This is a genomic window from Pseudomonas sp. B21-059, from assembly GCF_026016285.1.
Lineage (GTDB): Bacteria > Pseudomonadota > Gammaproteobacteria > Pseudomonadales > Pseudomonadaceae > Aquipseudomonas > Aquipseudomonas danubii.
Map to the genome: position 1 here is coordinate 750053 of NZ_CP087201.1, position 54957 is coordinate 805009.

At 63.5% G+C, this 54957-nt stretch carries 53 protein-coding genes and 1 pseudogene (1 of these 54 running past the window's edge); 23 read left to right on the forward strand and 31 right to left on the reverse strand.

Annotation, left to right across the window (positions count from 1 at the left end; translation table 11 throughout):
- Positions 1-92: 92 nt before the first annotated feature.
- The 5 genes from LOY69_RS03330 (at position 93) to LOY69_RS03350 (ending at position 5459) form a co-directional block, all read left to right on the forward strand.
- A complete protein-coding gene (locus tag LOY69_RS03330) occupies positions 93-1160 on the forward strand; it encodes a DUF2333 family protein (protein WP_102862996.1) in 1068 nt (355 codons plus the stop codon).
- Positions 1161-1163: 3 nt separating this feature from the next.
- Positions 1164-1700, forward strand: a complete 537-nt coding sequence (locus LOY69_RS03335) for an NUDIX hydrolase (RefSeq protein WP_092319250.1) — start codon at positions 1164-1166, stop codon at positions 1698-1700.
- A gap of 201 nt (positions 1701-1901) precedes the next feature.
- Complete coding sequence (locus LOY69_RS03340; RefSeq protein WP_015634001.1) at positions 1902-2273, forward strand: translation initiation factor Sui1; 372 nt, start codon at positions 1902-1904, stop codon at positions 2271-2273.
- 222 nt (positions 2274-2495) lie between these two features.
- Positions 2496-4409 carry an arginine decarboxylase gene (gene speA, locus LOY69_RS03345; protein ID WP_102862997.1) on the forward strand — a complete coding sequence of 638 codons (1914 nt, stop codon included), beginning with the start codon at positions 2496-2498 and terminating at the stop codon, positions 4407-4409.
- A gap of 174 nt (positions 4410-4583) precedes the next feature.
- Entirely contained in the window at positions 4584-5459 is an 876-nt protein-coding gene (locus LOY69_RS03350) for an alpha/beta hydrolase (protein WP_265074128.1), read from the forward strand.
- Here LOY69_RS03350 and LOY69_RS03355 read toward each other — a convergent pair.
- Together LOY69_RS03355 and LOY69_RS03360 are read right to left on the reverse strand one after the other, a co-directional pair.
- Positions 5453-6799, reverse strand: a complete 1347-nt coding sequence (locus tag LOY69_RS03355) for an MATE family efflux transporter (RefSeq protein ID WP_110650868.1) — start codon at positions 6797-6799, stop codon at positions 5453-5455. The two genes, LOY69_RS03350 and LOY69_RS03355, sit on opposite strands and share 7 nt — an antisense overlap.
- 67 nt (positions 6800-6866) lie before the next feature.
- On the reverse strand, positions 6867-7160 hold the full coding sequence (locus tag LOY69_RS03360) for a hypothetical protein (RefSeq protein WP_102863000.1): 294 nt from the start codon (positions 7158-7160) through the stop codon (positions 6867-6869).
- A gap of 189 nt (positions 7161-7349) precedes the next feature.
- Between LOY69_RS03360 and LOY69_RS03365 the strand changes: the two genes are divergently transcribed.
- From LOY69_RS03365 to LOY69_RS03385, 5 genes are all read left to right on the forward strand, one after another.
- Entirely contained in the window at positions 7350-7655 is a 306-nt protein-coding gene (locus LOY69_RS03365) for a MazG-like family protein (RefSeq protein ID WP_102863001.1), read from the forward strand.
- Complete coding sequence (locus LOY69_RS03370; protein WP_265074129.1) at positions 7652-8401, forward strand: methyltransferase domain-containing protein; 750 nt, start codon at positions 7652-7654, stop codon at positions 8399-8401. The genes LOY69_RS03365 and LOY69_RS03370 overlap by 4 nt, the downstream gene beginning before the upstream one ends.
- A gap of 11 nt (positions 8402-8412) precedes the next feature.
- Positions 8413-9021 (forward strand): DUF4136 domain-containing protein, encoded by a 609-nt coding sequence (locus tag LOY69_RS03375; protein ID WP_102863003.1) that lies wholly within the window; start codon positions 8413-8415, stop codon positions 9019-9021.
- A gap of 41 nt (positions 9022-9062) precedes the next feature.
- Positions 9063-9620 carry a DUF4136 domain-containing protein gene (locus LOY69_RS03380; RefSeq protein ID WP_102881942.1) on the forward strand — a complete coding sequence of 186 codons (558 nt, stop codon included), beginning with the start codon at positions 9063-9065 and terminating at the stop codon, positions 9618-9620.
- A gap of 177 nt (positions 9621-9797) precedes the next feature.
- A complete protein-coding gene (locus LOY69_RS03385) occupies positions 9798-11816 on the forward strand; it encodes a pilus assembly protein TadG-related protein (RefSeq protein WP_265074130.1) in 2019 nt (672 codons plus the stop codon).
- On the opposite strand, the gene LOY69_RS03390 is transcribed toward LOY69_RS03385, so the two are convergent.
- Both LOY69_RS03390 and LOY69_RS03395 read right to left on the reverse strand, forming a co-directional pair.
- Positions 11801-14563 carry an ATP-binding protein gene (locus tag LOY69_RS03390; RefSeq protein ID WP_265074131.1) on the reverse strand — a complete coding sequence of 921 codons (2763 nt, stop codon included), beginning with the start codon at positions 14561-14563 and terminating at the stop codon, positions 11801-11803. The genes LOY69_RS03385 and LOY69_RS03390 overlap by 16 nt on opposite strands.
- On the reverse strand, positions 14560-14997 hold the full coding sequence (locus tag LOY69_RS03395) for a TadE/TadG family type IV pilus assembly protein (protein WP_110595487.1): 438 nt from the start codon (positions 14995-14997) through the stop codon (positions 14560-14562). Before LOY69_RS03395 ends, LOY69_RS03390 begins: the two co-directional genes overlap by 4 nt.
- A 74-nt stretch (positions 14998-15071) precedes the next feature.
- Between LOY69_RS03395 and LOY69_RS03400 the strand changes: the two genes are divergently transcribed.
- Entirely contained in the window at positions 15072-15542 is a 471-nt protein-coding gene (locus tag LOY69_RS03400) for a prepilin peptidase (protein ID WP_265074132.1), read from the forward strand.
- Positions 15543-15668: 126 nt separating this feature from the next.
- Entirely contained in the window at positions 15669-16457 is a 789-nt protein-coding gene (locus LOY69_RS03405) for a response regulator transcription factor (RefSeq protein ID WP_110595489.1), read from the forward strand.
- Between the two features lie 56 nt (positions 16458-16513).
- On the opposite strand, the gene LOY69_RS03410 is transcribed toward LOY69_RS03405, so the two are convergent.
- From LOY69_RS03410 to cpaB, 8 genes are read right to left on the reverse strand one after another with little or no spacing between them, the layout of a single operon-like run.
- The gene (locus tag LOY69_RS03410; RefSeq protein WP_110650856.1) at positions 16514-16780 is read right to left on the reverse strand and encodes a DUF3613 domain-containing protein; all 267 of its coding nucleotides are present in this window, start codon (positions 16778-16780) and stop codon (positions 16514-16516) included.
- Position 16781: 1 nt separating this feature from the next.
- Positions 16782-17516, reverse strand: coding sequence for a tetratricopeptide repeat protein (locus LOY69_RS03415; RefSeq protein WP_265074133.1), 735 nt, complete (start codon positions 17514-17516; stop codon positions 16782-16784).
- A 10-nt stretch (positions 17517-17526) separates the two neighbouring features.
- Positions 17527-18411 carry a type II secretion system F family protein gene (locus tag LOY69_RS03420; RefSeq protein WP_102863012.1) on the reverse strand — a complete coding sequence of 295 codons (885 nt, stop codon included), beginning with the start codon at positions 18409-18411 and terminating at the stop codon, positions 17527-17529.
- A 1-nt stretch (position 18412) separates the two neighbouring features.
- Positions 18413-19294 (reverse strand): type II secretion system F family protein, encoded by an 882-nt coding sequence (locus tag LOY69_RS03425; RefSeq protein WP_102881935.1) that lies wholly within the window; start codon positions 19292-19294, stop codon positions 18413-18415.
- Between the two features lie 16 nt (positions 19295-19310).
- Positions 19311-20591 (reverse strand): CpaF family protein, encoded by a 1281-nt coding sequence (locus LOY69_RS03430; protein ID WP_102863014.1) that lies wholly within the window; start codon positions 20589-20591, stop codon positions 19311-19313.
- Entirely contained in the window at positions 20588-21775 is a 1188-nt protein-coding gene (locus tag LOY69_RS03435) for an AAA family ATPase (protein WP_102881934.1), read from the reverse strand. Before LOY69_RS03435 ends, LOY69_RS03430 begins: the two co-directional genes overlap by 4 nt.
- Positions 21772-23025, reverse strand: coding sequence for a type II and III secretion system protein family protein (locus tag LOY69_RS03440; RefSeq protein WP_123391192.1), 1254 nt, complete (start codon positions 23023-23025; stop codon positions 21772-21774). Before LOY69_RS03440 ends, LOY69_RS03435 begins: the two co-directional genes overlap by 4 nt.
- Positions 23026-23044: 19 nt before the next feature.
- Entirely contained in the window at positions 23045-23980 is a 936-nt protein-coding gene (gene cpaB / locus LOY69_RS03445) for a Flp pilus assembly protein CpaB (protein ID WP_102881932.1), read from the reverse strand.
- 329 nt (positions 23981-24309) lie between these two features.
- Between cpaB and LOY69_RS03450 the strand changes: the two genes are divergently transcribed.
- Complete coding sequence (locus LOY69_RS03450; protein ID WP_102881931.1) at positions 24310-24516, forward strand: Flp family type IVb pilin; 207 nt, start codon at positions 24310-24312, stop codon at positions 24514-24516.
- Between the two features lie 187 nt (positions 24517-24703).
- A complete protein-coding gene (locus tag LOY69_RS03455; RefSeq protein WP_110595495.1) occupies positions 24704-25117 on the forward strand; it encodes a response regulator in 414 nt (137 codons plus the stop codon).
- 74 nt (positions 25118-25191) lie between these two features.
- Here the strand turns inward: LOY69_RS03455 and LOY69_RS03460 are convergent, their stop codons facing one another.
- Both LOY69_RS03460 and LOY69_RS03465 read right to left on the reverse strand, forming a co-directional pair.
- A complete protein-coding gene (locus LOY69_RS03460; RefSeq protein ID WP_265074134.1) occupies positions 25192-26868 on the reverse strand; it encodes a ShlB/FhaC/HecB family hemolysin secretion/activation protein in 1677 nt (558 codons plus the stop codon).
- A gap of 192 nt (positions 26869-27060) precedes the next feature.
- Positions 27061-28560 carry a collagen-like triple helix repeat-containing protein gene (locus tag LOY69_RS03465; RefSeq protein WP_265074135.1) on the reverse strand — a complete coding sequence of 500 codons (1500 nt, stop codon included), beginning with the start codon at positions 28558-28560 and terminating at the stop codon, positions 27061-27063.
- Positions 28561-28980: 420 nt separating this feature from the next.
- On the opposite strand from LOY69_RS03465, the gene LOY69_RS03470 reads away from it, so the two are divergent.
- Complete coding sequence (locus tag LOY69_RS03470; RefSeq protein ID WP_102863022.1) at positions 28981-29430, forward strand: DMT family transporter; 450 nt, start codon at positions 28981-28983, stop codon at positions 29428-29430.
- Between the two features lie 7 nt (positions 29431-29437).
- Here the strand turns inward: LOY69_RS03470 and LOY69_RS03475 are convergent, their stop codons facing one another.
- Together LOY69_RS03475 and LOY69_RS03480 are read right to left on the reverse strand one after the other, a co-directional pair.
- Positions 29438-30292, reverse strand: coding sequence for a MaoC family dehydratase (locus LOY69_RS03475; RefSeq protein ID WP_110595498.1), 855 nt, complete (start codon positions 30290-30292; stop codon positions 29438-29440).
- Positions 30293-30294: 2 nt separating this feature from the next.
- Positions 30295-31647 (reverse strand): 3-oxoacyl-ACP reductase, encoded by a 1353-nt coding sequence (locus tag LOY69_RS03480; protein WP_123391182.1) that lies wholly within the window; start codon positions 31645-31647, stop codon positions 30295-30297.
- 133 nt (positions 31648-31780) lie between these two features.
- Here LOY69_RS03480 and LOY69_RS03485 point away from each other — a divergent pair, with 133 nt between their 5' ends.
- Complete coding sequence (locus LOY69_RS03485; RefSeq protein WP_265074136.1) at positions 31781-33058, forward strand: acetyl-CoA C-acetyltransferase; 1278 nt, start codon at positions 31781-31783, stop codon at positions 33056-33058.
- Between the two features lie 84 nt (positions 33059-33142).
- On the opposite strand, the gene LOY69_RS30475 is transcribed toward LOY69_RS03485, so the two are convergent.
- Positions 33143-33910 carry a methyl-accepting chemotaxis protein gene (locus LOY69_RS30475; RefSeq protein ID WP_371826197.1) on the reverse strand — a complete coding sequence of 256 codons (768 nt, stop codon included), beginning with the start codon at positions 33908-33910 and terminating at the stop codon, positions 33143-33145.
- Between the two features lie 90 nt (positions 33911-34000).
- Positions 34001-35089: pseudogene (locus tag LOY69_RS30480) on the reverse strand (cache domain-containing sensor histidine kinase); the annotation flags it as partial.
- 456 nt (positions 35090-35545) lie between these two features.
- On the opposite strand from LOY69_RS30480, the gene LOY69_RS03495 reads away from it, so the two are divergent.
- On the forward strand, positions 35546-36442 hold the full coding sequence (locus tag LOY69_RS03495) for a PA4780 family RIO1-like protein kinase (protein WP_102863027.1): 897 nt from the start codon (positions 35546-35548) through the stop codon (positions 36440-36442).
- A 263-nt stretch (positions 36443-36705) separates the two neighbouring features.
- Here LOY69_RS03495 and cueR read toward each other — a convergent pair whose 3' ends face one another.
- The 3 genes from cueR to LOY69_RS03510 all read right to left on the reverse strand — a co-directional run bounded on the left by cueR (position 36706) and on the right by LOY69_RS03510 (position 40038).
- Positions 36706-37110 carry a Cu(I)-responsive transcriptional regulator gene (gene cueR / locus LOY69_RS03500; protein WP_060837378.1) on the reverse strand — a complete coding sequence of 135 codons (405 nt, stop codon included), beginning with the start codon at positions 37108-37110 and terminating at the stop codon, positions 36706-36708.
- Positions 37107-39503: a heavy metal translocating P-type ATPase gene (locus LOY69_RS03505; RefSeq protein WP_213664675.1), complete on the reverse strand. Its 2397-nt coding sequence runs from the start codon at positions 39501-39503 to the stop codon at positions 37107-37109. Before LOY69_RS03505 ends, cueR begins: the two co-directional genes overlap by 4 nt.
- A gap of 151 nt (positions 39504-39654) precedes the next feature.
- A complete protein-coding gene (locus LOY69_RS03510) occupies positions 39655-40038 on the reverse strand; it encodes a hypothetical protein (protein WP_110650842.1) in 384 nt (127 codons plus the stop codon).
- A 145-nt stretch (positions 40039-40183) separates the two neighbouring features.
- On the opposite strand from LOY69_RS03510, the gene LOY69_RS03515 reads away from it, so the two are divergent.
- Positions 40184-40381, forward strand: a complete 198-nt coding sequence (locus LOY69_RS03515; protein ID WP_102863030.1) for a heavy-metal-associated domain-containing protein — start codon at positions 40184-40186, stop codon at positions 40379-40381.
- Positions 40382-40473: 92 nt separating this feature from the next.
- On the forward strand, positions 40474-41670 hold the full coding sequence (locus LOY69_RS03520; RefSeq protein ID WP_102863031.1) for a multidrug effflux MFS transporter: 1197 nt from the start codon (positions 40474-40476) through the stop codon (positions 41668-41670).
- Position 41671: 1 nt separating this feature from the next.
- Here LOY69_RS03520 and LOY69_RS03525 read toward each other — a convergent pair whose 3' ends face one another.
- The 3 genes from LOY69_RS03525 to LOY69_RS03535 all read right to left on the reverse strand — a co-directional run bounded on the left by LOY69_RS03525 (position 41672) and on the right by LOY69_RS03535 (position 43330).
- Complete coding sequence (locus LOY69_RS03525; protein WP_162884107.1) at positions 41672-41848, reverse strand: hypothetical protein; 177 nt, start codon at positions 41846-41848, stop codon at positions 41672-41674.
- Between the two features lie 144 nt (positions 41849-41992).
- Positions 41993-43006, reverse strand: coding sequence for a zinc-binding alcohol dehydrogenase family protein (locus tag LOY69_RS03530; protein ID WP_265074137.1), 1014 nt, complete (start codon positions 43004-43006; stop codon positions 41993-41995).
- A gap of 30 nt (positions 43007-43036) precedes the next feature.
- Positions 43037-43330, reverse strand: a complete 294-nt coding sequence (locus LOY69_RS03535; RefSeq protein WP_102881919.1) for a putative quinol monooxygenase — start codon at positions 43328-43330, stop codon at positions 43037-43039.
- Between the two features lie 118 nt (positions 43331-43448).
- Here LOY69_RS03535 and LOY69_RS03540 point away from each other — a divergent pair, with 118 nt between their 5' ends.
- Together LOY69_RS03540 and LOY69_RS03545 are read left to right on the forward strand one after the other, a co-directional pair.
- A complete protein-coding gene (locus tag LOY69_RS03540) occupies positions 43449-44357 on the forward strand; it encodes a LysR family transcriptional regulator (protein ID WP_102863034.1) in 909 nt (302 codons plus the stop codon).
- 136 nt (positions 44358-44493) lie between these two features.
- Entirely contained in the window at positions 44494-45870 is a 1377-nt protein-coding gene (locus LOY69_RS03545; protein WP_265074138.1) for an MFS transporter, read from the forward strand.
- Between the two features lie 76 nt (positions 45871-45946).
- Here LOY69_RS03545 and LOY69_RS03550 read toward each other — a convergent pair whose 3' ends face one another.
- The 3 genes from LOY69_RS03550 to LOY69_RS03560 form a co-directional block, all read right to left on the reverse strand.
- Positions 45947-46900: an adenosine deaminase gene (locus LOY69_RS03550; protein ID WP_102881917.1), complete on the reverse strand. Its 954-nt coding sequence runs from the start codon at positions 46898-46900 to the stop codon at positions 45947-45949.
- Positions 46901-47079: 179 nt separating this feature from the next.
- A complete protein-coding gene (locus LOY69_RS03555; RefSeq protein ID WP_170001542.1) occupies positions 47080-48045 on the reverse strand; it encodes a 2-oxoglutarate and iron-dependent oxygenase domain-containing protein in 966 nt (321 codons plus the stop codon).
- Between the two features lie 65 nt (positions 48046-48110).
- Positions 48111-49193: a BMP family ABC transporter substrate-binding protein gene (locus tag LOY69_RS03560; RefSeq protein WP_102881915.1), complete on the reverse strand. Its 1083-nt coding sequence runs from the start codon at positions 49191-49193 to the stop codon at positions 48111-48113.
- 327 nt (positions 49194-49520) lie between these two features.
- On the opposite strand from LOY69_RS03560, the gene LOY69_RS03565 reads away from it, so the two are divergent.
- Positions 49521-50609 (forward strand): calcium:proton antiporter, encoded by a 1089-nt coding sequence (locus LOY69_RS03565; RefSeq protein WP_102881913.1) that lies wholly within the window; start codon positions 49521-49523, stop codon positions 50607-50609.
- Here LOY69_RS03565 and LOY69_RS03570 read toward each other — a convergent pair.
- From LOY69_RS03570 to LOY69_RS03580, 3 genes are all read right to left on the reverse strand, one after another.
- Positions 50606-51613, reverse strand: a complete 1008-nt coding sequence (locus LOY69_RS03570) for a formylglycine-generating enzyme family protein (RefSeq protein ID WP_265074139.1) — start codon at positions 51611-51613, stop codon at positions 50606-50608. The two genes, LOY69_RS03565 and LOY69_RS03570, sit on opposite strands and share 4 nt — an antisense overlap.
- Before the next feature lie 111 nt (positions 51614-51724).
- Complete coding sequence (locus LOY69_RS03575) at positions 51725-53083, reverse strand: 8-oxoguanine deaminase (protein WP_253084190.1); 1359 nt, start codon at positions 53081-53083, stop codon at positions 51725-51727.
- A 204-nt stretch (positions 53084-53287) separates the two neighbouring features.
- The gene (locus LOY69_RS03580; protein ID WP_102863041.1) at positions 53288-53971 is read right to left on the reverse strand and encodes an SDR family oxidoreductase; all 684 of its coding nucleotides are present in this window, start codon (positions 53969-53971) and stop codon (positions 53288-53290) included.
- 185 nt (positions 53972-54156) lie between these two features.
- Here LOY69_RS03580 and LOY69_RS03585 point away from each other — a divergent pair, with 185 nt between their 5' ends.
- Positions 54157-54594: a hypothetical protein gene (locus tag LOY69_RS03585; RefSeq protein ID WP_110595509.1), complete on the forward strand. Its 438-nt coding sequence runs from the start codon at positions 54157-54159 to the stop codon at positions 54592-54594.
- On the opposite strand, the gene LOY69_RS03590 is transcribed toward LOY69_RS03585, so the two are convergent.
- A protein-coding gene (locus LOY69_RS03590) for an ABC transporter permease (RefSeq protein WP_207167023.1) crosses the window boundary here: on the reverse strand, positions 54591-54957 show its final stretch. The gene runs 560 nt beyond the window's last position; 367 of the gene's 927 nt are visible here — the last part of the coding sequence; its start codon lies beyond the right edge, outside the window — the gene reads right to left on this strand; the stop codon is at positions 54591-54593. The genes LOY69_RS03585 and LOY69_RS03590 overlap by 4 nt on opposite strands.

A 54957-nucleotide genomic window follows, 5' to 3' on the forward strand; every position in this document is an offset into this window, starting at 1 on the left:
ATTTGCCGGAAGATATATCCCGTCAAGGCAAGGCACGATGGAGTAGGGTTGTGGTCGAACCGATGAACCCAAGTGATTGAAAGGACATAGCCATGCTGGATTGGAAGAATCGCGCAGGTAGCGCGCCGGATCGTGCTGCCGAACCCAAGTCGGCGACACGCAGCTATTTCGGTGGCCTGCTGTTCAGTCGTGCCCTGGCCACCTTGCTGGGCCTGTACCTGCTGGTCACGGGCGGCCTGGGCTGGTACTGGAGTCAGGAACCTGCGCTGTTCCCGGTCCAGCAGAACGCCCAGATCGCTGCCGAGAAGGAAGGCCGGCAGATGGTGGTGGGCTACACCACCGTGGAAACCCTGAAGACCGTGGTCGGTACCTTGCTGGACAAGCCGGGTGGCTATATCTCCAACGACCGTTTTCCACCGGGCCTGTGGATGGACAACATGCCAAGCTGGGAATATGGCGTGCTGGTCCAGGTCCGCGACCTGACCCGCGCCTTGCGCAAGGACTTCGCCCGCTCCCAGTCGCAGTCCGCTGAAGACTCCGACCTGGCCAAGGCCGAACCGCGCTTCAACTTCGACAACAAGAGCTGGGTGCTGCCGTCCAGCGAGTCCGAGTACCAGGACGGCATCAATTCCCTTAGCCGCTACCAGGCTCGCCTCTCCGATCCAAACCAGAAGACCGCGCAGTTCTATGCCCGTGCCGACAACCTCAACAACTGGCTGGGTGATGTAGGGACGCGCCTGGGCTCGCTGTCGCAACGGCTGTCGGCCAGTGTGGGCCGGGTCAAGCTCAACACCGCACTGAAAACCGAAGTGCCGGCCCCGGGCCAGGGCCCGCAGGTGGATGAAGAAGTGGTGGAAACCCCATGGATGCAGATCGACAACGTCTTCTACGAGGCCCGTGGCCAGGCCTGGGCGCTGTCGCACCTGCTGCGTGCGATTGAAGTGGACTTCGCCGACGTGCTGGCGAAAAAGAACGCCACGGTCAGCGTGCGTCAGATCATCCGCGAACTGGAGGCCTCCCAGGAGCCGGTCTGGAGCCCGATGATTCTCAATGGCAGCGGCTTTGGCGTCCTGGCCAACCACTCGCTGGTCATGGCCAACTATATTTCCCGAGCCAACGCGGCAGTCATCGACTTGCGCCAACTGCTCAATCAAGGCTGATCCATGGTTGCGACCACCAATGAGGCGGCCCATCGCGCCGCCTCCGACGCTGAAGAAATAGCCTGGGTCGATGGCGAAGACCAACTGCTGGGGGCCATGGTCCGCTCGGAGCTGCGCGAGCGCGGCCTGATCGGGCGTGGCACCTACATCATGCTGTTCAATTCTGCCGGTGAGCTGTGCGTGCACCGGCGTACCCTGAGCAAGGCCATCTACCCGGGCTATTGGGATGTTGCCGCCGGTGGCATGGTCCTGGCGACTGAAAGCTATGCCGAATCCGCGGCCCGGGAACTGGAAGAGGAGCTGGGGGTGAGCGGCGTCGAACTGACTGCCCATGATCACTTCTTTTTCGAGGACACCGGCAACCGTCTCTGGTGTTCGGCGTTCTCTGCCGTGTGGGACGGTCCGCTGCGTTTGCAGCCGGAAGAAGTCCTGGAAGCGCACTTCATTCCCCTGGATCAGGTGCTGCGGGAAATCCACGAAAAGCCCTATTGCCCGGACTCCTTGGCCGCCTTGCAACGTTATCTGGCCCGACGTCGTTAAAGTTGCATAAATTGACGCTGATTGGCTCTTAGCAACCGGGCTTTTTGCCGTTACACTGCGCGACTTTTCAAGCTGAACCGATGCTGCTTCTTAAATAAGGGCGCCCGGCTCAGTAGCGCTGCCCCTGCCTGAGTGGGGCTTCGCGGTCGATGGCACCGCCATGTGCTTCGACCAGTCTTTGTCCTCCCAAGAGGATTGCCGGTGGCCAAAAAAGCCGCATCCTTCGCCGCCCTTGGTGGCCTGGTGTTTTCCACCGACGCAGGTCGACATTGCCCGGACTGTAGCCAGCCGGTGGCCGCCTGTATCTGCAAACAAACCGTGATTCCTGCCGGCGACGGCATTGCCCGCGTGCGTCGCGAGAGCAAGGGTCGTGGCGGCAAGACGGTGACCACCATCACCGGCGTGCCTCTGGCCGAAGACGCCCTCAAGGAGCTTGCCACCACGTTGAAGAAACGCTGTGGCACCGGTGGCGCCTTGAAGGACGGCGTCATTGAAATCCAGGGTGACCATGTCGAGCTACTCTTGGCGGAACTGGTCAAGCACGGTTTCAAGGCGAAGAAGTCCGGCGGCTAGCAGCCTCTGTGAAAACCACCTCTGACTGGACGCTGTCTTGATTGGCTCAGGACGCAGGTGTCGTCTCCATGGTTTTCACAGAGCCTGTTCATGAACGGTTTCTAAACTCAGCACGGCAGGCGCGGTCTATTGCGCTTGCAGGCTAATCGTCATTTTCATTCTTTAGACTGCGCCGACCCCGGATTGGGGTGGCGCTCTATGACTTCTTTATAGGGGACTTCGATGTCCGTACGACGCACACGTAAAGACGATGGCAGCCAATGGACCGTTGCGGACAGCCGCAGTGTCTACGGGATTCGCCATTGGGGGGCCGGGTATTTCGCGATCAATGACGCCGGTCGCGTCGAAGTTCGTCCGAATGGCCCGAGCAGTTTGCCCATCGATCTGTTCGAACAAGTCGAGGAGCTGCGCAAGAGCGGCTTGTCCCTGCCTTTGCTGGTGCGCTTCCCGGACATCCTCCAGGACCGTGTACGCCAGCTGACCGGCGCTTTCGACGCCAACATCGCGCGCCTGGAATACCAGAGCAAGTACACCGCCCTGTACCCGATCAAGGTCAACCAGCAAGAAGCGGTGATCGAGAACATCATCGCCACCCAGAACGTCTCCATCGGCCTGGAAGCCGGCTCCAAGCCGGAGCTGCTGGCGGTTCTGGCCCTGGCGCCCAAGGGCGGCACCATCGTCTGCAACGGGTACAAGGACCGTGAGTTCATTCGCCTGGCGCTGATGGGCCAGAAGCTTGGCCACAACGTGTTCATCGTCATCGAGAAAGAGTCCGAAGTGGGCCTGGTGATCGAGGAAGCGGCCTCCCTCAAGGTCAAGCCACAGGTGGGCCTGCGGGTGCGTCTGTCGTCCCTGGCGTCGAGCAAGTGGGCCGACACCGGCGGCGAGAAATCCAAGTTCGGCCTGTCGGCGGCGCAACTGCTGTCGGTGGTGGAGCGCTTCCGCGCCGCCGGCCTGGACCAGGGCATCCGCCTGCTGCACTTCCACATGGGCTCGCAGATCGCCAACCTGGCGGACTACCAGCACGGTTTCAAGGAAGCCATCCGCTACTACGGCGAACTGCGCAACCTCGGCTTGCCGGTGGATCACATCGACGTCGGTGGTGGCCTGGGCGTGGACTACGACGGTACCCACTCGCGCAACGCCAGCTCGATCAACTACGACATGGACGACTACGCCGGCGTGGTGGTGGGCATGCTCAAGGAATTCTGCGATGCGCAGAACCTGCCGCACCCGCACATCTTCTCCGAGAGCGGCCGTTCCCTGACCGCCCACCACGCCATGCTGGTGGTGCAGGTGACCGACGTCGAGAAACACAACGACGACGTGCCGAAGATCGAAAACAAGGAAGAGCTGCCGGAAACCGTGCAATGGCTGGTGGACCTGCTGGGTCCGACCGACATCGAGATGGTCACCGAAACCTACTGGCGCGCCACGCACTACATGAGCGACGTGGCGGCCCAGTATGCCGACGGCAAGCTGACCCTGGCCGAAAAAGCCCTGGCCGAGCAGTGCTACTTCGCCGTGTGCCGTCGCCTGCACAACTCGCTCAAGGCGCGTCAGCGTTCCCACCGCCAGGTGCTGGATGAACTCAACGACAAGCTGGCGGACAAGTACATCTGCAACTTCTCGGTGTTCCAGAGCCTGCCGGACACCTGGGCCATCGGCCAGGTGCTGCCGATCCTGCCGTTGCACCGTCTCGACGAAGAGCCGCTGCGTCGCGCGGTGCTGCAAGACCTGACCTGCGACTCCGACGGCAAGATCAAGCAGTACGTCGACGAGCAGAGCATCGAGACCAGCCTGCCGGTTCATGGCCTCAACGAGGGCGAGGACTACCTGCTGGGGATCTTCCTGGTGGGCGCCTACCAGGAAATCCTCGGCGACATGCACAACCTGTTCGGTGACACCGACTCGGTGAACATCTACCAGCGGCCCAATGGCAGCGTGTACCACGCCGGGATCGAGACCCACGACACCATCGAAGACATGCTGCGTTACGTGCACTTGTCGCCGGAGGAGTTGATGACTCATTACCGCGATAAAGTGGCCAGCGCCAAGATCAGCGCCGCCGAGCGCACCCAGTTCCTCGACGCCTTGCGCCTGGGCCTGACCCGCTCGTCCTACCTGTCGTCCTGAAGGCCCGGGCATCCCCAGTGATGCCTGTTCCGTTCCGGCACAAAGCCGCGCCCTGCGATGGAGGGCGCGGCTTTTTTTTGAACTGTTTCCAGGTTCGCCACGCAAGAGGGGGCCCCGTTCCATTTCAGCTAGCCTGCAAAGAGGCGTCCATGGTGGGCGCAACGAGGCTTGCTGATGCTCAATACATCGAAAGGCGCCTGGCGTCTGCTGTTCGGCACCCTGGTGCTCAGCCTGCTGGCGGCCTGTTCACCGCTCAAGGCGCTTAATTCCCTGACCCCCGACAGCACCTTTATCAAGACCCGGGACATTGCCTATGGCATCGATCCACGGCAGAAGCTGGATGTCTATCAGCCCCGGCAGGCGGTTCCCGGTGCACCGGTGGTGGTGTTCTTTTACGGTGGCAGTTGGAACAGCGGCTCGCGCAACGACTACGACTTTGTCGGCGAGGCCCTGGCCTCTCGGGGCATGGTGGCGGTCCTGGCGGACTACCGGCTGTATCCACAGGTGCGCTATCCGGCCTTTCTTGAAGACGCGGCCCGTGCCGTGGCCTGGACCCATGAACATATCGGCGAGTTTGGCGCCGACCCGCGGCGGTTGTATCTGATGGGGCATAGTTCTGGTGCCTACAACGCGGCCATGCTCGCCCTGGACTCGCGCTTGCTGGGGCAAGTCGGGCTGACGCCGCAGATCATCAAGGGCTGGATCGGCCTGGCCGGGCCCTATGACTTTCTGCCGATCCGCAACCCTGAGGTGCGCCCGGTGTTTTTCTACCCTGATTCGCCGCCGGACTCGCAGCCGATCAACCACGTCAGCCGTGGCGCGCCGCCGGCGCTGCTGATAGCGTCCGATGATGATTCGCTGGTCAACCCACAGCGTAATACCGGTGGCCTGGCCAGCAAGCTGCGAGCGGCAGGAGTACCGGTGCAGGAGTTCTATTTCTCCCGCACTGGCCACGCCACGCTGGTGGCCGCCTTGTCTCGCCCCTTGCGTGGGCTGGCGCCGGTACTGGATCGGGTCAGTGGTTTTGTCGAGTCGACGCCGACTCAGTGAGCCCCGGCAAACCAGCCGTCGCGCCGCTCCAGGTGCCAGGCGAAGGCTGCCAGGGTCAGGCTGCGCAGGAGCATGAACAGCAGAAAGGTCAGCCACAGGCCGTGGTTGCCGAAGCCTTGCAGGCCCCAGGCGAAGGGCAGTAGCAGGAGCACAGTGAGGAGCATGCCGTTGCGCATTTCCCGGGCTCGGGTGGCACCGATGAACAGGCCGTCCAGCAGGTAGCTCCAGACGGCGATCAGGGGCAGTACGGCAAGGTAGGGCAAATAGGTGAAGGCGGTCTGGCGGACCTCGGGAATGTTGGTCTGCATTTCGATGAACAGGTGGCCGCCCAGCAAGAACATCAGCGCGAATCCCAGGCTGGCCAGCAATGACCAGCCACCGGCCACCACCAGCGAACGGCGCAGGGCCTGGCGATCGTGGGCGCCGATGGCGTGGCCGCACAGGGCTTCCACCGCGTGGGCCAGTCCGTCCAGGGCATGGGCGGTGAGCAACAGGCCGTTGAGCAGCAGAGCGTTGGCTGCCACCGTGGCATCCCCGAGGCGGGCGCCTTGTACGGTGATCAGGAAAAACACCGATTGCAGGGCCAGGCTGCGGATGAAGATGTCACGGTTCACTGCCAGCAGCGGGCGCCAGCTCTGCCAGCGGCGCAGCGCGGCCCAGACGATCCGTCCCGGATAGGCGCGCAGGGCCGGCCGGGTCATGGCCAGGCCGATCAATGCCCCGGTCCATTCGGCGATCACCGAGGCCCGGGCCGAGCCCACCACGCCCCAGTCCAGGCCCAGGACGAACCACAGGTTGAGCGCGATGTTCACCAGGTTGGTACTGAGCAGGATGGCCAGCGGTGCCCGGGCATTCTGGGTGCCGAGGAACCAGCCCACCAGGGCGAAGCTGGCCAGGGCCGCTGGCAGGCCCAGCAATCGAGTGTGGAAGAATGCCCGGGTCATCTGGTCCAGGCCCGCCGAGGGTTGCATCAGGTGCAAGGCCGCGCCGCTCAGCGGCACGCCGATGGCCCCCAGCAGCAGTGCCAGGCCCAACGCCAGCAACAGGCCCTGGAGGAGGATCTGGCGCAGGGCGGCACCGTCGCCGCGGCCGGCGGCCTGGGCGGCGAACCCGGTGGCCCCCATGCGCAGAAAACCCATGGCCCAGGCCAGGAAGGTATAGAGGCTGGCGCCTACTGCCACGGCCCCCAACTGATGGGCGTGGGGCAGGTGACCGATCACGGTGCTGTCCACCAGGGCCACCAGGGGCACGGAAATATTCGACAGGATCATCGGCGCGGCCAGGGCCCAGACGCGGCGATGGGTGGGGCGATGATGCCAATCGGTGATCAGGGGGGACATGCGGGCTCCTTGCGAGAGCCGGCATTGTAGCCTCGGCGACGAGAGGCGCCGAGGTTTCAGAAGGGGATCAGTGAATGATCCAGCTCAGCAGCCAGAGACCGAGCACCAGCCAGATGATGCCGAGGATGATCGAGGCGCGCATGAAGGCGCGGATCGCCGAGTAGAGGAACATCAGGCCGATGATCAGGCCAATGATGCTGACAATGGAGGTGTCCATCCCCAGGGCCCGGGACAGTCCGTCGACGAAGTTGCCACCGGCGTGGGTCAGGGTATTGAACAACCCGCTGAGCAGGTCGACGATAAACCGGATGACCGAACCTATGGCCTGGCCAAGCCACTCGAAGAAACTTTCTACCTGCATGTGTGCGTCCTGATGAAAGAGGGGGCGGGTGCCCGAGCTCAACCTTGGGCCATGAATGCCCGCAGCGAGTTCCCTGTTAAGCATAGAAGCTGCCGGGGCCGCTCATTCTGTAGGAGCCGACCGGCCGGCGAAAGCACTCTTGCGTCCCACGGCTATCCCCCGGAAGCTATACGCCTTCAGGAGACCCCGATGAATCTAGAGCAACTGACCCAACGCCTGCACGCCATTCGTGACCACAACGATTGGCGGCAATTTCACAGCCCGAAGAACCTGGCCATGGCCGCCAGCGTCGAGATGGCGGAGCTGGTGGAAATCTTCCAGTGGCTGACCGAGGAGCAGTCGCGGCAACTGCCCGCGGACAAGCTGGCTCACGCCGGACAGGAGGTAGGCGATATCGTCCTCTACCTGCTGTTGCTATGCAGTGAACTGGGACTGGACATGGACCAGGTGGTGCGCAGCAAGCTGGCGGACAGCGAACGGCGGTTCTGCTCATGAGTGATCGGCATTTCGACCAGTTGGCGACCCGTTTCGCCGAGAAGATCTATGGCGGCGCCAAGGGCGCGATCCGCCTTGCGGTGCTCCAGGCCGACCTCAAGGAATGCCTGCCCGAGCGGCCGCTGCGGGTGCTGGATATCGGTGCCGGCCTTGGGCACATGTCTCTGTGGCTGGCCCAGCACGGGCACCAGGTGACGCTGGCCGAGCCCGCCGCGCCGATGCTCGAAGGCGCCCGCCAGCGCTTTGTCGAGGCCGGTCAGCAGGCGACCTTCATCCAGGCGCCCTGGCAGGAGTTGTTGGGGCAGCTCACCGAGCCCTACGACCTGGTGCTCTGCCATGCGGTGCTGGAATGGCTGGCCGAGCCCCACGCGATCCTGCCGGTACTGCACCAACTGACCAGCGCCGATGGCTGGCTGTCCCTGGCGTTCTATAACCGCGATGCCCTGGTTTATCGCAATCTGCTCAAGGGCCACTTTCGCAAGCTGCGCAAGAACGACATGGCCGGCGAGAAGCAGAGCCTGACCCCGCAACAACCGCTTGATCCGCGCGAGCTGGCGGCGCAACTTGAGGGCTTGTGGCGAGTCGAAACCCAGAGCGGAGTGCGGGTTTTCCACGATTACATGCCGGTGGAATTCCAGGCTCGCGCCGAGCTGACGGATTTGCTTGAGATGGAATTGGCTCACCGCCGACACCCAGGTTTTGCCGGGCTTGGGCGTTATCTGCATTGGCTGTGCCGGCCGGTCTAACGGAGTGCGCAATGAAACGCCGCCTGGGTCTGATCTTCCTGTGTTCCGGGCTTGCCGCCTGTCAGGGCAGCAATCCCTACGTCGCCAGTAGCAAGCCCCTGCCACCGGCGCCGCCGCAAGCGGCCAACACCTTCGACCGCAGCGCCTATCCGGCGCCGCAACGGGACTATGGGCGCTACCGCAACTGGGCCTGGCTCAATGGGCGCCTGCCCAACGGCTCGGCCTGGGCCGACTCGGCGCAGATCGCCGAGGCGGTCAGCAATGCCCTGGATCAGCAGGGTTTGCGACCGGTGCAAGACCTGCGTCCGGCGGACCTGTGGGTCAGCGCCGACCTGCACCTGGAGAAGCGTCTGCGCCAGGTCCGGGACGATTATGGTTATGGCGGGTACGGGGGGTACAACCGCTACGGGCCGGGTTACGGCATGTACGGCAGCGTGCCGGTGGTGCGCACCTACGAGGTGGAGGTCGTGGTGGTCCGGGTCAATCTGTTTGACGGCGCCAGCGGCCAGCCGGTGTGGAGCGCCAGCGCCGAGACCAGCAGCAGGGGCAGCCTGAGTGAACGTGCCGATTCGCTGCGTGAGGCAGTGCAAAAGGCCATGGCCGCCTATCCTCCCAGTTAGTTGAACGATGCCCGTTTTTGCTCTTCACGCGGAGAAACAGCATGTTCCATCGAATCGCGTTACTGGTGTGTGCCGCCTTGCTCAGTGCCTGCGCTGCCGACCAGATCAATCATGACTTTGACGCCAGCCGGGACTTTGGCGCCTACCGCAGCTGGAGCTGGAAAGAACCCGCCCTGCAATATCGCCCCGACGATCCGCGCATCAAGAGTGACCTGACCGAGCAGCGCATCCGTCAGGCGGTGGCCGAGCAATTGGACCAGCGGGGTCTGCGCCCGGCCCAGGGCGGGAGCCGGGCAGACCTGAATGTCCAGGCGTATCTGATCGTCGAGGACCGTCAGCAACAGGTCACCACCCACTATGGTGGAGGCTGGGGTGGCCCATGGAATGGCTACTGGGGCGGCCCGATGTACAACGAGACCCGTAACATCACCTACAAGGTGGCGACCCTTCAGATCGACTTGCTGGACGGTAAGGACGGCAGGCTGGTGTGGCGTGGCAGTGATGAACAAATGCTCAGCAGCTCGCCCAATCCCGCCGACCGCACGACTGCGGTGCGTACTACGGTGATGCGAATCCTGCAGAACTACCCGCCGCACTGAGGCCTTTACCAGGCAGGAGCACCGGCTTTGGCAAGCGCCACAGGCAGCCTGTGGCGCGCCTTTGCGCCGACAGTCAGGCGAGCTGGCAGCCTGCCAGCACAGGCCCGGGCCTTTGACTACACTGCTGTGCATCGATGGAGAGTGCGCTCGGCTGCGAGCCGGTAAAGGAGTGCCCCGATGTCTCCTCTGAAGCGGTTTACCGGCCCGGCCCGTCAACGTGGCGCCATTGGCCTGATGGCGGCAACGACCCTGGGCCTGGCGCTGTTGCTGATGCTGCTGGTGGTAGACAGCGGCCGGCTCTACATGGAGCAGCGCAAGTTGCAGCGGGTAGCGGACAACGCGGCGCTGGAAGCCGTCAGCCGTGGCGGCAATTGCCTGGCCGGCCTGACGGCCGCCACCTATGTCGGGCAGAGTGCAGTGCGCAATGGCTTCGTCGTCGCCGCCGGCAATACCCTGACCACCAACTGCGGCTTCCTGAGCACCGGAGCCGACGGTTTGCGTACCTTCAATGCCAACCCGGCGCAGTCGGCGGCTGTGCAGGTAATCGCCACTAACACCGTCCCCATCAGTGTGGCCTCGGGTGTTGCTGCGCTGTTCTCGCCAGGTCCGATCAACCTCACCACGCAGCTCACGGCCACAGCCGTTGCGGCTGCACCAACGCCGCCGCTGGCGCAACTGAGCATTCGCAGCACCATCGCCACCGTCAACAGCGCCAACTCAGCGTTGCTCAATGCCCTGGTGGGCAACATGCTCGGCGGCAGCGTGAACATCAGTGCCGTGGGCTGGAATGGCCTGCTCAACAGCGATATCAATTTGCTGAGCTACCTCGACCAACTGGCCATCGACCTGGGCGTCGCCGCCGGCAACTACACCCAGTTGCTCAACACCCAGGCGAGCCTGACCCAACTGATCCAGACTGCCGCCACCGTGGTCCAGGCCAATGGTGCTACCGCCGACCTACTGGCGGCCCTGGGGAGCCTGCAGGCGGCGGTGAGTGCTCAGATACCGGAGCTGGAACTGGGGGACATCCTGAAACTGCAGACCGGTGCCGTGTCCACCGCGCTGGATGCCAACGTGCAGCTGTTCCAACTGCTGCAAGCGATGGTTCAACTGGCCAACAGCAAGAGCGCGGTGGCGGCGGTAATACCGGCCAACCTGCTGGGCCTGGCCAGTGTGACGGTCAGGGTCAAGGTCATCGAGCCACCGCAGTTCTCGGCGGTCGGTGACCCTCGGCTGGCCATCCTCGATCCGTTGGGGCCCAATCGCATCTATGTGAGCACAGCCCAGGTACGGACGCTGATTTCGGTCAACCTCACGGGCCTGTCCGGGGTGACCGGCCTGGCCAACGCCGTGCTGGGGCTGGTGGGTTCGCTGACGCCGACCCTCAACAGTGTCCTGAGCCTGGACCTGGCGGCCACCATCAACTCCGTGGGCTGCCTGCTGGGCGCCGGGTGCCAGCAAATCGACCCACAAGTGCTGCCTTCTCCGCGAATCGACATCAACCTGGAGTTGGGGGGCGCCAAGGCCTACGTCACCAACTACAGCTGTCCGACGGGCAACACCGGAACCAAAAGCCTCACGGCGTACAGCGAATCGTCCCTGGCCGACATCAAGGTCGGGCAGATTGATCCCAACACGACGTTCTCTTCCTCGACGCAACCTGTGGTGACGCCGCTGCCGATCATCGACCTGGGCATCTGGACCTGTCGCAAGATTCTCGGGATCGGCAGTTGCGGGCCGGCGCGCACAGCCTTCGCCGCCGGGGGCATCGGCATCAAGGTCGACAGTTCGCTGGGGCTCAGCCAGACCGGGCCGAACGTGGGGCGGGACCTGACTTACTCAAGCGGTGCGCCGGATTTTGCTGTCCCCCCGAACGTCAACCAGACGCCGAGCTACCAGAACGCTGCCCCGACCAACAACCTCGTCAACAGCCTGTCGGGCACTATCTCCGGGATCAGCCTGCAGGTTTACCAGCCGGTCAGCGCCAACCTCCTGGGTTCGGTAGTGGCGGGCGCGGGGGGGCTGATCAATGGTGTCACCAGCCTGATCATGCCGCTGATCAGCAATCTGCTGAGCCCCTTGCTCGATCCGCTGTTGAACAACCTGCTGGCGGCATTGGGGGTCAGCCTGATGGACGTCCAGGTCGGTGCCAACCTCACCTGCGGGCAGACGGGCAGGGCCTATCTGGTGATCTGATCCGCCTGGACAATTGGCAGCTCGATGCAAAAGCGCGCGCCGTCCTGGCCGTTGCTGACACTCAGGCGACCGCCCATGTTCTGGACTATGCCGTAGCTCACCGACAGACCGAGCCCGGTGCCGACGCCCACCGGCTTGGTGGTGAAGAAGGGTTCGAAAATCCGTTCCAGCAGCCGCGGGTCGATGCCACCGGCGTTGTCCTCGACCCACAGGCGCACCCACTGTTCGTCGCGCTGGCCATGTACGGCAATCCAGGGTTTGAAATCCTTCTGCTGCCCTTGCTTGCCCAGCAGGGCGTCCCGGGCATTCACCAAAAGGTTGATCAGCACCTGTTCCAACTGGTCGACAAAGCCCAGCACCTGAACCTCGAAACCCAGCTCGCTGATACGCAGTTCCAGCCCCTTGCCACGCATGCCCTCGGCCAGCAGCGACAGGGTCCCCTCGATGGCCTGGGCCGGATTGAAGGGCTGTTGCTCCACCTCCGAGCGCCGGCCGAATACCCGCATGTGGTCCACCACTCGAGCGGCCCGCTGGACCTGAGCGTCGATGCGATGGAGTTTTTCGGTCAGGTAGTCGACCTGGATATCGCCACTGTTCAGGCGCTTGAGCACATTGACGATGGCCATGCGCATCACGTTGAGCGGCTGGTTGATTTCATGGGCCAGGCCGGTGGCCATTTCCCCCAGGGTGGCCATTTTCGCGCTTTGCGTCAGTTGCTGCTGGGAACGCCGCACTTCGGTGTTGTCGCGGCCCACGGCCTGGATTTCCAGCAACTGCCCCTGTTCATCGAATACCCCACGATCCGACCAGACCCACCAGGCGTGTTCACGCCCTGGCAGTTGCAGGTTGATCTCGGCGGTGCTGACCGGAAACTCCGGGCTCAGCAACGTGAGCCGCCGTTCAAAACCCTCGCGCTGCTCGGCGGACAGCCACTGTCCGAGATTGCTCCCCGGCAGATCTTCGGCGGCGCACTCCAGGTAGGCCGCCAGCGGCCGGTTGCCGAAGGTCAGGGTCAGGTCCGGGCGGTAGCGGCAGATCATCGCCGGTGAGTCTTCCACCAGAATCCGGTAGCGCTCTTCGCTCTGGCGCACGTGCTCGGCGGCCAGGGTGGCTTCGGTGACGTCCAGCCACAGGCCAACCGCTTCCACCGGCAGGCCCAGGTCATTGCGCAGCAGCCGGGCTTCGTCCAGTACCCAGTGAAAGTTCCCCTGGCGATCCCGGAGTCGGTAGCGGGCATGGACATTGCCCTCACGCAGCAGTTGGCGACAGCGCTGGAAGTACAGGTCGCGGTCCTCGGGATGGACCCAGTCCGCCACGGCGCCTTCGTTGCAGTCTTCCAGGCTCCAGCCCAGCAGCGGTTGCAGGCTGGCGCTGAAAAAGCTCGGTTGCAGGGCGCCTTCCAGGTAGCGCTGGACATAGATCACCGCCGGCGAGCTGGCGATCAGGTTATCCAGGCGGGCATGGGCGGCAGCGGCTTGTTGCTGTTGGTTCTTGATATCGCTGATATCCAGCATGAACCCCACCAGCCGTTGCTGTTCCCCTCGTCCCAGGGCCTGGCCCTGCAAACGGTACCAGCGCGTCGCTGCGCTCGGGTCAGCTTCGTGCAGGCGGGCGCAGAGCAGCAGCGGCTTGCCCAGCTTCAGGGCCTGCAGGCGGCTGTTGAGTTCGGCGCGGTCGGCGGGGTGAATCAGTTCCAGCCAATCCTGGACGCTGAGTCTGTTGCTGTCGGCGGGCAGTTGCAGGCTGGCGGCCAGTGGCTTGGCCAGCAACACCTCGGCCGTGTCGGCGCGCAGTTCCCACCAACCGGTGCCCAGCAGCCCTTGCAGGGCTTCCAGGCGCTCCAGGTGCAGGTGATGACGCTGTTCCCGCAGGCGGCTGAGCAGTGGCCCGGCCAGGGCCGCAGTGAGCGCCAGCCAGTCGCGGTCCAGCAGGTTGGGCGCGTGTTGCTGTACGGCGTAACAGCCGCACAGCAGCCAGGCCGCGACGCCATGGTCGTCCCGGTAGGGCACCAGAAAACCTTCGCGATGACCGAAGATGCCCTGCAATCGCGGGTGTTCATTCAGGCCCTGGATTTGATTCAGATGCAGCGGTGTATTGCCGCTCAGGCTATCCAGGCCAGTCCCCAGGTCCTGGTCGTCATGCCACAACCGGGGCGAGTCATGGGCACTGTAGCAACTGTGGATGACCCAGCTTTGTTCCTGTTCGTCGAGCAAGGCCAGGCCCAGGCAGGGGATGTGCCAGTAGCGGGCCAGGTCGGCGAGCTGGTCGTGCAGCACGTCCGGCAGGCGGGTCAGGTTGCACAGGCGGATCTGTTCGCTGATCTGCGCGGCGAAGATCTGGCATTGCTCACGGCTCAGGGCCTGTTGGCGTTGCTGGATCAGGTCGCCGATGTCCAGCAGATGCAGCAACCATTGCGAGCCCCAGGGTTGGAGCCAGCCGCGCAGGTGCAAGGTCTTGCCACCCAGCCCGCGCAGGTCCAGGTCCAGCACTTGTCCGCTCCAGTCGGCGGGACGGCCTTCCAGGGCCAGGGTGCTGCCGGGCAGGATGTAGTCCAGCAGGTGCGGTGGTTCGGCGCTGGGGGGCAACTGGGCCAGCCCATGACGCAATGGCCCGCTGCTGGTGAGGACCCGGCCCTGGGGGTCGAGTACCAGTTGCAGGCCAACAGCCTGGGGCGGGACCCGGGACTCGTCGGCGGGGAGTGGCTGACGGCCCAGCAAGCGTCCAAGCAGCTTGTCACCAGAGGTCAAAATTGCACACTCGAGATGGCGCTCAGGTTGGTGGGCAGGTTGGGCACCGGGCCGACCACCGGTAATACCAGGCGCGGCAGTACCTGGGTGAGTTTCTGGGTGGGGTAGTCGATCCGTACTGTGAGTACGCCGTTGGCGTACACCGCGCTGTGGTCGGCGGCGGCGAAGTTGAAGGCCGGCGGAATCCAGTTGGTCTGGTTCTGCACCACGGTGTTGGCCAGGTCCTGCACCGTGGTGGCGTAGTCGTCGATATTGGGGTCGACCGCCACGGCCCGGCGCACGGCTTCAGCGGTCGCCTGGTTGAAGGACTGCATCAGCAGCAGCGGCAGGCTGTAGCTGACCAGGCCGTAAAACACCGCGAAGAAGATCACGAACACGGCGGCGAATTCGATCGCCACAGCACCTTTCTGCTTTCTAGGGAGGCCCGGTTTCATGAGTGCGTCTACCCTGACAACCACTATGTCCATTGAGCATAGGATCAATCCGGCAAAAGGAACCCTCTTAGGCGATGCATTTCTGGGTTTTGTGGATCTGGTTGGCAATCTGCGCGCTGCAGGATCTGCGTCAGCGGCAGATCGCCAACAGCTTGACTCTGGGCGTCGCGCTGCTGGCCGGCCTGTACCTGTTGTGGACCGGCAGTACCTGGCTGGGGGCCAGTGCCGCACAGGGTGGTTGGGCATTGTTGCTGGCCCTGCTGTTCACTTTGCCCGGGTATGCCATGGGGCGGATGGGGGCGGGGGACGTCAAGTTGATGGCGGCCCTGGGGCTGCTCTGCGACCCAGAGCACTTACTGGGGGCCTTTATCGGCGCTGGGCTCTGCAGCCTGGTGTGGTTGCTGATCGCGCCCAGGCTCTGGTTTCAGCAGAAACAAGGGCTTGCCCCCCAAGCGGGAGGGACCGGCAGGCGCTTGTCAAAAAAATACCCATTTGCCCCCTTTGTACTGGCTGGAATGGTCTTAACTGTGAGCGTGATCCATTAGTCGCCGGACTGATTAATGCGATGTACATAGTCGGAAAGTGGGTCTAGGTTTTTATGTGTAGCTGCCTGGATCATGCGAGGCAGGACAGGAGTGGCCAGTCGACGAATGGCCCGCACGGAGTAGCACGTGAACAAGCTCACCTCACAGATGAAAGTGCTCGTGGTCGATGATCAGCCACTGATTGTCGAAGAACTTTGCGAGTTTCTTGAAAGCAGTGGTTACCGTTGTGTTCCTTGCGAGTCCAGCCTCCAGGCGATGGAGTGCTTCAACAAGGACCCGGAAATCTCCCTGGTGCTCTGCGATCTGCACATGCCGGATATGGACGGCATCCAGCTGGTGCAGGAACTGCAGCGCCTGGCCGGCAAGCATCGGGTGTTCGAAGCCATCATGCTCACCGGGCAGGCGGACAAACAGGACGTGATCAAGGCCCTGCGCGCCGGCATTGCCGATTACTACCAGAAACCCATCGACCTGGACGAACTCCTCGAAGGCCTGCAGCGTCAGGAAGTCGCCTTGCAGGAGCGGCAGAAGAACCTGCACCTGGGGCACCTGAACCAGAAGCTGCAATTTCTTTCGGAGTCCATAGACGATCTCTACCAGGACCTGGACAAGGTCCGGCGTACCCCCGCCGCCAGTCGCAGCGAGGAGTCTCAGGGCGACAGCGCAGACGCTGATGCCATCGAGATTCCGGCCATCTTCAACCAGCTGTCGCCACGACAACTGGACGTGGCGCGACTGGTGGGCAAGGGGCAGACCAACTACCAGATCGCCTGTGAACTGGGGATCACCGAAAACACCGTAAAACTCTACGTTTCCCAGGTCCTGCGGCTGACCCACATGCACAACCGCACGCAACTGGCCCTGGCCTTGTCACCGAGCAATTCGGGGCTGCGCCAGCGGGTCACCGCCCACTGATAACGAGCAGTGCATGGCGGCGGTGATGAGCTCACCGCCGCTCGATTCCCTCCTGGCTACTTGGTTTCCACCTTGCCACCGGCATCCGGGTCGTACAGGTCCGGAATTTCGTAGTGGTATTTTTTCAACCAGCGTTGCAACGCCAGCTCACGTTCCGTGGGGGTCGCCGACTGTGGCTGCGGCGAGGCGGCCAGGTTGCGGCTTTGCAACAGCAGCCAGCCTTCGGTCTCCTGCTGCTGGGGCGAGGCGGGGCCTGCATCGATGGCTTGGGCAGCCAGAGGGATCGTCAGCAGGGCGGTGCAGCAGAGCATGGGCAGTTTCATTTCAGCGCTCCTTGGACGGCGTGGCCTCGGGCTGCAGGGTCGTGGAACCCTTCGCCACCTGGGGCACGGAGGCCGTGGTTGTCGCGGGTTTCCCCAGCGCCTCGGCGCGGGCCTGGGCCTGGGAAAATTGCTGGGGATTCAGGTTGGCCTGGCTGACCACTTCGGCGGCCTGCTTCCAGTTGTCCTGATAAAGCAACAGGGTCACCAGGTTGATGGCCGCCAGCGGCTCGGACTGCTTGAGCTCGATGGCGGTGAGGAATTCGAAGCGTGCATCTTCGATGCGCAACTGGTTGAGGTAGACGACCCCCAGGTCGTTGCGGATTTTTTCATTGGTCGGTGCCAGTCGCGCCGCCCGTTGCAGGTGAGCCTGAGCCTGGCCGTTGTCCCCCCGGGCCGCCGCCAATTGGCCCAGGCCATGCTCGCCCTCGGCGGCCAGGCAGGAGCCCAGCAGGCTGCGGTACAGTGGCTCGGCCTCATTACGGCCCAGCAGGCGGTAGACCCGGGCCTTGCGCACCCGCACTTCGGCGAGGTTGTCCGGCAGGTTCTGCAGGTTGGCCAGGCTGGCGTGCAGCTTGCCGTCGTTGGCCATCTCATCGGCGAGGTTCACCGCCAGCTCCTGCTCTGAGCTGAGCTTGGCGCAACTGGCGGAGTGGGTCAGGGCTGCCCACGGCACCTGGCCGTTGCTGGCGCATCCGCCGAGCAGCAACAAACTGGTGGCGACAATTATGGCTTTCATCAAATTCCCTCTAGGCAGCAAAGGCCCGGGCGATGGCGGTGAAGCCCGGCCCGGCCAGCACGATCAACAAGGCGGGGAAGAGAAACAGCATCATCACCACCGACATTTTGGCCGACATTTTCGATATGTATTCCTGCAGGCGAGTCAGGCGCCGGTCGTCGAGCAACTGCTTGAGGGCCTGCAGGGATTTCATCGCCCCGCCGCCTTGCAGTACCAGTTGCTGGAGAATCACACAGGTGTCGGTGAATTCGTCCACCGCCAGCAGGGTCGCGGTCTGGCTGAGCTCCTGGCCCAGCTCCAGGCCCGAATCGACCCGTGCCAGGATCAGGCGCAACTCGTGGGTCAGTTCCGGCAGCAGCTTCCCGGCTTCGTTGCTCAGGACCCGCAGGGCCTGTTCCACGGCCATGCCCGACTCGAACAGAATGCGCAGCAAGGGAATGAAGGTCGAAATCTCCAGGGCGATCTGTTTCTGCCGGCGGTGAGCGGCGTAGGCCAGGGCGCGCTTGGGCAGCAGATAACCGGCCCCGGCCGCCAGCATCGGTACCAGCCATTTGCTTTGCGCATTGGGGAATGCCACTTCCTGGACAAAGATCACCAGGCACACCGCCAGCACCGGGGTCGCGATCTGGCTGGCGGCGAACAGCGAGCGCTGGCTGGCGCGACGCCAGCCCAGACGGTTGAGCAGGGTCTGGGTCTCGCTGTCCATGCTGACGGCGCGCTGGCCGAAGCGGCTGTCGCCCAACTGTCGCAGCCAACTGCCCAGGCGGTTGTCACGAGTCAGGTTGCCTTGCAGGCGCTGGGCAACCTGGCGCTCGCGCCGGCGTTGCTCCAGCACGCCGTTGCCAAGCAGCAGCAAGGCACCTAAAAACAGCATCGCAGCGGCCAGCAGAAGCATTTCAGATACTCCTCAACATGCGCCACAGGGCCAGGCAGCCGAAGATCTGCAAGCACACGGCAGTGATCAGCATTTTCTGTCCGGAAGGGTCGTGCCACATGCCCAGCATGTAGCCCGGGTTGGTGAGCATGAAGTAGCCCACCAGCAGCAGCGGCAGGGTTCCCAGGACCCAGGCGGTCATGCGGGTTTCGCCGGTCATCGCGCTCAGTTGTCGGGCCCCTTGTTCCCGCTCGCGAATCAGCTTGATCAGGTTTTCCAGGAGCTCGCTGGCGTTGCCGCCATATCGGTGATTGACCTTAAGGCCCAGGGCGAACATGCGTAACTCGTCCTGTTCGTAGAACTCGGCGAAATCGTTGACCGCGTCCGGCAGATTGACCCCCAGTTGCACGTTGCGCTGGATACGCCCCATGGCTTGTTTCAGCGGATCGTTACTGGCCTCGATGGCTCCCAGCACGGCGTCTGCCAGGGTGCGTCCGGACTTCAGGCTGCGCACGCTGTGATCCAGCAAGGGCGGCAGTTGCTCGATCATGCGTTTGAGCCGGCGCTGGTACAGCCAGGCGATATACAGCCGCAACAGCAGCGGTGGGCCGAAGAGGCAGCCCAGCAGTCCGAGCCAGTCCCCCAGCAGGTAGCCCAACAACATCAGCACTGCCCACACCGCCAGCCACAGGCCCAGGCGCTCACTGGGCTGGCCCAGGCCGGCGCGGGCGAAGGCGCGCTCCAGGCCGATCCATGGACTGCGTTGCGGGCTCAGCTCGGGTTGCCCTTCGGCCAGCCGGTTGAGCACTCGCTCACGCTCGGTCTTGCGCACACCGTGGTAGAACAGCCAGCCGGAAAGCCCCAGCAGAATCAGGCAGATCAAGGTAAGCAGCAGGCCGATCATGGGCTACCTCGCCGGTTCAATTGACGCTCAGCCCGCTCTCGCGGCGCAGTTTGTCCCCCGCCGGGTGCAGCGCCTCGCGCAGGAAACCGAAGCCAAAGCCGCTGCGGCGATCCAGGCGGAACAGGGTGTTGGTGACATAGATGTCATCGCGAATGCCCACCACCTCCACCACTTCGCTGACGCAGCGCCGGCCATCGGGCAGGCGGGTCAACTGGATCACCACATCCAGGGCCGCGCAGATCATCTGCCGCAAGGTGCGCTCGGCGATCTGGCGACCGGTCAGGCCCACCAGGGTCTCCAGGCGCAACAGGGCATCCTGAGCGTTGTTGGCGTGTACCGTACTCATGGAACCATCGTGGCCGGTGTTCATCGCGGTCAGTACATCCAGTACTTCCACGCCGCGGATCTCACCGAGGATGATCCGATCCGGGCGCATCCGCAGGGCGTTGCGGATCAGGTCGCTGGCCTTGACCTCGCCATGGCCTTCGGCATTGGGCGGGCGGGTTTCCAGACGCACCACATGGGGGTGCCCCAGTTGCAGTTCGGCCACGTCTTCGATGGTCACCAGCCGTTCGTGGGGATTGATCAACTGGCTGAGGATGTTCAGCAGGGTGGTCTTGCCGGTACCGGTGCCGCCGCTGATCAGGATGTTGCAGCGTTTGCCCACGGCCTCCTGGAGGAACTCGAAGATCGCCAGGTCGATGGTCTGCATGGCGATCAGGTCGCTGCTCTTGAGCATGTCCTTGCGAAATTTACGAATCGACAGGCAGGGGCCGTCCAGGGCGATGGGAGGAATGATGGCGTTGACCCGGCTGCCGTCCGGCAGGCGCGCATCGACCATCGGCGAGGACTCGTCGAGGCGTCGGCCCAAGGGGGCAAGGATCCGTTGCATGACCCGCTCAACGTGGTGGGCGTCGATGAAACGCAGGTCGCTCTGGTGCAGCACGCCGTCGCGCTCGACGAATACCCGGTGCGGGCCGTTGACCAGGATCTCGGTCACCGCCGGATCGCGCAGCAGCACTTCCAGGGGGCCGAAGCCGGTCAGCTCATCGACGATTTCCTCCGCCAGCCGTTCCATTTCATAGCGGGAAATCGCCAGGTGCATGCGCGCGATGTACTCCGCCACTTTGTCGGTGACGAACTGCGAAAGGTTCTGCCGGGAGCTTTCCAGCAGGTTTTTCCCCGAGTCTTCGATGGCATCGATGATGTAGCGATGCAGCACCAGCTTCAGGCCTTCGTGATCGCTATTGCCCGGTGCCGGACGAGCCGGGGCGCCAAAGAGTTTTTCGCCGCTCATCTGCCCCCCATGATTCTGTTGAGCCAGCCGGCCTTGGGCTTGGTCAGGCCTTCGGAGCGCTTGGCCAGGCGTTCGCCCAAGGTGCGAATGCTTTGGGTCAGGCTCTCCCGGGGGGCCATTTCAAACAGGGTGACTCCCTGGTTCTTGGCGTTCAGGCGCACCTCCGGGTTGTAGGCCAGCACCGCGATCACTTCCAGGCCGAAAGTCTTGCCCAGGGTTTCGGAATCCGGAGTGACGGCGCGCAGGTAGCGGTCCACCAGCAAGCGTGCGTGCTCCAGTTTCATGCCCTTTTCGCGCCAGTGATTGAGGACCGCCAGGTTGCGCCGGCAGTCGAGGACATTCTGGTCGGTGCACCAGATCAGCTTGTCGCAATGACTGACGAAGGTCCGCAGAGCCTCGCTGTCGGGCTGGCCAACGAGGTTCACCACGATGTGCTGGAAGTGCTGGCGCAAGGCGCTGAGCAACATGTACAGCTCGGCTGCGCTGGTGTGTTCCAGGGGTTCGTCGTGACTGGCGTAGGCGAGGATGCGCAAGCCGGCTTCAGTGCTGGTGAAGGCGCTGTCGATCAGGGTGGTATCCAGGCGCCGCAGGTGGCGCAGGGCATCGCCGAAGTGGAACGAACTTTCCAGCCCCAACAGTGCCAGGCTGTCGCCACGGGGCAGGCCGAGGTCCAGCAGCAGAGTCTGCTGGCCACTCTTTTGCACCACCAGGGCCAGGTGCCCGGACAGGAGTGCGCCGTCGCTATCGGCTTGCGCGCCGTAGAGCACGGTCAGGCCGCCCATCTGGGTGTTGGGCGTCACTGCCGGCAGGCGTTTGCTCAAACGTCGGACCAGACCGGCAACTTCGCTGGAACGCGAGCCGTAGGCGACGAAGTCCCGGGCGCCGGCACGCATGGCGTTGAGGACCAACTGGTTGTCCATGCCATCGCCGAGGGCGACGATCGCCAGCATCGGCTTGGCTTCCAGGGCCCCTTCGATCAGTGCGGCCTGGGCCACCACATGCTCGCGGTCGAGGCCGACGAACACCAGGTTGGCGAAAGTCACGTCCACCAGCGCCAGCAACTCGTCGAGGCTGCCATCGGCCCCTACCACCTGGCCCAGAGGTGCCAGGGCGCCCTGCAGCCATTCAAGATCGGTGCTGTTGCGGGTGATGGCCAGGAACGTCTGGCTCATGTTCTGGCTCATTGCGATAGCCCGCTGCGCTTGTCGAAGTTGCCGTTCTCGAGGAAGAACATGCGATAGAAGTTCGGGTCGTAGCTGCGCAGGCGTTCACCGGGCAAGGCCGGCAGCTTGGCATCGGCGGCCAGGGGCTGGACCAGATGCGGAGTGACCACCATCAGCAGCTCGCGCTCTTCGCGATTGATCGTCGAGTCGCGGAAAAAGGCCCCCAGTACCGGGATGTCCCCCAACCCGGGAAACTTGCTCACCAGGGAACTGTTGCGGGTGCTGATCAGGCCGCTGATGACGAAGCTCTCGCCATCGGCCAGGGAGATGCTGGTGTCCGTGCGTCGTACGATCAGCGCCGGTACCACGGTCCCGGCGATGGTCACGCCGTTGCTGTAGTCCAGCTCGCTGACCTCCGGCGCCACTTTCAGCGAAATGCGACCGCTGTCGACAATGGTGGGGGTCAGGGTCAGGCGGATACCGAATTCCTTGTATTCGATGGTCACGCTGTTGCTAGCGGTGCTGGGTACCGGAATGGGGATTTCGCCACCGGCCAGGAAGCTTGCGCTCTGGCCGCTGAGGGCCACCAGGGAGGGCCGGGCCAGGGTGTAGGCGAAGCCGCTGCCTTCCAGGGCGTTGATCAGGGTCAGCACCCGGCCGTTGCCGAAGCCGATGTTGAAGGTGCCGTTGTCCAGGGGGATGTTGGTCCGCCGGCCACCGAAGGTCGGGGTGACGCTGCCGGCGGTGCCGGTGGTGACGGGAGCGGTGCCAGGGGAGCCGAACAGGAAGTTGTTTCCGCGGCCGAAGATCGAGGCACTGGCCTCCTTGAGCTTGGTGCGGCTGACCTCGACGAAGCGGATGTCGGTCTGTACCTGGCTGGGCAGCAACGGATCGTCGCTGATTGGCAAGCGGCTGGCGGTCATGTCGGCAGTGGCCCGGCCGCGGACGAACACCATGCTCTGGCGTGGAGTGCTGGAGCAGGAGGTCCAGACCATCAGGCTGGTGGCGCCGGGAGCCATGCCGGTGAGCAGAAAGGCCTTGTTGCCGTTGGCGTGGACATCGGCAACTTTCGGATCGCCTACCGCCAATCGAGTGATGACCACCGGGGACTGCAGCTCCTGTTGCAAACCTTCGCCGACTTCCAGCACGGCCGGTAACGGCGCCAGGCTCGAGCAGCCCGACATTGGCGCGGCCATGGCCGGGTTCCAGAGCCATTGGCCCAGACTCAGCGTCAGCAGTGTGGTGAACAGCGGCATGGAACGACTGCGCATGTCATGCATCCTTGCTCGATCAGGGGGTTTGTTGAGAGACCTGGTTGCCCCGGATGACCTCCACCGCCGAGCGTGGTCCGCCACCTTGGGCGAGCGGGCTACGGGGAGCTTTGCCGAGGGCCAGTTGAGTGAACTGGAACAGGTTGCTGTTGGCTGCATCGAGGTGTCCGATGGCGTCCTCGTTGCCGGCCCAGTAGTGGGCCAGGCGCTGCTCATCGCTGCTGCGCACGGCCAGTCGCAGCACGCCGACCTGGGTGGCGAGCATCAACCGGCTCAAGAGCTGCTCGGGTACGGCCAGAACCACCGTGCGGGCGGCGATCCGGCGCTGGTCCTGCTTGAGCTTCTCCTCGCGGGTCACCGCTGGGGCGGCGGGCTGTCCGTCATTGGTCAGTCCCAGTTGCTCGCCCACTGCCAGTACCCGCATGGCGGGCACGGCGATCTGTGCCGATTGCTGTGGATTGGTCGTGTCCTGACGCAGGAACAACAGCACGTCGACATAGTCCCCGGGGCTCAGTTGCCCGGCGGCGCCGATGACTTCATCCACCGCTACCGCCAGGGCTCGCTCATCGCTGCGAATCATTCGTGCCAGGGTGCCACCGGTCTCGAAGCTCTGGGCGTTGAGCCAGGTGCCGGCACTCAGTTGTCGCCAGGGCGTACGGCCCACCGCCTGATCAATGGCACTGAGGCTGCCGGCAGGCGCGGTGCGCAGTTTTTCCAGCGCCAGATCCGCGGCGGTGAGCGGAACGAAAGGTGGCACATCGCGCACCAGTACCACCACGGGTTGGCGGGTCTGGTCTTCGGCATTGCTGGTGACTTGTTCGACGACGCGGGGGGCCACCGGTTGAGCCGGTGGTGCCGGTTCGGGTTGACGGCTGAGGACCAGGCCCCAGTAACCGAAAAACACCGCACCCAGCAGCAGAAGTCCAGCCAGACCCATGGTGACGCGACTGTTCATGAAGGCTCTCCCTATCCTGCTGCACCACCAGCCCGTGATTCCAAACGAGTTAATTTCGCAATCAGGCAGCTATGAACATGCAACTATTTCGCTATGTGAAGGTAGTAGAGCTAGGACGAAATGCCATTAAGTCGTCGAAAAATAGCTAACAAAAGTATGAGTTGATTCAATGGGGCGAGTTTTTTGGCGCCAACCATCCGATTAATACTTTGTGATTAATCAGTTCTTACAGTTGCTGGTCCGGGCTTTGTTGACAATGCTCAGGTGGCACCGGGGAATTTTGCCCAGTGCTGTTCCAGTGGCGCCGTCTGGCGCAAAGGAGAGCTAGGATGATTCTTCAATATTTGTTGCTCAGGGCGCGCCTGTTTTTTGACCGCACCGAAGGCGCATCCGCGATCGAGTACGCGATTGTCGTAGCGATGGTGGCAGTGGTGGTCGTAGCGTTCGTTACCCCTCTGGGTGATCGTGTACTGGCCATCTTCAACAACATCCTGACCAGCCTTGGAGGCGACGCCGTCACCCGGCCTGAGCCTTGATCAGCGGAGTGGCCCAGGTGAGCAGCCGCTGGGCAGCGCTTTCGACAGACCTTCAAGCTACCCCCGGTTCCGTGCAGGCCTTCGGTTTTCTAGAACCGAAGGCCTGTTTGCGGTTACGCCACCGGTAGCCTGATGTTCGATGGCTGCGTTCAACCACGGGCGTGACGCTCACTCCAGGGTACTGTCCATGACCTCCCCTCAACCCACACGTCAGCAATTGTTGCTGGTGGACGACGAAGAAGATGCGCTGATGGAACTCGCCGAGCTGCTGGAGGGCGAGGGCTTTTGCTGCTTTACCGCCACCTCGGTGAAATGTGCTCTGGAACACCTCACCCAGCATCCGGATATTGCTCTGGTGATCACGGACCTGCGCATGCCGGAAGAGGGTGGCCTGTCGCTGATCAAGCGTCTGCGCGAGCACACCTCGCGCCAGCACTTGCCGGTGATCGTCATGTCGGGGCACGCCGACATGGATGACGTCAGTGACCTGTTGCGTCTGCAGGTCCTGGATCTGTTCCGCAAGCCGATCTATTACGTGCGCCTGCTGGAAACCCTCAATAATCTGTTTCCCCAACCCCGGCTGCATATCGTCGGTCCCTGACCTTCAGGCTTGCTCGGTCTTTTTTGCCGGCAAAAAAAGACCTGCTGGGGAGCAGGTCAAAATCACCCAACTGTTCAGAGTTGATAGCTGAAACTCAAGGTATAGCGCGGACGGCGGTTGTAGGTGTCCAGGGCTTCATCGGACATGGGCTTGGCGGCCTCCAGGGCGATGTTGTAGTGCTTGGTGTCGCCGAAGCGCAGACCCACAGCCGCCGATGACAGGTTGCTGCCCTTGACCGGCAACTGGTTGAACCAGGTCTTGGAGCGGTCCAGCACGACATAGGGTTGCAGTACCCGGACCCAAGGACCCGCGCGATGGAAGCTGTAGTTCACCTCATAAGCCACACCCCAACCCTTGTCACCGGTGGCCTGGTCATCGGGATAACCCCGCGCGAAGTTCTGTCCGCCAAAACTGGCCCGTTCACTGTCTGGCAGATTGTCATCGCTCCAGTACAGGGCTGCGGAAAGCACCCCCTGCCAATTGTCGAAGAAACGGTCGCTCTGTACCCCCGCCACACGCAGGCGGAAGAAATCCAGATCGTAGAGTGCGTTGTTGGTCTTGGCTCCCATGCTGTCCAGGCCCTGGTAGAGACCGGCGCTGAGGATTCGCAGTTGGCGCGGATCGGATTTGCTCCAGTCGCTCTCCAGCGCCAGGGCGCGGATATCGGTTTTCTCTTCCAGGGTCAGGGGGGCGTTGTTCAGCCGATAGCGGGTCTTGTCGTTCACTGCATACAGGCGTGTACCGGCGGTGAGCATCTCATTGGGCGAGGCGATGAAGGGGTGGCTGACGCCGATGGAGAAACGGTCGTTTGCGCGATGGGACTCAAGCTCCAGGCCATTGCCCAATTGCACGTTGCTTCGCGGATCACTGCGGTAGCGCGCACCGTAGAGGTTCAACTGCGTGCCCTCGGAACCCAGCAACTGGCTGTAATCCAGGCGGTAGTAGTGCTCCTTGTCCTTGCCCGGGGGAAACAGTCCGCTGAGGCTCAGCTGTTCGCCCCAGGCCGTTTGCGAGCTGCTGGTAATACCCACCAGGGCCTGCAGACCGTTGCGATTGTCGTCGGTGCTGTTGAGGGTGGTGCTGATGGATTTGCGGCTGGCCACGGCGACCAATTGGGTCGCACCGTCGGTGGTTCCCGGTGGTGGCACCACTGCTTGCAGGGTCACGCCCGGTACCCGGCTCATCAGAGTGGTATAGCGCTCGAAGGTCTTGCGGGTCAGCGGGCGTTCGGCCTTTAGCTTGCTCACCAGCTTGTCCAGATAGGCGGACACCGGACCGATGTCGCCCTGTAGCTGGTAGTCCCTGATATAGCCTTCCACCAGCACCACCCGCAGGACACCCTGGTTGAAGTTCTGCTGCGGCATGAAGGCGTAGGACAGCAGGTAGCCGTCGTTCTGGTAGCGTCGGGTGATCTCACGGGTGGCTTCGATCAATTGAGCGAAGCTGGTTTCATGGCCGATCAATGGCTGGTAGATCGCCGCCAACTGCTCAAGAGGGTAGACCGTGCCACCCTCGATCTGGACCTGACGCACCGTAACCTTGGTGCCCATCATCAGCGGCTGCTGCCCTTGGGGGGCGACGGGTTGCTCAGGCATCTGCAACTGCGGTGTAGCCGGGCGGTAGGCGTCCACCGGCAGGTTGGGTTGGGGCAGGTTGGTAATGCTGTCGTTACTGTTGAGAAAGCGCGGAAGGGAGTCGGCGTAAGCGGAGGTACAGCATCCAATCAACAACAAACTGGCCAACGTGCGCATAGGACACTCCATGGTCAAGCCGCAGCGATGCTAAAAGTCCTCATTCCATGCACCGTTCAAGGTCTGAGCCCTGATCAGGTGCTGGAGGGTGATGCTCTGGATAAACAAAAAGGCGAGAGATTCATCTGAACCTCTCGCCCTCAACCAAGCGTAGGCGCTGTAGGTGAGGCCGTCGAATCGGCCAGGTGCAAATTATTTCTTGCCGCCCAGGGCGCCGGTCAAACCACCCAGCACACCACCCAGGCCACCGTTGAGACCTGCTCCTGCAGAAGCGCTGCCGTTGGCGCTGGCTCCGACGCCGATCCCGGCCCCACCGAGCAGACCGCCGCTGGGGGCAGTGCCACCGTTGACCAGACCGCCGACCGAGGCCACGGTGCTGCCCACTGCGCCGAGGGTGCCGCCCAGGGCGCCGCCGACCTGATTGCCGCCTATGCCACCGGCAACAGTGGTACCCACATTGCTCACAGCCCCGCCCGCTTGGCCCAGCAGACCGCTGACCGCGCCACCCAGGCCGCTGGCTGCGCCTACTTGCTGGGTCAGGCCAGTGACGGAGCTGGTGATCGGATTCAACGCCGAACCCAGGTTTACGCCGACACTGGCCAGGGGCGCGGTGACCACCAGGTTGGGAGTGCCAGGGCCGCCCAGGGCTCCGCCCACCGAGGCGATCAGGCCGCCCACCGCACCGCCGGCGGCACTCACTGCGCTGACAGCGCCATTGGTGTTGCCGGTATTGATGCCGTTGCCGAGATTGGCCACTGCACCGCCTACGACTTCCAGCATGCCGGTGCCGCCCAGGCCAGTACCGCCACCGTTGCTGCCACCGCTTCCGGTGCCGCTCCCGGACTTGCCGACGTAGCCACCTGCGCTGTTTACCGCGCCGCTGGCGTTGCTCAGGGCATTGCCCAACAGATCGGTCACAGGGTTGCCATCACCGGTATCGCTGACCTTCTCGCCGGTATCATCCACAGCATCGCTCACGCCTTTGATCAGTCCCTTGACTGGTGCACCCAGGCCGGTGGTGCTGCCCACCTTGTCGGTCAGGCCTTCTGCCATGCTCACTACCGGTACCAGTACCCTGTCACCCACGCCATCGGTCAGGGTGCCGACTGGCCCGCTGCTGGTGACGGTACTCAAGGTGTTGCCCAGCATGGTTACCCGGGTGCCGACACCGCTGAGTACCGGGGCCACCCTGGTCACCACGCCACCGACGACCGGAACGCTTTGGGTGGTCGTCGCCAGTTGCCCGCTGAGATCCTTGACTCCGGTGCCCACATCGCCGACCACGTTGCCGACGGTGGCCGTAGTCTTGCTCAGGGCCTTGGGATCGCTGCCCAGTTTGCCAAGGCCATTGGTCAAGCCCTCACCAACGCTGTCCACCACATTGCCGGTAGTGCTGACGGCACTGCGGGCCAGGCCGCCGACCACTGGAACCGTTGCCAGAGAGTCGCCCAGGGCGCTGATGCCGTCGCCGACACCGCTCACGGTAGTACCCACGTCGGACGCCACGTCGGCGGTCACCAGGGTGCTGGGCGTGCCACCGGTTCCGCCATCGGTGCTGCCACCACCTGAGCTGGCAGGAGAACTGCTCGAACCACTCTTATGACCACCACCGCCGCCGCTGCAGCCCGCCAGGCTGAGGGTCAGGATCATCGCCAGTGCTGTACACGCTTTCCATCCGAATTGAGTTTTCATGAGAGGTATCCCTTGCACCTATTACAACGTTCGTTGTTTTCGATAGCTCTCCAGTTCTATTGCTGGAGATACCTTCGTCCGTTGTCTACATGAAAGGCGCGAGAGACTTTTTGAACAATTATGAACTTGGTATTAATGAGTTTTATTCTTGGTTTTCTACTGCTTTAAAAGTGACTAGTTTGAAAGTATTGTTTGTGAAGTTTGTGTTTTATAAGTTGTTATTAATCAATATCTTGTATCTCTGTCTGGAGCGACTGCTCGTAAGCTCTAAACGAAAGTTATATATATACAATTAATGGGTTCTATTTTGTTTTCTGCTCAAGAGAACGGCAGTTTTCTAAGATTCTGTTAATGGGTGTCGAGGACTTTCAAATCTGCGCTGGCCTATACTGCGCGGCCGAATTGCTGTTGGAGCCTGTGATGCCTAGTCCAATCTGGTGGCTGTTGTGCCTGCCGTTTTTCGCAGGGGCCTTTCTGGCCCTGCAAGCCGGAATCAATGGTCAGTTGGCCAAGCAGGTCGGCGGTGTGCTGGCCGCAGCACTGATTTCCTTTTTTGTCGGTACTGCAGCCTTGTTGATCCTGGTGTTGATGCAGCGTGAGATGCCCTCGTTGAGTGCCCTCAAGGGCCTGACCTGGTGGCACTGGTGTGGCGGCCTGCTGGGGGTCTTTTTCATCACCACCGCAGCTTTTGCCGGGCCACGGATCGGCGCCTTGCTGTTCATGGCTCTGGTGCTGGCGGGTCAGTTGAGCATGGCCCTGGCCCTGGACCACTTTGGTTGGGTGGGCTTTCGCGAGGCGCCGGTGAGCCTCGGCAAGATTGCCGGATTGCTGCTGATCGTCGCCGGTGTAGTGCTTATTCGCCGGGGGTGATGACGTCTCAGGCGATGGGCTGCCAGCGACCCTGCATATGTTGCAGATCGCCATTGCCCAGTAGCTGGAGTTCGCCACTGGACCCTGCAGCGCTGGCCAGCAAGCGGACGGTTCCGGGCAGCAGCACGGGCTTGATGAAATGCACCGACACTTCGATATTCGCGGCCGGCAGGTGCTCGCTCAGTGCCGCCAGGGTCATGGCCTTGTTCCACAGACCGTGGGCTATGGCCTGGGGAAAGCCAAACAGGCGGGCACTCCAGGCACTGAGGTGGATAGGGTTGTAGTCACCAGAGACCCTGGCGTAGCGCCGGCCGATATTGCTTTCGGCCTGCCAGCGGCTCACCTCGTTCAGGCCTTCGCCCAATGGTGGGAGCGGCGCGGCAGGTTCTCCGGGCAACTTGACTGTGCGACAGAGCATCTGGCTTTCGGCTTCCCAGAGCGGCCCCAGCAGATCGTCCACGGTGGTCACCAGATCGAACACCGCACCCTTGGCGTGAGGTTGCAGGTTGTCCACCCGGACGCCGATGCGCACGCTGCTGACGTTGCCCATGGGGCGCAACACTCGAATCCGGTTGGCCAGATGGACCAGCCCCAGCAACGGGAAGGGGAAGTTCTGGGCGGTCAGCAGCTGCATCTGCAGGGCGAAGGCCAGCACATGGGGATAGGTAGCGGGAAGCAGGCCGTTGTCGGCAAAACCGCAGACCTTGCGATAGGCCGCCAGCCGTTTGGGCTCCAGGCTGATCCAGCAGCGCAGGCCATCTTCGGGCAACTCGGTGCCATTGCTCCGCCGTCTCAGCGCCGCCTTGAGAAACAGCGGCGGCAAGAGCGCAGGCAGGTTCAGTTCATGCCAGTGCGTTGTCATCTTCAGGCTCCCAGGACACTTTGGCCACACACCCGCAAGGCTTGCCCGCTGACCGCGCCACTGCCCGGCTGGCCGAGCCAGGCCACGGCCTCGGCGACGTCCTGAGGCAGGCCGCCCTGGCCCAGGGAACTCATGCGGCGTCCGGCTTCGCGCAAGGCGAAGGGCACCTTGGCGGTCATCTGGGTCTCGATGAAGCCTGGCGCCACGGCGTTGATGCTGATGTCCCGGGCCTTGAGCAGCGGTGCCCAGGCCTGGGCCAGGCCGATCAGCCCGGCCTTGCTGGCGGCGTAGTTGGTCTGCCCGCGGTTGCCGGCAATGCCGCTGATGGAGGCCAACAGGATCACGCGTCCGTGATCGTGCAGCCGGCCGCTGTCCAGCAGGGCCTGGGTCAGTACCTGCGGGGCGTTGAGGTTCACCGCCAGCACGGCGTCCCAGAACTCGGCGGTCATGTTGGCCAGGGTCTTGTCCCGGGTGATCCCGGCGTTGTGCACCAGAATGTCGATGCCCTCGGGCAGTTGTTCGAGCAACTGGGCCGGGGCGTCCTCGGCGCAGATATCCAGGCCGATGGCGCGTGCGCCGAGACGGGCCGCCAGAGCGTCCAGGTCGGCCTTGGCCTGGGGCACATCCAGCAACAGCACCTGGGCCCCGTCCCGGGCCAGGGTTTCGGCGATGGCCGCGCCAATGCCCCGGGCCGCGCCGGTGACCAGGGCCTTGCGCCCGGCCAGCGGCCGGCTCCAGTCCTGGACCTGACTGGCGCAGGGCTGCAAGTGGATCACCTGCCCGGAAACATAGGCGCTCTTGGGCGAGAGAAAGAATCGCAGGGCGCCTTCCAACTGCTCTTCGGCGCCCTCGGCCACGTACAGCAGTTGCAGGGTGGCGCCGTTGCGCAGCTCCTTGGCCAGGGAGCGACTGAAGCCTTCCAGGGCACGCTGGGCGCTGGCGGCAAAGGGCTCTGCCAGGGTGTGCGGAGCACGTCCGAGGATCAGCAGATGGGCGCTGGATTCAAGGCTGCGCAGCAGCGGCTGGAAGAACTCCCGCAGTTGCTTGAGTTGATCGGTATGCCGCAGTTCGCTGGCATCGAAGACCACGGCCTTGAGCTTGGGCCCATGGCCGGGAATCCAGGGCGTGGCCAGGGTCGGATCGGTGCCGTAGCTGTAGACCGAATCGGTCAGGCGCGGTGCCAGGGCGCTCACCTGTTGGGCCATGGCGCCGCCACCGATCAACAGAGCGCCTTCGATGGGCCGCAGGCGGCCGGCCTGCCAGCGCTCCAGACGTACCGGTGACGGCAGGCCAAGGGCCCCGACCAGGCGCTGGCCGATGGACGAATTGGCGAAGTCGATATAACGGTCGGACATGGAACGCACTCCGCAGGCTGGGGTTCAAAGTGTGGACCACGAATGGCCGCGAGTCGTTCGATCTGCGAGAAGCCTCCTACGCTAGTGGGAGAGGTACTCACCGAAGTCGCACTCATAGAATAGGGAGCTTTCCATGACACAGCTGCGTCGCGTCGCGATTATCGGCGGTAACCGCATTCCCTTCGCCCGCTCCAACGGCCCGTATGCCACGGCCAGCAACCAGGCCATGCTCACGGCCGCCCTGGAGGGCCTGATCGAGCGTTACCAGCTCCATGGCCTGCGCCTTGGCGAGGTGGTGGCGGGGGCGGTGCTCAAGCACTCGCGGGACTTCAACCTGACCCGGGAGTGCGTACTGGGTTCGCGGCTATCGCCCACCACCCCGGCTTACGACATTCAGCAAGCCTGTGGCACCGGCCTGGAAGCGGCTTTGCTGGTGGCCAACAAGATTGCCCTGGGGCAGATCGACTGCGGCATCGCTGGTGGCGTCGACACCACCTCGGATGCGCCGATCGGGGTCAACGAGGGGCTGCGGCAGATCCTGTTGCAGGCCAATCGGGCCAAGACTACCGGCGACAAGCTGAAGATCCTGCTGCAGTTGCGGCCCCATCACCTCAAGCCGGAACTGCCGCGCAACGGTGAGCCGCGCACCGGCCTGTCCATGGGCGAACACTGCGAACAGATGGCCAAGACCTGGAACATTCCCCGTGGCGAGCAGGACCAACTGGCCCTGGAGAGCCACCAGAAAATGGCCGCCGCCTATGCCGAAGGCTGGCACGACGACCTGCTCACCCCCTTCCTCGGCCTGACCCGGGACAACAACCTGCGCCCGGACCTGACCCTGGAAAAACTCGCCAGCCTCAAGCCCGCCTTCGATCGCAGTGCCGCGGGCACCCTCACCGCCGGCAATTCCACGCCTCTGACCGATGGCGCCTCCCTGGTGTTGCTGGGCAGTGAGCAATGGGCCCAGGAGCGCGGCCTGCCGATCCTCGCCTACCTGCGCGACGGCGAGGCTGGCGCGGTGGATTTCGTCAAAGGAGCCGAAGGCCTGCTGATGGCCCCGGTGTATGCCGTGCCGCGCTTGCTGGCGCGCAACGGGCTGAGCCTGCAGGACTTTGATTATTACGAGATCCACGAAGCCTTTGCCGCCCAGGTGCTGTGCACCCTCAAGGCCTGGGAAGACGCGGATTACTGCAAGACCCGCCTGGGCCTCGACGCGCCTCTGGGCCGCATCGATCGCGCCCGGCTTAACGTCAAAGGCAGCTCCCTGGCGGCGGGGCACCCGTTTGCCGCCACCGGCGGGCGCATTGTCGCCAACCTGGCGAAGTTGCTGAGTGTGGCGGGGCAGGGGCGCGGGCTGATTTCGATCTGTGCCGCGGGTGGGCAGGGTGTGACGGCGATCATCGAACGCTGAGGTTCGTGGCATTCGCTGGCAAGCCGGTTCCTACAGAGAAGTGCCTCCAAATCCGTAGGAGCCGGCTTGCCGGCGAAAGGGGCCTCAAGTCTTGAAGCGCCGCACCAGGCTGTCCAGCTCATTGGACAGCCCCGCCAAGTTCTGGGAGTCCAGGCGTGCCGCGTTGGCCAGTTCCGCCACCCGTTGCGCATCGCCATGGATCTGGCTGATGTGCCGGTTGATGTCTTCCGCCACTTGATGCTGCTCCTCGGCGGCGGTGGCGATCTGAGTGTTCATGTCGCGGATCACGTCCACCGACTCGCGGATCTGTCCGAAACTGTTGCGCGCCAGGCCTATGCGGTTCACCGACTGTTGGGACACTTCCAGGCTGGCGTGCATCTGCTGGGTCACGGCGCTGGTGCGCTTGGCCAGGTTGCCCAGCAGCCCGTCGATCTCGGCGGTGGAATCGGCGGTGCGCTTGGCCAGGGCGCGGACTTCGTCGGCCACCACGGCAAAACCGCGCCCCTGCTCTCCGGCCCGGGCGGCCTCGATGGCGGCGTTGAGGGCCAGCAGGTTGGTCTGTTCGGCGATGGAGCGGATGGTGCCGAGGATCGACTGGATGTCGTTGCTGTCGCGTTCCAGTTGCTGCATCGATTGCGCCGACTGCTCGATCTCCTGGCTCAGGCGGTCGACGCTGTGCACCGCGTCGTCGATCTGCTGCTGGCCTTCCTGGGCCTGACGCTGGCCGCTGTCTGCCGATTCGGCGGCCTGGCTGCAGGAGCGAGCCACTTCGTTGGCCGTGGCTACCATTTCGTGGAAGGCCGTGGACACCATGTCCACCGCTTCGCGCTGGCGTCCGGCGGCTTCGGCCATGTCGTTGGAAACTTGGGTCGAGGAATGGGAGGTGGCGAGAATCTTCTGTGCCGCCTGGCCGATGTGCTGGATCAGGCTGCGGATCGCCGCGAGGAACTGGTTGAACCAGTTGGCCAGTTGCGCGGTTTCATCGCTGCCACGGATATTCAGGTTGCGGGTCAGGTCGCCTTCACCCTGGGCGATGCCTTCCAGGCCGCTGGCGACACTGCGGATCGGCCGCACGATGAGGCTGGCGAAGCTGGCTCCGAATACCGCGAACAGCACGGCCAGGACCCCGGCGATCACAGCGATGATCCAGGTCAGCTGGGTGGCCGAGCCCATGACTTCGTTCTGCTTGATCAGGCCGATGAAGGTCCAGCCCAGTTGTTCAGAAGGCCAGACGTTGGCCATGTAGTGCTCGCCGCCCAGTTCCACTTGCACCAGGCCCTTGCCGGTCTTGGCCAGTTGCGCGTAACCCTCGCCGAGGCTGTCCAGGGCCTTGAAGTTATGCTCCGGCTGCTTGGGGTCCACCAGCACCGTGCCGTTGTTTTCCATCAGCATCAGGTAGCCGGACTCGCCCAGCTTGATCTGCTTGACGATTTCGGTGAGCTGCTTGAGCGACACATCGACCGCGACCACGCCGCCTTGGGGGCCCAACTGGTTGGCCAGGGAGCGCACGGTGCTGACCAGCACCGCATCGTCCGGGGCCCAGTAGTACGCATCGGTGCGCAGGGTCTTGCCCGGGCTGGCCAGCGCGGCCTTGTACCAGGGGCGTACGCGAGGGTCGTAGTTGGCCAGCTTCAGGTCGGCGGGCCAGGAGACGTAACCGCCGTTGCTCACGCCATAGGACACATAGGCATAGGCGGGGTGGCTGGCGGCCATGGCGGCGAACAGTTCGAAGATGCGTTTGTCCTGCTCGCCTTCTGGAATCTTGGCGGCATCGGCGCTCATCCAGGTCTTGAGATCGCCGCCGGCCTGGGTCAGCAAGGGTTGGGCTGCCAGGTAGTCGATGTTCTGGCTGATGCCTTCGAAGAACAGCTGCATGGCATTGGCCACTTGGCGGATCTCGCGGCCGCTGCCGTCGACAAAGGTGTTTTGCGCTTCGCTGCGCAGGTTGATCACCACCAGCGTGGCCACCAGCACCACGGGCAGGCAGGCAATGGCGGCGAAGGCCCAGGTGAGTTTCTGTTTGATATTCATCCGCGCTCCAGATTTTCTTGTATGACCACGAAGTGCAGGCGACTCGCGGATTATTGGCAGCTTGAAAGATGGCGCTGATTGCAGTCCCTGATGCAGAAGTCGAGCAGGCAGCGATCGAACCTTGGCCGGCGGCTGACGTCTTTATTGGATTGTCGGACAAAATCCCTTTGTCTCTGATGACTTCGGCTGGGACGGCGGAAAATTGAGTCGCGCAGAGAAAAAACCTCCTTGAAGACGCCAAGGGCGTGCGACGGATGGCGGCAATCTCTCAAGCCATGGCGGACGTTGTTCGCTGGCCACTCGGCTATGATCTTCGGCGGCAGCGCTTCAGGGATCTGGCACATTGAGTGCATTGCTGTCGTCCGGCGCTCGGCAGCCCTTTCCCGTGGTGGGAGGATTGCCGTATAACGAGTGACTTTCGCGTGTTTGGTAACAAGGGACCCCCAATAAAAGCTGATGAAGACTCCAAAACGCATTGAACCCCTGATCGAAGACGGTCTGGTAGACGAGGTGCTGCGCCCACTCATGAGTGGTAAAGAGGCAGCTGTGTATGTGGTGCGCTGCGGCAACGAGCTACGTTGCGCCAAGGTCTACAAGGAGGCGAACAAACGCAGTTTCCGTCAGGCGGCGGAATATCAGGAGGGGCGCAAGGTTCGCAACAGCCGACAGGCGCGGGCCATGGCCAAGGGCTCCAAGTTCGGTCGCAAGGAAACCGAGGACGCCTGGCAGAACGCCGAAGTGGCGGCCTTGTTCCGTCTGGCCAATGCCGGGGTGCGGGTGCCCAAGCCGTTCGACTTTCTCGAAGGCGTGTTGCTGATGGAACTGGTGGCCGACGAGTACGGCGACGCGGCGCCGCGGCTCAACGATGTGGTGCTGGAACCGGACCAGGCTCGTGAATATCACGCCTTCCTGATTTCCCAGATCGTGCTGATGTTGTGTACCGGGCTGGTGCACGGTGACCTGTCCGAGTTCAACGTGCTGCTGACGCCGGATGGTCCGGTGATCATCGACCTGCCCCAGGCGGTGGACGCGGCAGGCAACAACCACGCGTTCAGCATGCTGGAGCGGGACGTGGGCAACATGGCGTCCTACTTCGGGCGTTTTGCCCCGGAGCTCAAGCACACCCGTTATGCCAAGGAAATGTGGGCTTTGTACGAGGCTGGCACCTTGCATCCGGGCAGTGTGCTGACCGGCGAGTTCGACGACCCCGAAGAACTGGCGGATGTTGGCAGCGTGATCCGCGAGATCGAAGCGGCACGTCTCGACGAGGAGCGCCGGCAGGCAGTGCGGGCGGCGGACGATGCGCCGCCAGGCAAATCCGAAGAACCACCGCCTCCGCCCTGGATGCAGTGATGGAATAAAAAAATCCGGCCTTGGCCGGATTTTTTATGCCTGCAAACTACCTGGCACCTTGGCACCTTGGCACCTTGGCACCTTGGCACCTTGGCACCTTGGCACCTTGTAGCCGCTGCCGCAGGCTGCGCACGGCCCGAAGGGACGCGAGGATCTTGAGGGCGCTGAAATTTTGCAAGGGATCGCCAAGCAAGGCCCTGCGGGCCTTTTCGCAGCCTCGCCAGGGCTCGGCAGCGGCTACAGAGATCGCTTCTTGCAAATACTCAGGACCCGCAACAACTGCCCGAAGCCAGTTCCTTGAGGATCGGGCAGTCCGGACGATGGTCGCCGTGGCAGTGCTCCACCAGGTCCTGCAGGGTGTCGCGCAGCCCGGCCAGTTCGCGGATCTTCTGGTTGAGCTCATCGATGTGCTGGCGCGCCAGGGCCTTTACATCGGCGCTGGCTCGCTGCCGGTCCTGCCACAGGGTCAGCAGCTTGCCCACTTCTTCCAGGGAAAAGCCCAGATCGCGAGAGCGCTTGATGAAGGCCAGGCTGTGCAGGTCTTCGTCGCCGTACAGGCGATAGCCGCTGTCGCTGCGATGGGCCGGCTTGAGCAGGCCGATGGACTCGTAGTAACGGATCATCTTGGCGCTCAGGCCGCTCTTGCGCGCCGCTTGGCCGATGTTCATTCGGCGTTCTCCAGGTCTTTGGGTTTCCAGGTTTTCAACAGTAGCGCATTGCTCACCACGCTGACGCTGGACAGGGCCATGGCCGCCCCGGCCAGCACCGGGTTGAGCAGGCCGAAGGCCGCCAGGGGAATGCCGATCAGGTTGTAGACGAAGGCCCAGAACAGGTTCTGGCGGATTTTCGCGTAGGTCTTGCGGCTGATCTCCAGGGCCGCGGGTATCAGTCGTGGATCGCCGCGCATCAGGGTGATGCCGGCCGCGTGCATGGCCACGTCGGTGCCGCCGCCCATGGCAATGCCGATGTCGGCCGCCGCCAGGGCCGGGGCGTCGTTGATGCCGTCGCCGACCATGGCCACCACGCCGGTCTTTTTCAGTGCTGTCACCGTGGCGGCCTTGTCCGCCGGCAGTACTTCGGCGTGCACATCGTCAATGCCCAGGGCGTCGGCCACGACCTTGGCGCTGCCACGGTTGTCGCCGGTCAGCAGGTGGCTGCTGATATGCCGCGCGCGCAGTTGCTGCACCGCCTGCAAGGCGCCGGGCTTGAGGGTGTCGCCAAAGGCGAACAGGCCCAGTACCCGGGATTGCGGGCTCTGCTCGATCAGCCAGGACAGGGTCCGGCCCTCGTGTTCCCAGTCTTTGGCTGCCTGGGCCAGGCTGCCCGGGGTCAGGCCGCTTTCTTCCAGCAGGCGGCGGTTGCCCAGGGCCAGTTGGCGGCCGTCCAGGGTGCCGGCGATGCCGCGCCCGGTCAGGGACTGGCTGGCGCTGACATCGGCCACTGGCAGTTGGCGTTCCTGGCACAGGTCCAGCACCGCCTTGGCCAGGGGATGCTCACTGCCGCGCTGCAGGGCACCGGCCAGTTGCAGCACGCTGTTGTCGTCGCCTTCCAGGGCCTGCATATGGGCGATGCGTGGCGTACCGGAAGTCAGGGTGCCGGTCTTGTCGAAAACCACCGAGCTGACTTCATGGGCTCGTTCCAGGGCTTCGGCATCCTTGATCAGGATGCCGTGGCGGGCGGCCACGCCGGTGCCGGCCATGATCGCGGTGGGGGTGGCCAGGCCCAGGGCGCAAGGACAGGCGATCACCAGCACGGCGACGGCGTTGATCACTGCGGTTTCCAGGGGCGCGCCATACAGCCACCAGCCCACCAGGGTGATCAGCGCCAGCACCAGCACGGTGGGCACGAACACCTGGCTGACCTTGTCCACCAGCTTCTGGATCGGTGCCTTGCCGGCCTGGGCGTCTTCCACCAGGCGAATGATCCGTGCCAGCACGGTTTCCGCGCCGAGGGCCAGGGTGCGTACCAGCAGGCGGCCTTCGCCGTTGATGGCGCCGCCGGTGACTTTATCCCCGGGCTGCTTAGGCACCGGCAGGCTTTCACCGCTGATCAGCGCTTCGTCGGCATGGCTCTGGCCTTCGATGACTTCGCCGTCCACCGGAAAGCGCTCGCCGGGTTTGACCAGCACCAGGTCGTTCAGGCGCAGGGCGCTGATGGCGACTTCCTGCTCGCGCCCATCGATGACCTGGATTGCCCGCTCGGGGCGCAGGGCTTCCAGGGCGCGGATGGCGCTGGCGGTCTGGCGCTTGGCGCGGCTTTCCAGGTACTTGCCCAGCAGCACCAGGGCGATCACCACCGCCGAGGCTTCGAAGTACAGGTGCGGCATGCTGCCGGCGGCGGCCGTGGCCCATTCATACAGGCTCAGGCCATAACCGGCGCTGGTGCCCAGGGCCACCAGCAGGTCCATGTTGCCGCTGCCGGCGCGCACGGCTTTCCAGGCGGCGACATAAAAGCGTGCGCCGAAGATGAACTGCACCGGAGTGGCCAGGGCGAACTGGGCCCAGGCCGGGAGCATCCAGTGCAGGCCAAAGGGTTGCACCAGCATCGGCAGCACCAGGGGCAGGGCCAGGAGGATCGCCAGGACCAGGCTCCAGCGTTCGCGGCGCAGGTTCTGCTGCTGGTCGTTGCCGTGCTTGTGCTCGGCCTGCCACAGGCTGGCTGAGTAGCCGGCCTGGGTCACGGCGTTGATCAGCTGCGTCGGATCGACCAGGCCCAGCAGTTCGACGTGGGCGCGCTCGGTGGCCAGGTTGACGCTGGCGCTGCGCACGCCTTGAACCTTGTTCAAGGCGCGTTCTACACGGCCGGCACAGGTGGCGCAGGTCATGCCGCCGATGGTCAGTTCAATGGACTGCACCGGCACGCTGTAACCGGCATTTTCCACCGCTTCCAGCAGGGCCGGCAGACTGTCCCCGGGGGCTTCGATCCGGGCCTGTTCCGTGGCGAGGTTGACGCTGACCGCGCGTATACCGGCGACCTTGGCCAAGGCACGCTCCACACGACCGGCGCAACTGGCGCAGGTCATGCCGGCAATCGGCAGGTCGAAGGTGGTTGATTCAGGCATGGCTGACACTCCCTGTAAATGTTGCCCACAGGATCAACCTTGCCATGCAGGCAAGGTCAAGCGGGCATTGCCAGGGTGCTTCATTTTGTCCCAGGGGGGAGCAGGAGCACGCCTTGCGCTGCAGGACGCAAGGCGTGTGGAGGGCGCAGCGTCAGTAGTCCAGGGCGGTGGGCTTGAGGTACATGCCCGAGGCGTTGCTGGCGATGCGGAACTTCAGCACGTCGCCGGCCCGCACGCTGATGTCCTGGGAACCCGGGGCGAGCAGGCCAGGGTTGCAGCCCGGCGCCTGGCCCGGCAGCAGTTTCAGGCGCAGGGACACTTTGCCCGGCGGCAGGTTGAAGGAGGCGCTCTGTTCCTGGAACAGCCGACCGGCGAGCTGGTCCTGGATGTACAGGCCGATCTCGCAGGAGGTGGCGACTTCCAGCCGCTCCCGGGAAATGATCAGTACGCCGTAGTCTTCTCCGGCGGCCAGTGCCGGTGGCGTCGCCGCCAACAGACCAAGGAGGCCGACGAAGCTGAAAGTTGACCAGCGCATGGCTGAATCTCCTGCTGTGATGTCATAAGACGTGCAGCTTGGCGGAGCGCGGCGCCGATTTCCAGCCCGGCAGTTCAATCCGGAACTTGACCTTGCCACGGTGGCAAGGACAAGACTGCGTGCATCCCAATACAGGAGAAGCGTGATGCAAGTATTCAATGTTCAAGGCATGTCCTGCGGCCACTGCGTGCGGGCCATCACTCAGGCGCTGCAGAGCAAGGACCCGGCGGCCACCGTGCGGGTGGATCTGGCGGCCAAGGAAGTGGGGGTCGAGAGTCGCCTGTCCAGCGAAGAGGTGATCAATCTGATCAGCGAGGAAGGCTACGCCGTCCAGGTTGCTTGAGTCTTTTTAATAGTTAGCGACCTATCGGAATGTTCAAGGCGTCCAAGCGCGGCTAGACTGTGCGACCGCTGACCAACGCTCGCTTGGATGCCATGAACCTGCGCACAATCCTGATTCTCGGCGCCTTGAGCGCTTTCGGCCCTCTGGCCATCGACTTTTATCTGCCGGCCTTTCCCTCGATGGCCCTGGCTTTCGGCACCGATGAAAAACACGTCCAACTGACCCTGGCCGCCTATTTCCTTGGATTGTCCATTGGGCAACTGGCCTATGGTCCTGTGGCCGACCGTTTTGGTCGGCGCCTGCCGTTGCTGGTGGGAGTGGGGCTGTTCACCCTGGCCTCACTGGCCTGCGCCTATGCGCCCAACCTGGAGTGGCTGATTGGCGCGCGCTTCGTCCAGGCCCTGGGCGGTTGCGCCGGGATGGTGATATCCCGCGCAGTGGTCAGCGACAAGTGCGATGCCGTGGGTTCGGCCAAGGTGTTCTCCCAGTTGATGCTGGTGATGGGCCTGGCGCCGATCCTGGCACCGATGCTCGGCGGCCTGCTGGTCAATCTCTACGGTTGGCAATCGATCTTCATCATGCTCACGGTGTTCAGCGCCCTGTCGGGATTGGCGGTGGCCCTGGGTCTGCCGGAGAGCATGCCGGCCACGCGCCCGCGCCTACCGTTGTCCGGCGCGTTGCGCCAGTACGGCCTGTTGCTGGCGGACCGGGTCTTTCTTGGTCACGCCCTGACCGGCGGCATCGCCATCGCCGGGATGTTTTCCTATATCGCCGGCTCGCCCTTTGTCTTTATCAAGCTTTATGGCGTGCCGGCGGAGCATTTCGGCTGGTTCTTCGGGATCAATGCCGGCGGTTTTATCCTCGTGGCGCAGATCAATGCGCGGCTGTTGGCCAAGCGCGGTCCGGCTTTCCTGCTGGCCCGTACCGTGTGGATCTACCTGGCGGCCGGGTTGACCTTGCTGGCAGTCAGCGCCCTGCATACGAGTGAGCTCTGGCCGCTGCTGCTGCCCTTGTTCGTGTGCATCGCCAGCCTGGGCTGCATCATTCCCAACGCGGCGGCCTGCGCCATGAACGGCCAGGGCGCGCGGGCCGGCAGCGCCTCGGCGATGCTCGGTTGCCTGCAGTTCAGCGTCGCTGCGGGTGCTGCCTATCTGGTGGGTGTGTTGCACGATGGCAGTGCCATGCCGATGGCCATGGTCATCAGCCTGTGTGGTGTTCTGGCGGTGAGCATGGCGGTCATGACCCGGCGTTTGCAGAATGCCCGGGCCTTGAAAGCCGCCGAGCTCTGAGTCAGCCGACGGCGCGTTGACTCTGGGGAATCGGGTGAGGGGCTTGCAGGCGTGCTTGCAGGGTCTGGGTGAAAGCCCGGGCCTCGGCTTCACTGCGGAAAGTCACCGCGTGCTGGTCGAGACGGACCTGCCATTGGGAGCCTTGAGGGTTTGCCAATTCTTTTATCAGGATCTTCATTGCTGACCTCCTAACGGTAAAAGAGTGCGATGCAAGGGCTGCCAGTGTAGACCCGAATACGGTCACAAATATGACCGAAATCAACTCTCGGACTGACGGCGGCCATCGGGCTTTTGTGCGCGATGGCCGCCGTGCGTTCAGCCCTTAGAAACCTTCCAGGACGATCTTGCCCTTGGCCGTGCCGCTCTCCAGCAAGGCGTGGGCGCGGCGCAGGTTGGCCGCATTGATCTGGCCGAAATGCTCGCCCACCGTGGTCTTCAGGGTGCCGGCGTCGATCAGCTCGGCGACCTTGTTGAGCAGCACGTGCTGTTCCTGCATGTCGGCGGTCTCGAACAGCGAGCGGGTGTACATGAACTCCCAGTGCAGGGACAGGCTCTTGCGCTTGAGCTTGGTCACGTCGAGGCTTTTCGGATCATCGATCAAGGCCAGTTTGCCCTGGGGCGCCAGGGCTTCCACCAACTCATCAAGGTGGGTGTCGGTCTGGGTCAGGCTGGCGACGTGGGTCACCTGATTGATGCCGATGCGTTTGAGCTCGGCGCTCAGTGGCTGACGGTGATCCACCACGCCGTGCGCGCCCAGCTCGCGGACCCAGGCTTGGGTCTGCTCCCGGGAGGCGCTGCCGACCACCTTGAGGCCGGTCAGTTGCCGGGCCAGTTGGGTGAGGATCGAACCGACCCCGCCGGCGGCGCCGACAATCAGCAGGCTCTGGCCCTGGTCGCTGCGGTCCTGGCTGATTTGCAGGCGTTCGAACAGCAGTTCCCAGGCCGTGATCGCGGTCAGCGGCAGGGCCGCGGCTTCGGCAAAACCCAGGCTCTTGGGCATATGGCCGACGATGCGTTCATCCACGGTGTGCAGCTCGCTGTTGCCTCCGGCCCGGGCGATGGAGCCGGCGTAGAACACCCGGTCGCCAACCTTGAACAGGCTGACCTCGCTGCCCACGGCCTTGACCACGCCGGCCACGTCCCAGCCCAGCACCTTGGCGGCGCCGCCTTCGGGCTGGACGTTCTGGCGGACCTTGGTGTCCACCGGGTTGACCGAGATGGCCTTGACCTCCACCAGCAGGTCGCGAGGGCCGGCGACCGGCTCCGGCAGCTCGATGTCTTGCAGGGACTTGGGGTCGTCGATTGGTAGGGATGTGTAGTAGGCGATGGCTTTCATGGTGAATTCCTGTTGAGTGCAGAGTGAGGGTCAGACGATCAGTTGCAGGCGCTTGAGTTCGAAGTGCTCGATCGCCTCGCGGGTCTGGTTGAGGAAATGCTGGAAGTGCGGGGTGTTGTTGTGAAACTCCAGGGCGGCCTCATCGTCCCAGCGTTCCAGGACGTAGAAGGTGCCCGGCTGTTCGGCGTCCTGATGCAATTGGTAGTACTGGCAGCCGGTCTCGGCACGGCTGGGGTGTACCAGGGCACTGAGTTCGTGCTTGAGGACGTTGTGCTGGTCAGGCTTGGCGATCAGGGTCGCGATGGCGGTAAAGGCTTGGGACATGGTGTTTACCTTTGGGCTGTCAGGTGATGGGCAGATAATTGGCTATTTCTCCTGAAGATAAAACCGGCTAAAAGAGCAGTCTCTTTCAATATTTTTTTGATAATCCAGGGGTGGATCCATGCTGCGATTCGATGACCTGCAACTGTTCGTGCGGGCCGCGGACCTGGGCAGCCTGTCGGCGGCGGCCCGGGTCATGGACCTGTCGCCGGCGGTGGCCAGCGCCGCCCTCAAGCGCATCGAAGAACACTTGGGGGCGCGTTTGCTGGCCCGTTCCACCCGCAGCCTGCGTCTGACGGCCGAGGGCGAGGGCTTTCTTGAATACGCTCGCGCCGCCTTGAGCAACCTGGATGAAGGGCGGCGCTTGCTGGCCAGCGGACAGGATCAGGTCAGCGGCGTGTTGCAGCTTTCCGCGCCCTCTGACTTTGGTCGCAACCTGCTGCTGCCCTGGCTCGACGAGTTCCAGCGCGAGCATCCCAAGCTCAGCGTGCGCCTGCTGCTGGGGGACCGGATTGCCGATCTGTTCCGCCAGCCGGTGGACATTGCCCTGCGCTATGGCGAGCCGGAGGACTCCAGTCTGGTGGCACTGCCGATAGCCCCGGACAATCTCCGGGTCCTGTGTGCGGCCCCCAGCTACCTGGCCCGGCACGGCGAGCCGCGCCAGCTGGAGCAACTGGCCCAGCACAACTGCCTGCTGTACATGCTCGACAGCCGGGCCCACGACCTTTGGAGTTTTTATGACGGCAAGCGCGAGGTGAGCCTGACCGTCAGCGGCGACCGCCTGAGTGACGATGCCGATGTAGTGCGGCGCTGGGCGGTGGCCGGCGAAGGGATTGCCTACAAGTCCTGGCTGGATGTGGCCGCCGACGTGCTGGCCGGCCGCTTGCAGGTGCTGTTGCCGGAGTTGCGTTGCGAAGGCGCGTCGCTGAACCTTTTGTGCACCCATCGCGCGCACTTGAGCAAACCGGTCAAGCTGCTGCGGGACATGCTCCAGGAGCGCTGCGCCCAGATCAGCGCCCGCCGCCCGTAAGAGCCGGGTTGCCGGCGAACCCAGGTGCCGCGCCCTCGGCGTCGCTGCCGGACGCGAACAGGTCGCCCTCAGCCATCACCCCCCGCTTCGATCCCGCACACTCGACGGGTCGTGCATTCAATCGGGGGAACAGGGCATGGGCATACAGGGATACAGCGCCGCAGAGCGCCTGGAGCGCTTACCTATCAGCGGTTATCACCGGGTGATCTTCATCATCATTGCCCTGGCGTTTTTCTTCGACTCCATGGATTTGGCGATGATGACCTTCCTGCTGGGGTCGATCAAAACCGAGTTCGGCCTGAGCTCGGCCCAGGCCGGCCTGCTGGCCAGCTCCAGCTTCTTCGGCATGGTGCTCGGCGCCTCGCTGTCGGGCATGCTCGCTGACCGCTTCGGGCGCAAGCCGGTGTTCCAATGGAGCATCGTGCTCTGGGGCGTGGCCAGTTACCTGTGTTCCACCGCCCAGAGCGTGGACAGCCTGACCCTGTTCCGGGTGCTGCTGGGCATCGGCATGGGCATGGAGTTTCCCATCGCCCAATCGATGCTCTCGGAGATGATTCCGGCGCAACGACGCGGGCGCTACATCGCCTTGATGGACGGCTTCTGGCCCTTGGGTTTTGTGGCGGCCGGTGCGCTGTCGTACTTCCTCCTGCCGCTGATCGGCTGGCGCGACATCTTCCTGGTGCTGGCGATTCCGGCAGTGTTCGTGCTGGTGATCCGCTTCTTCATTCCCGAGTCGCCGCGCTGGCTGGAGCAGGCTGGGCGCCATGCCGAGGCCGACCGGGTGCTGCTGGGCATCGAGGACAAGGTGCGGGCTGCCCTGGGTGGCGCCCCGTTGCCGGAACCGGTACGCCTGCCACGCATCGACAGTGCGCCGGGGCATTTTTTCTCCGCGCTGAAACAGATCTGGTCGCCCCTGTATCGGCAACGCACGATGATGATCTGGAGCCTGTGGTTCTTCGCATTGCTGGGGTTCTACGGGTTGACGTCCTGGCTCAGCGCCTTGCTGCAACAGTCCGGTTTTGCCGTGACCCAGTCGGTGTACTACACGGTGCTGATTTCCCTGGGCGGGATTCCCGGGTTCCTCATGGCCGCCTGGCTGGTGGAGCGCTGGGGGCGCAAGCCGGTGTGCATCGTCACCTTGCTCGGCGGCGGGATCATGGCCTTCTTCTACGGGCAGAGCGCGGTGTTTGGCGGCAACGTCAGCCTGTTGATCGGCACCGGCCTGCTGATGCAGTTCTTCCTGTTCGGCATGTGGGCGGTGCTCTACACCTACACGCCCGAGCTGTACCCGACGTCTGCCCGGGCTACGGGTTCGGGCTTTGCTTCGGCCGTTGGCCGGATCGGTTCGCTGCTGGGGCCGTTGGTGACCGGGCTGGTGTTTCCCATCACCGGGCAGGGCGGGGTGTTTGCCTTGGGGGCGGCGTGCTTTGTGGTGGCGGCGGGAGTGGTCTGGCTGTTCGGGATGGAGACCCGGGGCAAGACGCTGGAGGCGTTGAGCGAGGCGGGGGGGTGATAGAGAGGGGGGAGCTGTTCGCCGGCAAGCCGGCTCCTACAGGTTCGTGTAGGAGCCGGCTGGCCGGCGAAGGCTGTTACGGCTTGACCAGCCGCGCATCCAGGCTGTTCTGCGCCAGGCGCTGGGCCTGGTCCTGGGTCATGCCCAGGTCGGTGTACAAGGCGTGGAAGTTCTCGGTGACGTAGCCGCCGAAGTACGCCGGGTCATCGGAGTTGACCGTGACCTTCACCCCGCGCTCGAGCATTTGCAGGATGTTGTGCTGGGACATGTGGTCGAACACGCAGAGCTTGGTGTTGGACAGCGGGCACACGGTCAGCGGGATCTGTTCGTCGATGATGCGCTGCATCAGCCGCTCGTCTTCGAAGGCGCGCACGCCGTGGTCGATGCGCTGGATCTTCAACAGGTCCAGAGCTTGCCAGATGTACTCGGGCGGGCCTTCCTCGCCGGCATGGGCGACGGTCAGGAAGCCTTCACTGCGCGCACGGTCGAAGACCCGCTGGAACTTGCTCGGCGGGTGGCCCATTTCCGAGCTGTCCAGGCCGACGGCAACGAACGCATCGCGAAACGGCAGCGCCTGGTCGAGGGTCTTCTGTGCCTCTTCTTCGCTCAGGTGACGCAAGAAGCTGAGGATCAGGCCGCTGGTGATGCCCAGTTGCTGCTCGCCGTCTTTCAGCGCGGCGGCGATGCCGTTGAGCACCACTTCGAACGGGATGCCACGGTCGGTGTGGGTCTGCGGATCGAAGAACGGCTCGGTGTGAATCACGTTCTGCTCTTTGCAGCGCAGCAGGTAGGCCCAGGTCAGGTCGTAGAAGTCCTGTGAGGTGCGCAGCACATCGGCGCCCTGGTAATACAGGTCGAGGAACTCCTGCAGGTTGTTGAAGGCGTAGGCCTTGCGCAGGGTTTCGACGTCGCTCCAGGGCAGTGCGATCTTGTTGCGTTCGGCCAGGGCGAACAGCAGTTCCGGCTCCAGGGAGCCTTCCAGGTGCAGGTGCAACTCGGCCTTGGGCAAGGCGTTCAGCCAGTCATACATGGTGTTGTCTCATCAGGTGCAGGTGGGCGCTGCGAAGTGTGATGCGCTGCCGGGGCCGTGCCCTTCTCTGGGGAACTGGCGGCGGTTGCGGCGATCGCCAGGTTTTCACCGGGCCCGAAAAAGCCGCCATTCTACATCTGGCGGCGCGATTGTTCGGCAAAACCTGACCGAGTGGGCGATCAGGCCTGCTCCAGCTCCCGGCGATAGGCGTAGGTATCGGCAAAACGCGAGAGCAGGAATTCGGCGCAGGTGGTCAGCGGATACTTGGCCGGATGCTCCGCGTCCTGGCAGCCGGGCAGGCATTCGATGCGGGTGTCCGGGTGCGGTTCGGCGAAGAACGGCATCGAGTAGCGGTCCACCCCCAGCGGGCTGATGACCCGGTGCGGAGTCGACAGGTAACGGTCGTTGCTCCAGCGCGCCATCATGTCGCCCAGGTTGACCACGAAGGTGCCTGCAATGGGCGGCGCGTCGATCCACTGCCCCTGAACGTTGCGTACCTGCAAGCCACCGGCGGCGTCCTGGTAGAGCAGGGTGATGCAGCCATAGTCGGTGTGGGCGCCGGCGCCTTGCTGCTCGGTGCTGCTGGCGGTGTGGCGCGGCGGATAGTGGATCAGCCGCAGCACGCTGACCGGGTCCTGGAAGCGGCGGTCGAAGAAGTCGCGTTCGATGCCCAGGGCCAGGGTCATGGCCCGCAGCAGGGTCTGGGCCAGGGCCTGCATGTCCTGGTAGTGCTGTTCCATTAGGTCTTTCCAGCCGGGCAGGTCCGGGTGGCGGTTGGGGCCGCGCAGGGGCTTGTCCGCCACTACCTCGGGATGCTCGGCGGGCAGATGCAGGCCCATGTCGAAGGTTTCCTTGAGGTCGCTGGGCTTGCCCGGGTCCAGCTGCTCGGTGGCGATGGCGCCGTAGCCGCGATGGTGGCGGCTCTGGGTGATGTCGATCTTGAGTTTCTCGGCGCTGGGCAGGGCGAAGAACTGCTTGGCCATGGCCAGCAATTGCTCGATGCGTTGTGCGCTGATCGGGTGGCCCTTGATGTAGAAGAAGCCCCATTCGCGACAGGCGCGGTCGATCTGTTTGGCGACACTGTCCCAGCCTGGCTGGGCCTCCTGATACAGCGGGCTGATATCGATGATCGGCAGTTGATGCATGAAAAGGCTCCCATCCTGTTGGCGGTCCGTCGTCGCTGGCGGGTGCTCCGGCAGCGACGACCAGCTTATTTGGGGAGGTCTGCCTTCAGGCCTTCGACGTAGTAGTTCATCGAGGCCAGTTCGGCATTGCTGGCGCTGACCCCCGCAGGGATTTTTTCTGTCCCGCCCTGGTCCTTGATCGGGCCGGTGAACGGGTGGAACTGGCCACTCTTGATGCTGGCGATGATCTGCTCGGCCTCGGCTTTCACCGGGGCCGGCAGCAGGTCGCTGAGGGGCAGCTCAACCGTACCCTCTTTCAGGCCGCCCCAGTAGTCCTGGGATGTCCAGCTGTGGTCCAGCACCCCTTGGGTGGCCTGGATGTAGTGCGGGGCCCAGTTGTTGACGATGGAAGTCAGCACCGCCTTCGGGCCGAAGTGGGCCATGTCCGAGGCGTAGCCCACCGCATACACGCCACGGCGTTCTGCGGCCTGGATCGGCGCCGGGCTGTCGGTGTGCTGGAAGATCACGTCGGCGCCCTGGTCGATCAGGGCGTTGGCGGCGTCGGCTTCCTTGCCCGGGTCGAACCAGGAGTTGACCCACACCACTTTGATCTCGGTACCCGGGTTGTACTTGTTCAGGGCCAGCTGGATGGCGTTGATGTCGCGGATCACTTCCGGGATCGGGAAGGAGGCGACGTAGCCGATCTTCTTGCTCTTGGTCATCTTCGCCGCGAGGAAGCCGCCGACGTAGCGTCCCTCGTAAGTGCGCGCCAGGTAGGTGCCGAGGTTCTTGTCCTGCTTGTAGCCGGTGGCGTGTTCGAAGGTCACCTTGGGGAACTGCTTGGCGACTTTCAGGGTGGGGTTCATGTAGCCGAAGGAGGTGGTGAAGATCAGGTCGTAATGATCCTTGGCCATGTTGCGGATCACCCGCTCGGCGTCGGCGCCTTCGGCCACGTTCTCGACGTAGTTGGTCTTGATCTGCTCGCCGAATTTTTCCGCCAGTGCCTTGCGTCCTTGTTCATGCTGATAGGTCCAGCCGTGGTCGCCGATGGGACCGATGTAGACGAAGCCGACCTTCAGCGGATCGGCAGCGCTGGCGGCGAGACTGGCACTCAGGCCGACAGCGGCGGCCAGGGCGCAGAGCAGCTTGTGCAACGGGCGTGTATGCATGAATTGGAGCTCCATCTTGTTGTGGGGGAGGACTGGGTCGGCAAGCGCTTAAGGGCAATGCAAATAGCTGACCAACAGGACAACAAAGAGGGCGGTTGCGCCGGCGAGGCGGTTTCTACGGGGGCTTTGGGGCGAGCTTTTCGCTGGCAAGCCAGCTCCTACGGGGCTGGAATGTAGGAGCCGGCTTGCCGGCGAAGGGCTGTTCAAGATCCATCCCGGTGCGTGGCGCCTGAGCCTGGTGCACTGACATGTAACGAAACGTTAGTGACCCGAAGCAGTCTTTTATTCATCTCCTGTACTCGTTTTTATTTCCGTCAAAGGACTGCGATGCTCACTTCCCTCAAGCAAGAACAGTTTCTGCTGCTTGCGCTGCTGGCTGCCGTGGCCGCCTATCCCCTGGAACACCTGTTGCTCAATAGCGGCCAAGGCATCGCCCTGATGGCCGGGCTGGTGCTGATCGGCTTTATCGTCATCGCCTCGATGCGCGTTGCCCACCACGCCGAACGGCTGGCGGAAAAGGTCGGCGACCCCTACGGCACCATGATCCTGACCCTGGCCGCGGTGCTGGTGGAGGTGGTGATCCTGGCCATCATGATGAGCAACGAAGCCTCGCCGACCCTGGTGCGCGACACCATCTATTCGGCGGTGATGCTGGACATCAATGGCATCCTCGGCCTGGCCGCGTTGATGGGCGGCATCAAGCACGGCGAGCAGCCTTACAACGACGATTCGGCGCGCACCTACAGCGTGATGATCCTCACCGCCATGGGCGTGTCGATGGTGGTGCCGGAGTTCATCCCCGAGGCCGACTGGAAGGTGTATTCGGCCTTCACCATTGGCGCGATGGTGGTGCTCTATACCCTGTTCCTGCGCATGCAGGTCGGGCCGCACAGCTACTTCTTCAGCTATAGCTACCCGGAAAAGCGCCGTGCTAAAGAGGCCCAGGAACAGCCCCATGCCGTCAACCTGGCCTGGAGCATCGGCATCCTGGTGTTCGGGGTGGTGGTGATCGGCGCCCTGGCCGAGGTGATGTCCAAGACCCTTGACCTGGGCCTGGAAGGCACGGGCGCACCGCCGGTGATCACGGCAATCCTGGTGGCGGCCATTTCCGCCGCGCCGGAGATTCTCACCGCCCTGCGCGCGGCCTTGGCCAACCGCATGCAGTCGGTGGTCAACGTGGCACTGGGCGCCTCCCTGTCGACGGTGATCCTCACGGTGCCGGTGATGGAGGCCATGGCCTTGTACACCGGCCAGCCGTTCCAGATGGCCATGACTCCTGTGCAGACAGTGATGGTGTTCATCACCCTGATCGTCAGCGCGATCAACCTCAACGACGGTGAAACCAATGCCATAGAAGGCATGACTCACTTCGTGCTATTTGCCACCTTCATCATGCTGTCGCTGCTGGGCCTTTAAAGCGGCTGGGCTGACTGGATGGCGCAGCGAAAGCTGACACCGGGGGCATTCCAGGCCGCCAGTGCCCCCCAACGCCAACGGCGCACGGTGCTGGCCGAAGGAGAAAAGGTCGGGTCGTTGGCAAACTTGTTGTTGGCGCCGCGTTGCGCCCGATAGATGCCTGTTTCAGGCCCTTGCGGGTTCTCCACGGGAGACTCGCGATAGTAGTGTTTATCGTACCAATCGTTGACCCATTCACTGGCGTTGCCGGTGAGGTTGTAGAGGCCCAGCGGATTGGGCACAAACCTGTCCACGGCGAAGGTTTCGTTGTCGTCAGGGGCCGGGAAGTTGCGGCCGTAATCCAGATTGCCGTTGTCGGTGGCGAACATCACCGGCTGGCCGCGGTTGCGCGCCGCATATTCCCATTGCGCCTCGGTCGGCAGATCGACGCGATAGCCGCTGAGGTCTGCCAGCCAGCCACAGTAATCCTTGGCCTCTTGCCATGATCGAGAGGCCGGGGCGGGCAGGTTTTCAAGGTAGAGGTGCTTCATGTCTTCGCGTTTACGAAGTTCAGCGTCGAATGGCGGCTTGCCTTGGGCCAGGAAGAACAGATCAAAATCGCCCAAGGTGGTTTGCAGCGAGGACAGGTAATAGCTGCTCAATTTGACCGGGTGAACGAAATCGTCATCGACGTCTAGACTGATCCGCTCCATTTTTGCCGGGTCCACGCCGCAGGGCCATTGGCACAAGGCAAGTGGGTCGAAGCCATGGGGCCAACCGAAATCGCCCATCTGGAATTGGCCCCCTTCAATCAACACCATGTTGTCCAGCGAGCGGATCACTGTGTTGAGTACGGCATCGCGGTTTTGTGGGGACAGATTCGGGTATTTGCGGCTGATGGTCGAAGCAATTTCTGCCACTTTTTCAGGGGACAGCACTTTGCTGGGCGGGCCAGCAACCTCCTGTTTCTCGCAGCCTGAAATCAGCAGCGCGACGCAGAGCGCCAGTCCGTACTTTTGTTTCACGTAATGTCCCTATAGCGGTTCGTTCGAGGGCGGAAACTAACATGTTTCCTCAATCCGATTCCGCTTAAGGCGCAGGCGAGGGATCGGGTCCCTCGCCGTTGGACTCAACGATCAGCTACCAGCGATCAACTGCCGGGCCGCCTGGCTGTGATCGGCGATCAGGTTTTTCAGGTCCAGCCCTTCGACCTGGCCATCAATCACCCGCCACTTGCCACCAATCATGACCCGGTCCGCTCGATCCGCGCCGCACAACAGCAGCGCCGAAACCGGATCATGGCTACCCGAGAAACGCAGCTCATCAAGCTTGAACAACGCCAGGTCCGCCTGCTTGCCCACCGCCAGCTCGCCGATGTCGGTGCGGCCCAACAGGCTTGCCGAACCCTGGGTCGCCCAGCCCAATACCCGCTCCGGGGTGATCTTCTCGGCGCCGTAGCGCAGACGCTGGATGTACAGCGCCTGACGGGCTTCGAGGATCATGTTCGAGGCATCATTGGATGCCGAGCCATCCACGCCCAAGCCAAGCGGCGCCCCCGCATCGGTCAGCTCGATACTGGGGCAGATGCCGGAGGCCAGGCGCATGTTCGAACTCGGACAATGGCAGATGCCGGTGCCGGCAGCGCCCAGGCGGGCGATTTCATCCGGGTTGAAGTGGATGCCGTGGGCCAGCCAGGTACGCGGACCGAGCCAGCCGACGCTGTCCAGGTAATCCACGGTGCGCAGGCCGAAGCGCTGCAGGCAGAAGTCTTCTTCGTCGAGGGTCTCGGCGAGATGAGTGTGCAGACGCACATCGAGTCCGTTGGCCAGTTCGGCGCTGGCCGACATGATTTCCGGGGTCACCGAGAACGGCGAGCACGGCGCCAGGGCAATCTGGATTTGCGCGCCGTCGCCACGCTCGTGGTACTGGTGAATCAGGCGCTGACTGTCGTCGAGAATCACCTGGCCTTCCTGCACGGTCTGTTGCGGTGGCAGGCCGCCGTCCTTTTCGCCAAGGCTCATGGAACCGCGGGTGAGCATGGCGCGCATGCCCAGTTCACGCACGCTTTCGACTTGTACGTCGATGGCGTTTTCCAGACCGTCCGGGAACAGGTAGTGATGGTCGGCGGCGGTGGTGCAACCGGAAAGCAGCAGTTCGGCCAGCGCCACTTTGGTGGCCAGGGCGAGTTTTTCCGGGGTCAGCCGCGCCCAGACCGGGTACAGGGTCTTGAGCCAGGGGAACAGCGGCTGGTTGACCACCGGCGCCCAGGCCCGGGTCAGGGTTTGGTAGAAGTGATGGTGGGTGTTGATCAGGCCCGGCAGCAACACGTGCTCGCGGGCATCGAAGACCTGTTGGCAAGGGCTCGCAGGCTGTTGGCCCAGGCCCAGGACTTCGACGATCAGACCGTCTTGCACGACCAGGCCGCCACGGGCGTCGAGGGCATTGCCGGTGAAGATGGCCAGGGGATTTTTTAACCAGGTACGGGTCGCAGGCATGGTGGCCGGCTCCTCTGAAAGTGGGTTCAGGTTAGCCAGCTCAGTGTTGCCCTGTCTGCTGATCCAGGGTCGCCGCAAGGGGCGAGGTGCGCAGTCTAGCGAAAGATGTGCCGGGGGACAAAACTTGCGGCTTGCCCCCCGTTGCAGAGCCTTGGCCGCGCTGTGCAAGCGCTGCCAGGGGCATCGGTTACAGAGGTTGCGGGCTTACCAGGGGATGGTTTCGCCCTTGTAGTTGACGAAGTGATGGCCGCCCTTGCCGGTGTAGGCGTTGATCTGGGCGATCAGCCCACGGGTGCTGGTTTGCACGTCGATGTCAGCGCCTTCGCCGCCCATGTCGGTCTTTACCCAGCCCGGGTGCAGCGAGAGCACGGTCAGCTTCTGTTGCAACTGAGTCACGAAACTGTTGGTCATGGAATTCAGCGCCGCCTTGCTGGCCTTGTACAGCGCCAGCTCCGGAGCGTCCGGCATGGTCACGCTGCCTAGCACCGAACTCATGAACGCCAGCACGCCGCTGTCCTTGCGGATCTGCCCGACAAAGCGCTGGGCCAGGTTGATCGGCGCCACCGCGTTGGTGAAGAACAGCTGGCCGACTTCGGCCAGGGTCGCGTGGCCCGGCAGCTGGTTGTCCGGGCCCTTGACCCCGGCATTGACGAACAGCAGGTCGAACACCTGGTCCTTGAGTTTCTGGCTCAGGGCGATCACCGCTTGCTGATCGTCCATGTCCAGTTGTTCGATCTGCACCTTGCCCAGGGCCTGCAGGGCCTCGGCCTTGTGCGGGTTGCGCACGGTGGCGGTGACTTGCCAGCCGTCTTCCAGCAGGCGTTGTACCAGGCCGAGGCCCAGGCCCCGGGAGGCGCCGATGATCAGTGCGGTTTTTGCCGTGGACATGATGAGGTTCCTTGATAAATGAGGATCACGGATTCAATGGACAGGCTTGTCCCAGCCGCAGTTGCAGCTCGTGGCGCAACTGGCCCAGTTCTCCGATGCACATGCATGGGGCTCGAAAGGGCTTGACCCTTGAGCATACTCCAGGCTTTAGCCTGCGCGCTCCTTGAGTTGATGGAGCACTTCCTATGTGGACGACCGAACACTACCGAAAATTGGTCCGCGCCAGCGGCTGGTACGACTTGCTGGTGACGCTGGCCTTTGTCACCCCCTGGAGCTTCATGGCCCTGCACGAGTTGCTGCAGGGCGCGGTCCAGGCCTTCAATCTGCCCGGTAGCCTGCCTCCGTTCGAGCCGATGCACCTGCTGATGGCCAACCTCATGGGGTCGATTGTCTGCGTATGGTCGGTGCTGCGGATTCGTGATCCGCAGCAGGCGTTTGGTCGTTATGACGCGGTGGGGCGCCTCCTGTTTGCCACCTGGCTGGGGTACGCCCTGATGCACGGCGCCACGGCATTGATCGCGGTGTTCCTGGTTTTCGAACTGGCCTGGTGCGTGGCGCAGTTGCTGCCGGTCAAAGGCGACGTTGGCAAGCTGGCTCCAGCCGGGCGTGCGCCGGTCATTTAATGCCCCGCCTGCCACGGCTGCCCCAGGGAAACCGGTGCGTACAAACGGGTGCGCAAGGCGTCGCGCGATAGCAGCACCAGCACCAGGATGGTGGCGGCATAGGGCAGCATCGCCAGCAGGTTGGAGGGTATCGCCAGCCCCAGGCCCTGGGCCACCAGATGCAGGATGCTCGCCAGGCCGAACAGGTAGGCGCCGAGCAACAGTCGCCACACGCGCCAACTGGCGAACACCACCAGGGCCAGGGCAATCCAGCCGCGGCCGGCGCTCATGTTCTCGGCCCACATCGGGGTGTAGGCCAGGGACAGGTAGGCCCCGGCCAACCCGGCCATGGCGCCGCCGAACAGCACCGCGAGAGTGCGCACC

Excerpts from the sequence above, each read along its gene's own strand:
- LOY69_RS03330 (WP_102862996.1), top strand. The coding sequence starts at position 93 with ATGCTGGATTGGAAGAATCGCGCAGGTAGCGCGCCGGATCGTGCTGCC.
- LOY69_RS03335 (WP_092319250.1), top strand. The coding sequence starts at position 1,164 with ATGGTTGCGACCACCAATGAGGCGGCCCATCGCGCCGCCTCCGACGCT.
- speA (WP_102862997.1), top strand. The coding sequence starts at position 2,496 with ATGTCCGTACGACGCACACGTAAAGACGATGGCAGCCAATGGACCGTT.
- LOY69_RS03350 (WP_265074128.1), top strand. The coding sequence starts at position 4,584 with ATGCTCAATACATCGAAAGGCGCCTGGCGTCTGCTGTTCGGCACCCTG.
- LOY69_RS03355 (WP_110650868.1), bottom strand. The coding sequence starts at position 6,799 with ATGTCCCCCCTGATCACCGATTGGCATCATCGCCCCACCCATCGCCGC.
- LOY69_RS03360 (WP_102863000.1), bottom strand. The coding sequence starts at position 7,160 with ATGCAGGTAGAAAGTTTCTTCGAGTGGCTTGGCCAGGCCATAGGTTCG.
- LOY69_RS03365 (WP_102863001.1), top strand. The coding sequence starts at position 7,350 with ATGAATCTAGAGCAACTGACCCAACGCCTGCACGCCATTCGTGACCAC.
- LOY69_RS03370 (WP_265074129.1), top strand. The coding sequence starts at position 7,652 with ATGAGTGATCGGCATTTCGACCAGTTGGCGACCCGTTTCGCCGAGAAG.
- LOY69_RS03375 (WP_102863003.1), top strand. The coding sequence starts at position 8,413 with ATGAAACGCCGCCTGGGTCTGATCTTCCTGTGTTCCGGGCTTGCCGCC.
- LOY69_RS03380 (WP_102881942.1), top strand. The coding sequence starts at position 9,063 with ATGTTCCATCGAATCGCGTTACTGGTGTGTGCCGCCTTGCTCAGTGCC.
- LOY69_RS03385 (WP_265074130.1), top strand. The coding sequence starts at position 9,798 with ATGTCTCCTCTGAAGCGGTTTACCGGCCCGGCCCGTCAACGTGGCGCC.
- LOY69_RS03395 (WP_110595487.1), bottom strand. The coding sequence starts at position 14,997 with ATGAAACCGGGCCTCCCTAGAAAGCAGAAAGGTGCTGTGGCGATCGAA.
- LOY69_RS03400 (WP_265074132.1), top strand. The coding sequence starts at position 15,072 with ATGCATTTCTGGGTTTTGTGGATCTGGTTGGCAATCTGCGCGCTGCAG.
- LOY69_RS03410 (WP_110650856.1), bottom strand. The coding sequence starts at position 16,780 with ATGAAACTGCCCATGCTCTGCTGCACCGCCCTGCTGACGATCCCTCTG.
- LOY69_RS03415 (WP_265074133.1), bottom strand. The coding sequence starts at position 17,516 with ATGAAAGCCATAATTGTCGCCACCAGTTTGTTGCTGCTCGGCGGATGC.
- LOY69_RS03420 (WP_102863012.1), bottom strand. The coding sequence starts at position 18,411 with ATGCTTCTGCTGGCCGCTGCGATGCTGTTTTTAGGTGCCTTGCTGCTG.
- LOY69_RS03425 (WP_102881935.1), bottom strand. The coding sequence starts at position 19,294 with ATGATCGGCCTGCTGCTTACCTTGATCTGCCTGATTCTGCTGGGGCTT.
- LOY69_RS03430 (WP_102863014.1), bottom strand. The coding sequence starts at position 20,591 with ATGAGCGGCGAAAAACTCTTTGGCGCCCCGGCTCGTCCGGCACCGGGC.
- LOY69_RS03435 (WP_102881934.1), bottom strand. The coding sequence starts at position 21,775 with ATGAGCCAGAACATGAGCCAGACGTTCCTGGCCATCACCCGCAACAGC.
- LOY69_RS03440 (WP_123391192.1), bottom strand. The coding sequence starts at position 23,025 with ATGCGCAGTCGTTCCATGCCGCTGTTCACCACACTGCTGACGCTGAGT.
- cpaB (WP_102881932.1), bottom strand. The coding sequence starts at position 23,980 with ATGAACAGTCGCGTCACCATGGGTCTGGCTGGACTTCTGCTGCTGGGT.
- LOY69_RS03450 (WP_102881931.1), top strand. The coding sequence starts at position 24,310 with ATGATTCTTCAATATTTGTTGCTCAGGGCGCGCCTGTTTTTTGACCGC.
- LOY69_RS03455 (WP_110595495.1), top strand. The coding sequence starts at position 24,704 with ATGACCTCCCCTCAACCCACACGTCAGCAATTGTTGCTGGTGGACGAC.
- LOY69_RS03460 (WP_265074134.1), bottom strand. The coding sequence starts at position 26,868 with ATGCGCACGTTGGCCAGTTTGTTGTTGATTGGATGCTGTACCTCCGCT.
- LOY69_RS03465 (WP_265074135.1), bottom strand. The coding sequence starts at position 28,560 with ATGAAAACTCAATTCGGATGGAAAGCGTGTACAGCACTGGCGATGATC.
- LOY69_RS03470 (WP_102863022.1), top strand. The coding sequence starts at position 28,981 with ATGCCTAGTCCAATCTGGTGGCTGTTGTGCCTGCCGTTTTTCGCAGGG.
- LOY69_RS03475 (WP_110595498.1), bottom strand. The coding sequence starts at position 30,292 with ATGACAACGCACTGGCATGAACTGAACCTGCCTGCGCTCTTGCCGCCG.
- LOY69_RS03480 (WP_123391182.1), bottom strand. The coding sequence starts at position 31,647 with ATGTCCGACCGTTATATCGACTTCGCCAATTCGTCCATCGGCCAGCGC.
- LOY69_RS03485 (WP_265074136.1), top strand. The coding sequence starts at position 31,781 with ATGACACAGCTGCGTCGCGTCGCGATTATCGGCGGTAACCGCATTCCC.
- LOY69_RS30475 (WP_371826197.1), bottom strand. The coding sequence starts at position 33,910 with ATGGCCGAAGCCGCCGGACGCCAGCGCGAAGCGGTGGACATGGTGTCC.
- LOY69_RS03495 (WP_102863027.1), top strand. The coding sequence starts at position 35,546 with ATGAAGACTCCAAAACGCATTGAACCCCTGATCGAAGACGGTCTGGTA.
- cueR (WP_060837378.1), bottom strand. The coding sequence starts at position 37,110 with ATGAACATCGGCCAAGCGGCGCGCAAGAGCGGCCTGAGCGCCAAGATG.
- LOY69_RS03505 (WP_213664675.1), bottom strand. The coding sequence starts at position 39,503 with ATGCCTGAATCAACCACCTTCGACCTGCCGATTGCCGGCATGACCTGC.
- LOY69_RS03510 (WP_110650842.1), bottom strand. The coding sequence starts at position 40,038 with ATGCGCTGGTCAACTTTCAGCTTCGTCGGCCTCCTTGGTCTGTTGGCG.
- LOY69_RS03515 (WP_102863030.1), top strand. The coding sequence starts at position 40,184 with ATGCAAGTATTCAATGTTCAAGGCATGTCCTGCGGCCACTGCGTGCGG.
- LOY69_RS03520 (WP_102863031.1), top strand. The coding sequence starts at position 40,474 with ATGAACCTGCGCACAATCCTGATTCTCGGCGCCTTGAGCGCTTTCGGC.
- LOY69_RS03525 (WP_162884107.1), bottom strand. The coding sequence starts at position 41,848 with ATGAAGATCCTGATAAAAGAATTGGCAAACCCTCAAGGCTCCCAATGG.
- LOY69_RS03530 (WP_265074137.1), bottom strand. The coding sequence starts at position 43,006 with ATGAAAGCCATCGCCTACTACACATCCCTACCAATCGACGACCCCAAG.
- LOY69_RS03535 (WP_102881919.1), bottom strand. The coding sequence starts at position 43,330 with ATGTCCCAAGCCTTTACCGCCATCGCGACCCTGATCGCCAAGCCTGAC.
- LOY69_RS03540 (WP_102863034.1), top strand. The coding sequence starts at position 43,449 with ATGCTGCGATTCGATGACCTGCAACTGTTCGTGCGGGCCGCGGACCTG.
- LOY69_RS03545 (WP_265074138.1), top strand. The coding sequence starts at position 44,494 with ATGGGCATACAGGGATACAGCGCCGCAGAGCGCCTGGAGCGCTTACCT.
- LOY69_RS03550 (WP_102881917.1), bottom strand. The coding sequence starts at position 46,900 with ATGTATGACTGGCTGAACGCCTTGCCCAAGGCCGAGTTGCACCTGCAC.
- LOY69_RS03555 (WP_170001542.1), bottom strand. The coding sequence starts at position 48,045 with ATGCATCAACTGCCGATCATCGATATCAGCCCGCTGTATCAGGAGGCC.
- LOY69_RS03560 (WP_102881915.1), bottom strand. The coding sequence starts at position 49,193 with ATGCATACACGCCCGTTGCACAAGCTGCTCTGCGCCCTGGCCGCCGCT.
- LOY69_RS03565 (WP_102881913.1), top strand. The coding sequence starts at position 49,521 with ATGCTCACTTCCCTCAAGCAAGAACAGTTTCTGCTGCTTGCGCTGCTG.
- LOY69_RS03575 (WP_253084190.1), bottom strand. The coding sequence starts at position 53,083 with ATGCCTGCGACCCGTACCTGGTTAAAAAATCCCCTGGCCATCTTCACC.
- LOY69_RS03580 (WP_102863041.1), bottom strand. The coding sequence starts at position 53,971 with ATGTCCACGGCAAAAACCGCACTGATCATCGGCGCCTCCCGGGGCCTG.
- LOY69_RS03585 (WP_110595509.1), top strand. The coding sequence starts at position 54,157 with ATGTGGACGACCGAACACTACCGAAAATTGGTCCGCGCCAGCGGCTGG.